Genomic DNA, 42698 nt, shown 5'->3' on the forward strand with positions numbered 1-42698 from the left:
ATTCACTTGTTTCTAACCGATTGGCAGGTGCGGTGATGGTCTTTAGGCCGCCTAAAACCTCTGGCTCAAATTGAATCTGATAGTCCGGTTGCCGCTGCAAGAGCACTTGATGCAGATTCGGGCCATTGTCGGCTTCTTCCATGCAATACACAAGCGGTCCGCGTTGAAGTGCTACTTTCCCAATGGTTTCACGCACCTGAGGATGACCTGTCATCCGATGAACCGGCATCGAAAGATCTAGTTCTACGTGATCGTTTGGCTGCCATTTTCTCTGGATGTAGGCGTAGCCATTCTCACAAACATCAGAAAGTGACACCGATTCATTTTGAACCATCAGCTTCGCCTCCCGGCACCATTTTGGTATGCGCAGCGCTAAGGTGAACTCAGTCTCCTGCTCGACATCTATGTGAAAACGAACATGCCCTTCCCAAGGAAATTGCGACTCCTGCTCAATCTTTACCTGCTGCCCCTCCATATCCACAGTGGCTTGATTGCCAATATACAAATTCGCATAGATTGTTCGTCCTTGAATGTTATACACATAATGACCTAACGAAGCTAGCAAACGCGCAATATTCGGTGGGCAGCAAGCACACCCGAACCATCCTTGCCGCTCTGCCTTCACATGATTCACCGTATGATTCTTCCCGATGGCATCCGGCCACACTTCTAACGGGTTCACATAGAAGAATCGCTTCCCATCACGTGACATTCCACTGATGACGGTATTGTAGAGAGCTTGCTCCATGACATCCGCGTACTCGCTTCTTGCCTCAATTTGCAGCATGCGCTGAGCGAAGAAAATCAAACCAATCGAAGCACAGGTCTCTGCATAAGCTGTATCGTTAGGCAGATCATAATCAAGCGAAAATGCCTCGCCATATTCCATCGAACCAATTGCACCAGTAATATACATTCGCTTACTGACAATGTTTCTCCATAATCGACGGCAAGCATCAAGCAGTTCAGCATCCCCTGTTTCCGCCGCTACATCAGCCATCCCCGTGCACATATAAACGGCGCGAACCGCATGCCCCTCTGCTGTGTCTTGATCACGAATCGGTTTATGAGCTTGACTGTAAGCACGGTCATGAACAATATCTAACGCTGGGAAATGGACCTTTCCATTCCGGCGATGATACTCCATTTCATAAAAGCTCGGCTCTTTCCCTCTTTCATCCAGAAAGAACTGACTTAATCGCAAATATCTCTCATTCTGTGTGACATTGTACAGTTTTACAAGCGCTAACTCAATTTCCTGATGCCCGTCATACCCATTCAATTGGTCCGGCCCTGCCCCGAATACCTGGTCTATGCAGTCAGCTAGACGGCAAGCCACATCAAGCACCTTACTCTTCCCAGTCGACTTGTAGTAAGCAACGGCTGCTTCAATAAAATGACCCGCACAATACAACTCATGACACTCGGCAAGATTCGTCCATCTATTCTCAGGTTCTTTGAGCGTAAAGTAGGTGTTCAAGTAGCCATCCTTCTGCTGCGCTCTGGCAATAATATCGATGACCTCATCCGTCAATTGTTCCAAAGCTGGGTCCTTGCTTGTCTCCAATAAATAACTTACAGCTTCTAACCATTTCGAAACATCGCTGTCCTGAAATACCATGCCATAGAACTCGCCAGACTCCAATCCAGCTGCAATTTTAAAATTTTTCATCGCATGGCTTGGCTCTGCTCCCTCAATTCGGTCATTCAACGCTTCCCATTGATAGGGAACAACAACTTCACGAACCAAACGGATATACTCGGACCAGAAATCATCCGTAATCTGAATTTGTTTGAGTGGAACAGGTCTTGCAATGGACAAAGTCATGTATGAGCTCCCCTTTGTTTTCCTAATAGGATCAATAAAAATCACAGGTAGACCCGCCATCCTTAGATGACAGGTCTGCCCTGCTGCAATCGATTATTCCTGAGTTAACCAGTCATCCAGAATCATTCTTGCCACTGCCGCAAGCACCTGAATGTCAATAACACCTCTGTGATAAATATCTGCTTTCTCAATTAGAGGCCAGTCCGCATCCGTGGACTTCGTTCCGTAGTACTTAGAAATTAAGGACAAGTCATTCAAAGTAATCCTTGTTTCACCAGGGATTAATGTAAGGAATGTGGTCATGTACGTTTGTACGGCAGCTTGCAAGCTGATTACTGCTGCGTCCACTTGACCTTGCGAAGAAGATGAGCTGTTAGCAATTGCTTGAGCACTGCTGATTGCTGCCTGCAAGGCTGATCTCGCTGCTGCTGGATACGAACCGATCGTTGTGCCTTCCTTCGTCGTATCAAGCTTGGTTTGTGCTTGCGTAATTGCTGCGTTCAGTGCCGCTGTATCGACGTTTTGAGTATTAACTGTTAGTTGGAAGGTATGAGTGGCGCCTTCTACAGTTCTACCTACACCGTCTTTCGATATTTCGAAGTCAGAGATGTACACGCTAGTTGTTACCGTCTCGCTTACTGCTTGAGCACGAGAGTGCACGGTTAAAAGCGGGCCAGATTCGCTGACTTCGTTACTCGATCCCTCACCAGCCATTAGGATCATAATTTGGCCTTTATCCGCTTTTACACCTGTATCCAACACTCGGAAATTGGATCTTACGGCGCTGAGCACATTGTCTGCCAACGACAGCGTGCCGTTGTTGTTCGTTTTTGTTTCGAATTGTACTTTGCTTGGGTCGTAATTCAGCACCAAATTCAAAGTCGTGAAGCTGGTACGCAGTTTATTCACCCCAATGCTCAGATCAAAACTCTGAGAGCTGCCAACGGAAGAAGGACCCGTTAATGTCGCTGCCGTGGTACCTGCTGATAGGACCGTTACATTCGCTTTTGCTTGAACAGCTGTTCCTTGAACTGTACCATTGACAGCAAATGTGCCCTCTTGTGCATACTTGGCTGGGTCAACCGCATCCCACGTGACATTGACACTCGATGTTGAGGAATCGCTATACACGGCTGTTACAACAGAGGGCAGTACTGGAGCTGTTCCCGCTTCTGTAGTGACTTGAAGCTCGTTAATGCTTGCAATTTGCTTCCCTTGATAGAGGGTCTGAACTTCTTGTGGACTCTTATCCAAATTATAGATTTGGAAATCATCCATCACTCCGCCTTTTAATGCTGCGCCATCCGAATAACCGCTAACGCCAATTAGTTTAGGGTCGTTAGTTGGCGTGATGCTATTCAGAGCTCCCTCAACCACTACCTGCTGGGCAGCACCATTTTTGTAGATAGCGCTTTGCTTGGTAACGGAGTTAAAGGTGAACGCAACATGCGTCCATTCATTTAATGGGAAAAAGGTATTCGGTGTCTGAGCGACCTTGAATAAGTTCGTCCCGTCAATCATCATGACAATCGCGCCATTGAGTGTAATGAAGAAGCCTTGACCCGCATAGTTGCCACTTGGCTTGAACCATGCGACAACTTGTTCGCCGCTAATGCTGGCTGTGCGCTTGAACCAGAAGGAAACCGTAATATCCGCCGGCTGCAAATCTCGGCTGGTGCCGGCGTCAATTTTGCCGCCGTTCAGGTTCAATCCAGCGCCGTCATGACCTCCAGCTACCCAAGCAGCCGATCCTCCCGCCGTCGTTTTCAATGTCCCGGTATTCCCTTTATTTGACGAATCCGTTAGCGTCGTTCCGCTGCCCTCGTCAAATTTGTACCAGAGCATTAAGTCTGTTCCTGCCGCCGGGCCTGGTGTTACAGTCACATTCGCTACGGCTTTCAGCGTCGTACTTGCCACCGTTCCTTCCACCGTGAAAGTTCCTGCTTGTGCATACTTCGCAGCATCAGGCTGCTCCCATGTGACCGCAACATAATCATTGCTCTGATCAGAGTAGAGAGCTTTCACAGTACTTGGCAAGAACGGCGCTACCCCCGCTCTGGTAGAGACAGAAACTGGGTCGATGCTTGTTAAAGTCGGCGTCGCAATAACCGTTACGATCGCCATTGCTTTCTCAGATGTACTAGGGACTACACCGTTTACAATAAATACATTGCCGATTGTAGAGAACTTAGAAACATCTACAGGATCCCAAGTAACTGCTACTTTCGTCGTCGTACCATTTTTGAGAATGGCTGTTACGGAAGTTGGTAATTTCGGTGATTTGTTTACTACAGCATCAAGTGTGATACATGGAATACTAAGAATGTCGAGTGGATTCTCGCCTGTTGTGTGTAAACGCAGAACCGTTACCGAATATTTAGGCAAACTATAGTCGAATAACGGACTTACCGCAGAGATTGCCTTTGTTTGCGGGGCAACTTTTGTTGGATTCGCTAACGAGTTTTCGTCTGTCAAAGCGTTAGCAGCAAGTACCGTTTCCGTTCCTTCCATGGATAGGTTAGCAGCGTTAATCCCATCTAAATGAATACGAGTGTTTTGTGCGGCACTAGAATTGTTTACTAGTTTCACAACAATATCGCCAGTTGTAAGGTCCTTGCTGACGGCCGAATAGACACCCGCTAGGGCACTCGCATTAGGTTTGGATAGTGTGCTAGGCAGTACATAAGAGCTCTTGCTCGTGTTGCTGCTAAATATTTTCTGAACCTGATAAGACGTCGTTCCATAGGACTGTGAGTTATTAAAGAAAATGAGATCTGGCCACCATTGTGTGTACGTATTTCCTCCTGCGCTTCCGAGCTTGGCAAAAGTTGGTGCATAAGAAGCGAACTTCACAATGTCCCCATTGCGCTCTAAACCGGTCATATACGCCGCTTCGGCAAGCGCGCCTTTCATGGAGTTGCCCGTATTGCCATCCCCATTATTGGCTGCGCCAGCATCATTTTTCACCGCATATTCGCCTACAAATACTTGCTTGGAATTACGGTCATAACTATCATACCTGTTGGTGTTGTTCAGCATAAAGGAGGCATTCGTGTAATAATGCTCATCGATGACTTCCGCTCGGCCTTTCCCTTTGCTTGGGTCGTTCATCCAATTCCAGCCTGCGGCTACATCCGCACTGCCGCCAGTTGAAAAAATGAGATTCATATACGGATATTTGGCTTTGATCGCATCGTAGAACAAGGGATATCGATCATAATAATCCTGTCCCCAATGTTCGTTGCCAAGGCTCATATACTTCAGATTGAACGGAGCCGGATGCCCGGCAGCAGCGCGCTTAGCGCCCCATACCGTGGAAATATCGCCATTGGCATACTCGATGAGATCTAACGCATCCTGAATGAAAGGTTGAATTTGATTCAGCGGTGTATTAGGACCACCGACCAGAAATTGCTCTACCATGCCGACGTTAACAACCGGCAGCGGCTCCGAACCGAGATCCTCAGCCAACTGGAAGTATTCATAGAAACCTAAGCCGCCCGATTGATTTTGAGTTAGCGCAGCCCCTTTCTCACCCCGGTTTGCCGTTGACCAGAAGTTGATGTTGTTAGGACGCTCTGCTACATCCCCAATGGTGTTTTTCCAGTTGTACGCATTGGCCATATTTTTACCGCCAACAATAGCGCCGCCTGGAAATCTTAGAAATTTGGGATTCATATCAGCAAGCATTTGCACAAGATCCGGTCTAAGCCCACCAGGACGATTTTTCCATGTTTTCTGCGGGAACAGAGAAACCATATCGATATCCATCCGGCCGATATTTTTTGTTTTTATAAACAGCTTTGCATTTGTTGCAGAACCAGTCGCTTGAATCGTTGCCGTGACCTTTTGCCAGGCGTTCGTAACCTCAGAACCAGCAATTTGCGCTTCCCCATAGGATTGTGTCCCTGCCTGGTCCATGATACTGACCGTCAGAGGTTCCGCTAACGCATCACCGCTGCGCAAGTACACGGAGAAATCGTAATTGTCTCCATTCTTAATGGCCATGCCGTCATAACCATCATTAGAGAAGCCAACGCCATCACCAGGCGCAGTGACAGTCAGTTGCAGGTAAGTGGGATTTTTCGCATTTAAGGGCGCTGTTTTCTGTGCGGTAATCGTGCCAGTACCCGCTCCAGTTTGTATCAATTTCCAGGCAAAAAGGGGCGCAGGTGTGGAATTAGCCGTACTTCCCGTAGCGGATAGAAATTCGAATGATCGGTTCTCAACAAGCTCGGCATATAGCCCTCCGTCACCAGCGTAGTTAATATCCTCTAGAAATATCCCGTTTAAGTTCGGGCTTATGGTGGCTCCACGCTGCGCTGTGTTTACATCCAGTTGGTAATCAACAGGGTCGGCTGCAAGAACCGTTCCGGTGGATGCTATCATAGGAGCCGCAATCACGAGAGACATGAATGCCGAACATACTTTAGTCAAAAGTTTCACGCTACATCACCTTTCTATTTGACAATAATCATTTCGTATCCAGCATTCTAAGGATTAGAGTTACCGCTTCGGCCCGTGTTGTAGGGTCGTTAGGAGCGAAGGCATTGTTCTCTTTTCCTTGTACTAAACCAGCCTTAGCTGCTGCTGCAACAAATCCTTTGGCATACGCTGGAATCGACTCGTGGTCAGCAAAAGACGTATTCTCGTCCAGATCTGTTTTCAAGCCGAGCACACGAACGATAGCCGTTACCATTTCCGTACGGGTAATCTGGTTATCTCCACGGAACGTGTTATCCTCATAACCGTTAATGACCTTCTGTTTAACCGCTGCTGATAAGGAATCTTTCGCCCACTGTGGAATCCTATCCAGATCGGCGAAAGTCAGCTCATTACTATCACTTGCAGGTGGCTTCAACGCACGCATTAGCATGGTGATGAACTCAGCGCGAGTTACTGGACGCTCCGGACGGAATGTTCCGTCATCATACCCCTTGACGATGCCAAGACTAACGGCTCTCCGAATGGAAGCTTCTGCCCAGTGCTGGTCAATGTCAGTCAGGAGTACCTGGCCGATCTGAATCGTTGCCAGCGTTTCTGCTTTTTGCGAGGTCATCTTCAAATCAGAGTCGATTAATTTCACGTCTTGTATCTGAATGAGGGCATCTCCCTCTTCCATGGCCTCGAAAGTTAGCGTGAAGAACGTGATATCTCCACTCTGTCCTGGTGAAAGCCCAACCTTCGTATGTGCAAAAGTCAACTGATCCCCCTTCACAATTGGACTGACGGTAAAGCCGGATATCGCACTCTTGCCGTCCTTAAATGACAGTCGCTTGGCATCAAATTGCAAAACGAATTCGTAAGCAAACACATCGGTCAGATTTTTACCCTTAACGGTAACCTGCACCTCTTTGCCTGCGTTCGTTTTATCGCTCATCTCTAGGAAAAATGAAGGAGAATCTGCCGCCAACAGCGTTTGAGGCAGCAACCAGGTAGTGAATAGCAGAAGAGCTAAGCTAAATGAAAACAATTTACGTGTCATTAAGCAGATTTTTCCTTTCTATAAGGATCGGGGAGGGGCTATAAGTCGCCTCCCTCCCCGATTCTAGTAATTAGTTTTCCAGCATCCAATCGTCGATAATCATTCTGGCAACGGTTGCTAGGACTTGAATATCGATTTTACCTGTGTTGTAAATATCTGCTTTTTCAATTTCGTTCCAATTTGTATCAGAAGAAGTCGTTCCGTAGTACTTAGCAATAATGGACAAATCATTGATCGTAATTTTCGTAGCACCAGGGACAAGTGTAATGAACTGAGTCGCGAATGTTCCAACGGCTTCATTCAATGCAGCAGTTGCTGCGTCCACTTGCGGCTGTCTCGAAGATGATTTCTCAAGAACAGTTCTAGCACTTGTAATCGCTGCTTGCAGCACCGCTTTCGAGCCCGTTTGGTACTTGCCGAGTTTGTCGCCTTCTACAGCTGCATCTAGCTTGGATTGCGCGATAGACACGGTTTCAGCTAACACGGTTTTATTAACTGTACCTGGTTCTGGATCTGTTTCAGTAATCACAGAATTATTAAATGTAGTCACAGCTGCGTTCAGTTCATTCAGCGCAGCAGCTACTTGAGCTTGCGTGGATGAAGGGTTACCACTGACGGCTGATGCCAGGTTAATGGCTGTCAGCAAGGCTGCTTTGGAACCGCTTGGATATTGACCGACCTGAGTACCTTCAACTGCGCTGTCATATTTACTTTGAGCAGCAGCAATTGCCGCAATCAAATCTGCTTTATCCACAATGTTAACTTGAATTTGCAAGGAAGCACCAGGCACTTGCACTTCGGAACCTTCATTAGAAACTTTGAAGTCCGTCAAGGACACTGTCGTGATACCCGGTTCAACGCCTGTTTTTGTTTTGGTATGAAGCGTCAATAAATCCCCAGGACTCGTGATCGCATTGCTCGCGCCTTGGCTAGCCATGATAATCCGAATTTCACCTTTTTGGGCTTTGACGGCTGTACCCAGCACACTAAATTTATCTTTCAGCGCGCTAATCGCAGAGTCTGCCAAGGATACACTGTTCCCATTTGTAACCGTGTCGAACTCTAGCTTAGCTGGGTCGTATTTCACAATAACATCCATCGTCGTAAAGCTTGATTTCAAGCTGCTTACTCCCACGGTCAAATCAAACCATTGCGCTTGATTCACCGCTTCAGGACCAATCAATGTGGACGTGGTTACACTAGGTGCAAGCACCGTCACATTGGCGACTGCCTTCATGGATGTTCCAGCAATCGTTCCGTTGACACTAAACGTTCCAGCAGCCGCATATTGCGCAGGGTCAATCGCTGACCAAACGACGTTTACTGCAGCCGTTGTCGCGTCGCTGTATGTTGCTGTTACGACAGTTGGTAATACAGGAGCTGTTCCCGGAGTTGTCGTTACATTTACCGGAGCTATGCTCGTTATGGCTTTCGTAGTGACCGTTAGCGTCAAGTGAGCTACAATCGATGTGCCATCAACTGCACCATTAAGCGTAACTGTTCCCGGAGCTGCATATTGTTCTGGGGCGATGCTCCAGACTACATTCACAGGTCCAGTTGTGCCATTATCGAATACGGCTGTTACCGTCGGCGGTAATACCGGTGCTACACCAGCAGTCGTTGTAGCTGTGGCATTGGCGAGAGATGCAATCGCCCTTGGATACACCGTCACATTGGCTTTAGCCGGAACCGTAGTGCCTGCTACAGTACCAAGAATGGTAAAGGTCCCAGGTACATTCAATAAATTCGGATCATACGCATCCCATGTTACTTTGATGTTGATATTATCAATCGATCCATCGTTATAGAACGCTTCGATAACCGTTGGCAATACCAGAGGTTTTCCAGCTGTAATGGAAATATTCTCATCCGGTATGCTATTAATCGTTACTTCATTCGTTACCCTTACATAGACCGTAGCTTCAGCTTCAATATTTGTACCTTCAACCGTACCTTTTACTGTAAAACTTCCTGGTGTTGCAACTTGGCTTAAGTTCACAGCATCCCAAATGACGCTTGCAGCAGCCGTCGATCCATCTTCGAATACTTTCGTAACCGTCGGTGGAAGGACAGGCAGCACATCATGAAGTGTGCTTACTTTAACAGGTTTAACACTTGATGTTGGTGTTGTGTAAACCTTCCATTCCAAAATTCCCGTCCATTGCGTGCCTCTTGTGACCGTCATCCGCAATTTGGTCGTCGTGATTGGCGAGAACGTTGTTGTATTATATTTGTTCAGTGCAACGCCATTGCCCGCTGCGTTCGGCACATTCACATATTCCGTACCATTCCAGTATTGGAGCTTACTTTCTGTAGGTGCTAGAATACCTCCATTATCTGTCCACCAATAAACATCCGATTTGGAAATATTCACTGGAGTTCCCCATGTATATTCCACCCATTGGGTCTTAGGACTGCTATTCCAGTTTCCATAACCACCGCCTGTTTTATCGGTTGAGCTAGTCGGATCATAACCGTCATTGATCGCATTCAAATTTTCCCAAGTTGAAACAAAGGAAGTTGACGGCGTAGCTGTTAAGGCTACATTCACTGCATTTGGAAGCGGATCTACCGTAACTGAGATATCTACCTTTGTAGACAACTCACCATCTGTAGCTGTGAGTGTTAACACGTAGTTCCCTGGTCTGTTAAAAGTAGCAATGGTATTACCGGCTGCATCTTTGGTGAAGATCGCCTGACCGCCTGGCACTCCGCTTTTCAGCGACCAGCTGGTATCCAGCGTGCCGCTAGGCAAGCCGTCATCTGTCATATTAACCAGCATCTTCGCTTTCAAAGGAATTTTCGCAGTCGTATCTTGTTGGACGATGACGACTGGCGGCGTATTCACAGCATCCGGAGCTTTCACACCGGTACGGTAGATTTGGAGTTCTTTGACGCCAACATTTGACCCTGGCTTAGGAGTCATCAGAACTCTTACCTTTTGTGCTGTAATTTCAGGGAATTGAATGTGATTATAGTTTGCCAGTGTTGGTGATTTGTACTGTTTAGGAACAGCACGCCATGCAGAAGTGGCTTCGTCATAGTATTGGACGGTATACATGGATGGCTCTCTGTAAAAGTTTTGCGGTTTGTCGTTATAATAGTAGATTTTGATATCATCAAAAGTTTTCGGTGATCCCAAATCAGACTCTAACCAATCTTGCGCGTTGGTCGATCCTCTTGATCCCCAAATTGGCGGATTAGCCGTAAAAGCACCGGAGGTAAAGAAGTTACCACTAATCGTAAATCCTGTTTTGGCATTTGCCGCAGACGTTAATGGATGCGTGTAAGAGGCTGTCATTGTTGAGTCTAGTGCTAGGTTTGCAGCATTTCCTGTTTCCGGCGTCAAATCTACACCGGCCTTTTGGAATAAATCAGCTGCCCTGTCGTAGCTATTCAAATCAACTTGCGTAGCGCTCTTCATTTGTGCATTGCTGTTCTGTACGGCTGCAACTGCCCCGCTGCCGTCTAAGATCGATACGACACCTGTAGCCGAATTCCATTCTAGATGAGCAAGTTTATCTGTTCTCATAGCCAGCGTACCATTCACATACATCGAATAACCTTCTTGAACATTCGGATAGTAGGTAGTGCCATCTCCTGGTTTATCCCAGACGATTGTAACGTCGTTGCCATGATAACGCAGGTTATTCACCGTAAAGTGATCCCAACCGATATCAATCGGCCATAGCTCAACCGTTGCGTCGGTACGTGGTACAAGACCCATAATATCTTCAATCACTGAGTAGTTGTAATTACCAAGGATATTGTGGTGAATGCCGGATCTTCCGCCGATTTGTTTCGTTGTCGGGTTCCAGTTATACCAATATTCATTGTTGTCCAAATAATTGATATTCCCTTGATAAGCGGTTGACCAGCCAACCCAGTACATCAGTTTCTTATACATATCAGCTGTTATGTAAGGCTGATTCGGATATTTGCGAAGCACTTCTGTGAAGAGTCTAATATTTCCTGACGCATTCAGGTTGGCGAAGTTGTTAGAACCACCAACACCTGCTGCGACCGATAAGGCTTTATCCTTTTGGTTAGCCGTATAGAATGGGAATACAGGGAATTCAGCGCTGTCTCCCCAATATCTTAGCGACTCCAAGTACTTAGGATCATCTTTAGGAACAAGTCCGTCCATTTGGAACGCGTAGTAATTGTTCGCTTCTTTCCAAGGAATGAATGTATTCGTCAACAAATCCTTCTGCAGAAACATTTTTGAATCATCGTCCCACATGATCGACAAGAACGAGTTCTTTAGTTTATCTGCAAAAGCGAACATTTCAGTTGCCTTTGCCGAATTGCCAGCTAGTTGGTAAGCTTTGGCTGAAGCCATCGCGTTGCCATATACGAAAGCGCTCTCAGTTCGGTTTTGGTCGATGTTTCCTCTTTTTTCAAAGAAGTGAAAAGCATTGCCATCGGCATCGTTCCCTGTTAAAGAGCCCCAATCATAGTTAATAACGCCGTCTTTGTTCGTGTCGAAGCGATCTAGCTGACCTTTTGCATCCTTTTCCGAATAACGCGCCAAATTATTTAAGATTTCCGGCTGACCGCCATGGACTTCATACGTTTGGAAAGCGGAATCCCCAATGTATTGGGAATAGCTGTTGTTCCAGTTGGAAGGTTTCCCTGGATTATCTGTAAACAGACTGTCCCTGGAAGATTCCCCAGCTGAGACCCAATCACCATAGGAATAGATCGGATTTCTCAAATATTTAAGATCCTGCATATGCATCGGCTGTGTCAATACGATGGCGTTATTGTAGCCCAAAGCTCCTTCAACCGAGATCGGGAACTGATAGTCATTCCCAGGGATGTTGGCGTCAAGGAAATTAAAGCGGCTTAGCCACCATCTGTAATAAATGATTTTTTTAATGTTATCATCCGCAACATCCATATAAGGAACGTTGTCTGCCCACCATTTGTTATATTCACGAAGCTGCGTTAGGTAAGCGGTATTGGCATCATAATTTTTATATCTCGTGTAATCAGCAAGCGACTCCGGTATTTCATTCGTGATGAAACCCATTTGAAATTTAAGCGTTATTTTCTCATTAGGTGCCAAAGTGATCGATCTGGTCAAAATACCATTGCTTGCCGTCATGCCTGTGCCGCTGAATTTCGGGTATACTTTGGTCAAATTATTCCTGACATCAAAGGTGCCAGAAAGCTCTGTGCCATCACTGGAGACGGTTTTGGCAAAAGGGGAATCTGCCGTTAGATCAAATGTTTTGGCGGCAGTACCCGTGTTCGTAATTGTAACATTGTCGATAGCCACGTTATTATCCGTGATGAACTTGGTTTCTTCCAGCGTATATCCCGTTGCATTATAAAAGGCAGACCAATAACTCGGCGTCTGTACACGTTTGCTTGAATCTTGCGTGAAGGTTACGCCAGGGATTTGAATGGAGTACCCTTTCTGATTCAGCAAATCAAAATAAGCGATATTGTTGCCAAAACCTATGACGGTGGCACTGTTCGTGTACATGTACAAAGCCTTGCCCCGTGACATCAAATAAGTTCCTGTAGGATCATTTCCCTTCCTGGTGAGGATGCGATCCATCCAGTAGGACGTGCCTCCTGCGGCAATGTCCGCCTGGTACATATCCATCATCCTGCTGCTGCTCGCATTGAATGGAGCAGGCTCAGCTGGTACGACAACATTGCCAGTCGCATTCGTAAACACAGGCATTCCAGGATCATTATTATTCACAAAATTAGGATCTGCAGCGAAAACGGATGCGCTAAAAATTGACGCTAAAGAAAACACAAGCGATGTCGTCAAAATTTTTCTGCCAATTGATTTTTTAAACGTTCTCATTTGTTACCTCCTATTGAATTTTAGCTATGACATGCCCCTTGGTAGCTACTCTCTGCCATCCAAACAATGACTTAGCGGAATGAACAGCCTGCTGCCCAACATTTGCTTATCTAAGATGCTGATCATTCCGTTCATGATGACCACCCCCTTAAGGTAGTAAAATAAGCTGGTTCTGCGATCGAATCTTAGTGCCTCTACCCCTTAACACCGGTCATCGCAATACCTTCAACCAAGTGTTTTTGCGCTAGGAGGAATAAGACTAAGGACGGCAGTACAACTACGCTTGTTGCCGCCATCATGTAATTCCACTGTGCGGAGTACGTGCCTTGGAACAAGGTCAATCCAAGCATTAACGTATAGTTTTTCTCACTTGTGATGAACACGAGTGGCCCCAAGTAGTCGTTCCAGCTCGCAAGAAACGTCAGCAACCCAACAACAATCATCGACTGCTTGCCGATTGGCAGAATAATTTTCCAATACGTCTGGAAATGATTGGCGCCATCGATTTTGGCTGCTTCATCCATCTCTTTGGGAATGGACATAAAGAACTGACGAAGCAAGAAAATGTTAAACACACCACCGCCAAACCATGCCGGAGCAATTAACGGAACGAAGGAATCTGTCAGGTTTAATAACTTCCAACCGATAAAATGCGGGATCATGACAACGAAAAACGGGAGCATGAGTCCAGTCAGAATGACGCCAAACACGCGGTCTCTCCCCACCCAATTAATCCTGGAAAAGCTGTAGGCACACAGGGAGCTGCTTAATAAAACGCCTATAATGGAAAGTCCCGTCACGATCGTGCTGTTAAGAAAATATCTATGAAATGGATGGCTGCTCAGTGCAGTCTTAAAGTTATCCCAATAAATAGTTGTTGGTAGGAATACGGGAGGACTTTTGAAAATCTCACCCATATCTACAATCGCCGTCCGAACCATCCAGTAGAAAGGGAATAAGCAAATAATGCTGCCGATAACTAAAATGCCATACACAAGAAGCAGCTTGAATGAACTCCTATTTGTCATTTGCGGTCTTCCTGCCCTTCGTAGTACACAAGAGATTTTGAGAATTTAAAGAATACCCATGTGAACAATAAAATAATTAAGAACAGCAGAACGGCACTCGCGCTGGAAGTACCAAAATTGGAGAATTGAAAGCCTTCTCTGAACAGATAGAGAACATAGAGGTAACTCGCTTTATTAGGACCGCCTTGCGTCATGACATAAGGCTGAACGAACGTTTGAAAAGCGTTGATAAAGCCGATAACCGTATTGAAAAATATAATGGAAGAGCTCATCGGAATCGTTACATATACCAATTTTTGAAAACTGTTTCCACCATCGACTTCAAGTGCTTCATACAAGTGAGAAGGTATATTCTGAAGCCCTGCGAGAAAGATCACGATCATGTTCCCAGTTGTCCACAAACTGATTAGAATTAAGGTCGGGATAACGGTTCCGTCCGATGACAACCATAAGGAGGTTGGTAAATGAAACGTTTCAAGTATGAAATTGACGACGCCGAAATTGGGCTGCAACAACCAAAGCCAAATCACGGAGGACGCTGCAAGCGGAATGATCACAGGCAAGTAAAATATGGCACGAAAGATGGTTCTTCCTCTTATTTTCATATTCAATAATATGGCAATGAAAAACGAGAAAATGATTCCTGCAGGCACACTGATCATCACATAATAAAAGGTAGCCCTGACGGCTGGATAGTAGAAAGCATCTTTGCCTGAAAGCAGGTGCACATAATTATCAAGTCCAACAAACTTAGGAGCGGAGACAATATTATATTTCGTAAAACTTAGAAATACGGTATAGAGTACAGGGCCAATGACAAAGATGAGAAATCCCAAAAGCACAGGGGAAGCAAATAATAAACCATTGAACAGCTCACGAGCGACTCTTTTTTTCAGCATCTTCTTAGATGTCGATACAACTAGTTGATTCTCAGTACTAATCTCCATCGCTATCTCTCCTGCTATCATTTGTTCGATTAGCCGGCACGAAGGCCGACTAATCGATATATCCAAAGCTGATGTCCCTCTTCAGTCATTAGTTCGAACCAAATCTTCCTTTAATCTCCGGTTGAACTTTCGGTGCTAACTCTTTTAGCGCTTTTTCTGCTGTTGATTTACCGAGCCAAACGGGATCAAGAGCTGAGAAAGTCATATCCGTCACTTTACCGAAATTCATCAAATAGTAGCCGGCACTTGCCACCCCATTATTCAAAAGATTATTCATAAAGGCGTCTTTGAAGCCTTCCGGATGCGCAGGATTATTTTCTGCCCATTGTGCAACCAGTGCAGGATCGGTGTACCATTTTTTCATCGTTGGCATCCACAATCCGCCTTTGTACAAATCAATAGCACCTGCTGGATCAGCTAGGAACTTCGTCAGCATCCATGTTTCTTCCAAATGCTTCGTTGATTTGTAGATAACGCTCGCACCACTAATGCCCATGGCGATACTTTGCTTCATCTTCGGCAATGCACCAATGCCATAGTTTACTTTTGCCGCTCCAAGATCAAGATTGATCCATTGTCCATGCATACTCATCGCTACAATTTTGGATTGCAGCGCAACAGCTTGAGATGGAATCGACTTCATCTGAGTAGGCGATGGGGCTACATGATATTTATTGATCAGATCAGCGAGTCTTTGAATCGCTTCGATAGCTTCCGGTTGGTCAAGCGCGAACGTTTTCCCATCTTTTGAGATGATATCGCCGCCGTTATTAACGACTTGAGCCATGATTGGCCCCCACCAGCTTTCAAACGATACGCCGAATTGTTTAATATTATTAGGGTCAAAAGCCGGGTCAGCCGCATTTTTACCATTTTTATCAAGCGTTAATTTTTGAGCTGCGGCTACGAATTGATCCCACGTCCAGGCATTTTCAGCCTTCGCAGGGGGAGCCTCCACTTTGGCCTCTGCAAATAAATCCTTATTGTAGAAAATGGCAAATGATTCTGCGGCTGAGCTTATCGCATAGGTATAATTTGGTTTTGTACCATTGAACCAAATATAGTCTAGGAAATCCGATTTTTTAACTTCCTTGTCGGTTGCGAACAAATCATTGATATTAACGAATTTCTCTTCGTTCTGCCAGGCTTCGCCTAGCTCTGAGTGCATATAGCCAGCATCCGGCGCTTCATTGCCAGCCACCATCGCTGTAATTTTAGCATCATAATCCGATTCCGGAATGAATACAGGATCTACGGTAATCCAAGGAAATTTCTCCGTGAATTTTTTCGTTGCATTTTCTATCGCTGTTTTTTCTTGTGGACTGCCCCAATAGGTATACTTTAATTTTACGGGTTCTTTCTTAGCCTCTGGTGATGATGTCGCTGCAGTGGCTTCTTTGCTTGCTTGAGGTGCCGTCGTTCCCGCTGGTGATACGGCCGCCTCTTTGGGACTAGACGTACACCCGGTGAGAGTTATCACGGATGCAAATAAAACAACGAGAGATGATTTCATCATTCTTTTTTTCTGTAACAATTTGCTTTCCTCCCTTATCGCTCTAGGTTCTTCATAAGGTTTGACTTATGTATCTACACTATAACGAATGCGCTTACATCTTGATATTCGAAAGATTTTGGTTTAGTGGACTATTCTTATATTTTCACTAAAATTGACTCTGTGCTAAAAATTGTCCACACTGGTCTCGAATTTGCGAAATGGAAACACGATATGCACACTCGTTCCAACACCCACCTGAGAATCTATCGAGATTCCGTACTCCTGACCGAACAGAAGTTTAATCCGTTTATCTATATTGCTAATCCCAACATGCTCCGAATCATCATTCATGATGTTCTTTTTTTGGTTCTCGTCCATTCCCTTGCCGTTATCCTGTACAGTAAAATGTACCGTTGATTCGTTATTCCATCCGACAATTTGAATCATTCCACCAGTCTCAAGCAACTCAAATCCATGAATAATGGAGTTTTCAATGATCGGCTGAAGGAATAGCTTGGGTACCGTACAGCTATCTAGTGAGGGATCAATCTCGATTTGAACACCAAAGATACCTTCATAGCGAGTGCTCATGATATGCAGATAGCCCTTCAGCCACTTCATATCTTCTCGTAGAGGAACAATTTCTTTCTTATTATGTACGGTATACTCAAGCATCGTGGATAAACTCATAATCATACGACTGATGTCATCCTGGTTTTTGTCCATAGCCATCCAGTTAATAATATTTAACGTATTATAGAGAAAGTGAGGGTTCAGCTGCAAATTGAGAGCCATAATCTCCGCTTCTTTCTCCCTTAATTTCACCTCGTAGTTTTCGGTAATTAATTGTTGAATTTTTTCATTCATTTGGTTAAATTTGGTGAAAAGAAAGCTGAATTCCTTATCTGATACGACGGGGATTTTCGTGGTGAATTTACCAATACCGATTAAATGAGTCGCAACTAACAATTTCTTAATCGGATTCGTTAACCAGCCCGAGAGTAGGTAGGCAATAATAACCGAAAGAACCATTAGAAATATGCTTAAATAGAGTGTATACGTTCGGAGGTTCGACAAGTTGACAATCAGTTGATCATACGGTACGAATGCTGCCGTGATCCAGCCCGTGGTTTGCATTCTGTCAAAACAGACCAGCAATTTTTTACCAGCAATCGTGGTAATCGACGATCCGCTTTTCTGCAGCAGGGCATGCTGGAACCAGTCTGAATCCTCATAAGATTTGATATGATTGGACTGCGTGGGAGAGATCACTCTTCCGTCCTGGGATAGGACAAATGTATAGGCCCCGGTAACAGGCAGGCTATCGGCAAACACGCTATTAAACATATCTACTTTTACATTAATTAACAAAACAGGTCGCTCGATCCCTTCACTCATGTAATGAATGGACCCATTTTGGAAATAGGTGCTGTTAATCGTACGGGCGGCCGCAAAGAAATTATTAAAATTATTATTCAGAATCTCTCCGCTCTTCACGATTTCGGATACTTCGTAATTAGGAATCCAAACAAGCCCTCCTTGTGCTTGCTTGGCATCTTTATATACATTTGAATCCAGCACTTTTTCCTGAGAAATGGAGACATTGTTGCTTCCAAATGCGTAATAGCTTGTTAGCAGATTAGCAGAGAATATATCCCCATTTTCAATAAAATACTGATTTAATATTTCTTTGATCCGCTTGTCCATTTGAATTAACTGCATCTCATCATCGGTTCTCATCGCATTTAACAGGGTATATAACTCAACATTGGAAATTGTTGATAATGTGCTTTCTTGTAATTTATTAAGCCTATTGTCAATAATTTGATTATCTTTTTTGACAATTTCATAGATATGTTTACTGGCATTTTCCAGAATAATTTGCGAGCTGGTGTTGTAGTATTTAATTCCGATTACAATGGCTGGGACTGTTATAAGGAGAATATAAGAAATCGTTAATTTGTCTCTAAACCTCAGCTCGCTCAGTTTTTTACCTAGCAATTTCAGGTATTTCTTCACTGCCGCATCAACTCACTTCTTATTTATTCGCGTTGTAGATGTTCACCGTAATTCTTCTGTACTCTTCCGGAGTGACACCGAATTCCTTTTTGAATACGCGATTGAAATACTTGGTATCCTTAAAGCCGATCAGCTTGGATATCTCATAAATCTTGGAGTCCGTTTCTTCCAGCAGCTCTTTCCCTTTCCTGAGTCGTGTCCGAAGTAAGTATTGGCTGAACGAAATGCCCGTGTTTACTTTGAAATAGTGACTGAAATAGCTCGTGTTGAAATAAAATTTACTGGCCACCGACTCCAGAAACAAGTCCTCAGCATAATGCTCTTCGATATATTGCAAACAGGTTTTGATAATCATTTCCTTTTTCCAATTTCTCGTCTTCTGAATCGTGTCAATCATCTCGCTCAGCATGTCGATAACGAAATTCTTCAGCATCGAATAGAAGGGGCTATGTTTGATAGACTCTTCGGTTCTTCGTAATAAATCTTTGTAATAATCCTCTAACATGACATCTTTAAAATGATGGATCAGGTGCACAACAATACGAAGAATAAATTCTCTAAAGGCTTCTGGCAAAGGAAGTCCCTGGTTAATTTGTTTTTCGAAAATAACATGGATGAGTCGAACGGCTTTCTCTTTATCCGACTCGCGAACGGCATCAAGCAGCTCCTCTTCCTCACGATATTTGGCAAGAACCTGTCCGCTTGCTGCCGGCACGATCTCTTCCAACGAGAGAATGATAGCGCTGCCAAGAAAAAATTGATACGATAAAGCCCGTTTGGCATCTTCATAAGATTGTTTGGCTAACCGGATGATATCCTCGCTGTTACTACCCAGCGCTACCGTGATCTCCAGACCGTCTTCCTTCATTTTCCGAATGCATGCGCGCAGCTTATCCAGCGTTTCTGACGAACGAATTTCGAATGAACTTGCCGATATGACAGTAACGAGAATACTTCTTCTGTCCTCTAAGAAAAATGAAACAGAGCCTGCTGCAGGCCCCAAAGTTTGTTCTATTTGTTGCTTCAGAAATTGTTTGGCCTGGAAATCATCTATAAAATCAGCCGATCTAAACGCATTGATCTCTGTGAGCATAACGGTGCCTGCTTCGATTGGAGGAAGTAATTTGCGCAGTTCAGATAGACTTTTCCCCTCTATATGCCCCGCAATCCATTGATTCATCAAATGATCATTGTAAATAGGGAGTGTTTGATTGAGTTTGATAAGCGCATTTTCATTTTCTTGCAGCTGGGTATGATTGGCTGTTATTTCTCTTTCAATTTTCTCTAAAGTATGTTTCATCGTCGCTGCATCAACAGGTTTAAGTAAATATTCGCATACCCCTAAGCTAATTGCTTTTTGTGCATATTCGAATTGTCGATATCCGCTTAATACGACAAGAATAGGCGGTTTGTCGTAGGAATCCAGCTTTTCTAGCAGCTGTAATCCATCCATCTGTGGCATGCGGATATCGCTAAAAACAATATCAATGGGATTCTCAGCCATAACGACTAGCGCTTCATTGCCATTTTTCGCCTTAAATACCTGGTAATCCGGTCTTAGCTTTCCGATCAGATTCGCCAACCCATCCCTATGTCTTGGCTCATCATCGACAATTAATAGTTTATACATCGAACTACCCCCATCTCTCTATTTCGTGCAAAAGGAACACAATGTGTAAGCTCTTAGCAACAATTTCACCAAAAACACGACATTCCCTGCTAATACATTAGCTTTCGACAAAGGTTCCGTTGGTTTATCAAAAAGCAACATTATCCGCGTAGAGATCATAAAAGATGAGATTCTCGTTGACAAACGTGAACCTAGATTCTATATTAGTTTAGATGATATCGATTATCATTATCAATTAATGCGTGGTCTAGATCCACCTATAAGGAGACTCCAAGATGAAGAACAAACTTTTTATCCCTCTTATTCTTTCGTTGATGTTCGCTATCTCCGCTTGCGGTAACAAGGCGACGAACAATAGCCCTGCAGCATCTCCACAAAACTCGAGTACGCCAGCCGCTACCACAGAAGCTTCTAGCACAATCAACTATGCATCCGAAACTGGGCCTGTCCAGGTGCCTGCGAGTCCTAAACGTATCGTTGCCCTGACGAATGCGCCGAACGTGTTATCGCTAGGCGGCACACTGGTCGGAGTAGACGAATGGACGAATAAGAACCCCCTTTTCAAAGATAAACTTAAAGGTGTCCCTGTTGTTTCAGAGAATGAACTGGAGAAAATCATAGAACAGAAACCAGATCTAATTATCGCTGGCTCCGAGTCCAAAAACATTGAAAAATTAAAACAAATTGCGCCTACTGTCGTCTATACGTGGGGCAAACTGGACTACCTAGCCCAGCAGCTCGAAATCGGTAAATTGCTGAACAAAGAAAAAGATGCGCAAAAATGGAACGATGATTTCAAGAAGCGCGCGGCAGACCTAGGCAAAGAAGTGAAAGCCAAAATCGGTGAGCAAGCTACCGTATCCGTCATCGAAACAGACTCGAAAGACTTCTACGTTTTCGGCAATAACTGGGCTCGCGGTACAGAGGTCCTGTACCAAGCTATGGGTTTAAACATGCCTGAGAAAGTCAAAAAGGATGCTCTTGGCCCAGGCTACTATGCACTCTCGCAAGAAGTTATTCCGAATTATGCAGGCGACTACATTGTCCTCAGCAGAAGCACAGCAGCTAATAATTCATTCATGAAAACTGACACATGGAACAACATTCCAGCAGTCAAAAACAAACACGTCATCGAGATTGATACGGAAGCTGCCACGTATAGCGATCCGACAACCCTCGAATATTTATTAAATATTTTCAAGGAAGGATTCCTTGGGAAGAAATAAATGTGTAGAAACGCCTTCTTTAGCATGACCAAGAAGGCGTTTTTTCTCGTCCTGAATCATGTAACAATCGAACCTCCATTAACGAACATAACTTGGCCCGATATGTAGGAGGCATCGTCAGAGGCTAACAGGACATAAGCAGGAGCCAATTCAAAAGGCTGCCCAGGACGTTTCAGCGGCACCTCTGTGCCAAATGTCGTTACTTCTTCAGCCGTAAACGCAGAAGGAATGAGCGGCGTCCACGTCGGACCAGGCGCTACCGCGTTGACGCGAATGCCTTGATCGGCAAGTGAGAGTGACAGCGAACGGGTAAAGGAGACAATAGCCCCCTTGGTGGCGGTATAGTCAAGCATGAAGCCCATTCCTGAGAAGGCGGTATCTGAGGTCGTGTTAATGATGGCGCTTCCTGCACGCAGATGAGGCAAAGCCGCTTTCGTCATATCAAAGAATGAGATGATATTGGTTTGGAAGGTATGCATGAGCTGCTCTTTGGTAATATCCAGAATGCTCTTCTGATGATACTGAACGCCATGATTGTTGACTAGAATATCCAACTTTCCATAGGTTTTAATCGTTGTATCCACAACGTTAAGACAGTTTTCCTCTTCTCTTAGATCTCCAGGTATTAACACGCAGCGACGCCCCAACTGGATAATCATTTGCTTCGTTTCGGCCGCATCTTGATGTTCATCTAGATAGGCGATAGCCAGATCTGCACCTTCCTTGGCAAAAGCGATCGCGACAGCCCTGCCGATTCCGCTATCACCGCCTGTAATAATCGCCACCTTATCCTTCAGTTTCCCGCTCCCGATATAGGCTGGATTGTGTGACAAAGGGCGAGGATTCATCAAATATTCGAACCCCGGCTGCCTATCCTGATGCTGCGGTGGAAAAACGACAGGAACATTCGTGCATTGCTGCTTCCAACCCATGTAGGGGTACATGAAATATGTCACATCTTTCGCCTCCTCTCGATTTCAGTTATCTATCTCACTGTATTCCACTGGATTTGTAAACAGTCCATATCACAAAAAGAGCCTATCCGAATGGATTAGGCTCTTCTTGGTCAATGCATTACTCCCACTGGTAATTCGCTCGTTCAAGCAGCTGCTTGAGCGCGCGTACCGCAGTGACAACGCGTTTAGGATTGCTGGCGTGAGGCATGTAATGCTGCAGATGCGGCTCTACAGACAGAAATCCGTCATACCCTCTCTCTTTTAAAGTGAGCAGTAAGGCATCAATTTCTCCGTCTCCCGCTCCGGCAGGAACAAATTGTTTCGGTTCGAACGTTGCATCCTTGATGTGAATGTAATCAGTATAGGCTTTTAACCTCGGATAAGCGTCCTGCATCGGTTTAATATCGTTCTTAACGAAATTGCCCGGGTCGAAAGCCATACGCAGAGAATCGGATGCACAGTGCTGCAAAATTTCTAAACACCGATCATCTGTAGTTCCGTACAAATCATTATCATTCTCAAGAATGAGAACGACGTTATTCTGTTCAGCGATTTCCGTCAATTGCTTCATTCTACGCAGCACTTCGTCTCTGGAAGTATCCAGGTTCGCATTCTCCGGCGGATGATAGGAAAATATACGAATATACGGAGTTCCTAACGCATGAGCAGCCTGAATCGCCCGCTGGATGGATTGCAATTGAGGACCGAAGTCATCCGCAACCGGATATTTGCCAATCGGTGAAGCAATGGAAGACACTTGGAAACCACGTTGATCCAGTGTTTGACGGATGGCAGCGAGCTCCCCATCATCCAGCGCCAGAACATTTTTGCCCCACACATTCCGAAGTTCAATATGCGAGATCCCCTCTTGCTGCAGCACATCTAACTGCTCTTCCAAATCCTGTGAGATTTCATCGGCGAAACAAGTGATTTTAGCTTTAAGCATGGCCATCTCTCCTTTTACTATTTGCTGCTGCCGAAAGAAGCTGACATATCCTCGTGAGCCGTTGAATTCGTAACGACTTGTTTCACAAACGTGGACGATTTGATAAGTTCATCCAAATGAGCTTGAAAAGCATCGCCGTCAATCGGCACCTGGACAGGGCGCTTCTGGAAGGAAGACAGCATAATGCCATTAGCCAGCGTCAAAGAGCCAAGCCCCTCTGGACCTTCAGCAATCAAGTCTGTTTCCTTGCCTAAGAGGCGGTCGACCAAGCGGCCAGTTACGACATGATGGCCATTAGGAGCATCCTCATCCACGTCAACTTCCTCCGGTTCAATCTCCCAAGTCGCAAATTTCTGCTCGGTCTCTTTCGTGAACGTAAGCATAGACTGCGGATATTTATAGTGAAGCAGCTTGCCATTCTCTAGCACGAGTTTGCCAGTATCCCCCACGATTTCCAGGCGATTCGTTCCTGGCAGCTCAGCTGTTGTGACAATTAGATGCCCGATCATCCCATTTGCATGTTCGAAATAAGCGGTTACCTCATCCTCAACTTCAATATCATGATATTTGCCAATATGCGCATGACCTGAGATCAGCGATGGCAGTCCGAACAACCATTGGTACATATCCAGCGTGTGCGGACACTGATTGGTCAGAATGCCGCCGCCCTCACCGGCCCATGTCGCACGCCATCCGCCGCTATTATAGTAGGACTGCGAGCGAAACCATTTGGTATGAATCCAAGTAGCACGAGTTAGCTGGCCCAGCTCTCCGCTGTCCACGATTTCTTTGAGCTTGGCATAAAAGGGGAGCGTTCTTTCTTGAAACATGATGGCAAACTGCAGATCAGGATAGGTCTCTTTGGAAGTTTCATAAGCATCAATCATGCGCTTGGCATCATTAACATGAACCGCTATCGGTTTCTCGCACATCACATGAATCCCACGCTGGAAGGCTTCAATCGCAATAGTTGGATGATCATAATGGGGAACTGCGATAATGACGACATCCAGTCCAGACTGATCTAATAAATCTATGGCATTGTAATAAGCCTTAGTCCCATAGGTCTTGGCATTGGAATCTGCTTTTTCTTTATCTACATCACAGACGCCAACGATCGTTACATTCTCCATCGCACTCAAATATTTCAAATGCGTGTTGCCAATATTGCCAATGCCGACAAGTCCAAATTTAATTTTTTGATTACTCATAGTCGTTCCCTCCCAAATCTATTGAATATCACACTATCATCCTATATCATTACAATTACCACTTCCTTGACGAAATTGCCTCAAAAGTGGATAATCTTGCTCATATCGCGAGGAGGAATTTTCTTGCTTACTGATTACTTAGAACAGTTTGATGAACATGTGCAATTTCGCCATGCCATTCGAACCGCTCCCTTCAATGTTCATTTTCATTTGCATCACGGCTGTGAGATCTTCTTCTTAATTAGAGGCGATGTGAACTATTTCGTTGACAAAACCGTGTATCCCCTGGAATTCGGTGATCTTATCATTACGAATGAGCATGAAATTCATAAGCCTGCGCTCACAACGGATAACTTATATGAACGTGTAACGATTGAATTTAACCCAGCTCTGATTGCCCTCTTTCAAACCGATGCTTTGAAACCGCTTCAATGCTTTTACGATCGGCCTGCTGGTGAAAAAAATAAAATCAAGCTCAGCGAACAACAATCCTCCGCTTTGCTTGATTTGTTTACGAAATATAATGACATCATCAACCATCCATTTCCAGGGGATTCCCTCATTAAACTTGGTTGTTTGATGGAGATTCTTGTGCTGGTTCATCGCTTCTTTTATACCGACAAAGATAAGGAAAGCGGCATGGATTTGCCGAAAAGATTGAGTCCTATTCTTACCTATCTTGATCAACATCTTACGGAAGATTTGACACTCGAACGGCTAGAGAAAATGTTTTTTATCAGCAAATATCATTTAAGCAGACTTTTCAAAAAACATACGGGCAGTACGATCCATGAATACATCATCTACAAACGAATTGCGCTTGCCAAGAAAATGCTAACAGATGGTTACAACGTTACAGAGGCCTGCATGGGCTCAGGGTTTAATGATTATACTGGCTTCCTGCGCATGTTTAAGAAAAAGGTAGGCGTGCTGCCCAAATATTATGCAAGCAAACAAGCAAGCGCTCAGATGAGCTTGTCAACTTCCAAATGACAACCTGCCTTACCTGAATGAATGGGGCTTATTTTCCGCCCACAGGCTCAATCAAGCGGTGTTTATACCATTTTTCCCCGTAATACCGCCAGAGGAAAACGGCCCCGCGAACGCCCCATTCCAATTGCATAGCCGCCCAAACCCCGATCACTCCGAAACCTAGGGTGATGCCAAACACATAGCCGAGCACGACTCGGAACAACCACATCGTTAGCATCGAAGAGATGGAGGTGAACCGCGAATCCCCTGCAGCTCGCAATGCCCCAGGCAGCAGAAAACTGATCGACCATAGAGGGATCTGAGCTAAGAGATTAACCACCATAATGAGATACAGATCGTCCATAATTTCTGCTGGCGGGCTGAACAGTCCTACTAGCGGTTTGAAGAACGGGAGCAAAAGCAGCCCCATCAACAAAAGCGAGCCGGACGACAGCCACAGAAACGAGCGCGTAAATTTGCGGGCATCCTGAATATTGCGCCTTCCGATACATTGCCCGACTACCGTGATTAACGCAGTAGACAATGCGATCGAAGGGATTTGTAACAGCATAGCAATTACCGAGCTGATAGCATTAGTTGCAATCGCATAGGTGCCCAGGCTCACGATATAGATTTGGGTTAACATTTTTCCCCCGTTAAAAAATAACTGCTCCGCTGCAAAAGGCAGCCCAATGAACATGATTTTCTTAATCATGGAGAAATTCCAGTCGAGCACATCCTTAAGGCGAATTCGCAAGCTGGCATCCATTCGCAGCAGGTAGAATAATGCGCAACCTGCCGCCAAATAACGGGATATATTCACGGCTACGCTCAACCCTACAACCCCCATGTCCAGATAATGGACAAAAACAACATTGAGCAGCACGTAGGTGAGGTTCATGATCAAGGACAGCATCAAGGTCACTCTCGTCCTGCCGATCCCTCTAAGAGCTCCGTTGACCGCTTCTTTGATCGCGATTCCCGTGTAGGATAGGACGCTCCCTACCAAATACGTGCCGGCATGGGAGAACACCTCCGGTTCAGCCGTTCCGAATAATACCTTCAGAATTGGATGATAAAACAGCAGAACCAGCAGGCTAAGTGCTACCGCAACCAGCGTAACCGCAGAAAGCGAGCTTGCTGCTGCTTTGGAAACCATTGTATCGTTGCCGCTTCCTTTATACTGTGCCACCACGACTGTACCACCGGTCGCCAAGGCGACAAATACGTTAACCAAGAAGAGATTAAGCGAATCGACCATGCTTACGGCGCTGATCGCCGCCACGCCCGATGAACTAATCATCGCAGTGTTCACTAAGCTTAGCCCGACAAGGAAGGCTTGGTCGATGAGGATTGGGAGAAACAACGAGATGACCTGACGATAATCAATCGATTCTCCAGATAAATATTTGTTCAAAATAGCATGGCAATAAGACTTGTATCGCGCCATCATGCTAATGATTCACTTCCCATCCGAAAATGTCCGCAGTCCCCAGTATGCTGATTCGAATTTCCTTAGATGATTCGAGGTGCTGAGATCAGGTGCGGCCGTTCAATGAACATTCAAACAACATGCTGCCCGCATGTCCTTTCCGTGCGAACCTTAGTCGATAATTCATTATAGCAAATTTTACGAGTGATCCATTGCCATTTATTGGATGTATGTAATTTTTTACGTAAGCAGCGATCCGAACGACTGTCTACAAATGCTTATATGTCCCCTATTTTCCTGTGGAATTGACGAAATAGCGAACTGTAGTTCCCTCCTGCATAAAAAAAATGGAATCACGCTGTGAAAGCCATGACTCCATTCTTCTTATTGATTCAAAACCTTCTGTGCCATTTGCGCCAGATCTTCAATGTCCACTTTACCATCGCCATTCAAGTCTGCTGCTCTAGCCACATTCCAATCCGGGCTGCTGCTATTCTTGCCATAGTGGGTAGCAAGGATCGCCAAATCTCCAATCGAGTATTTGCTATCATGATTCAAGTCGCCGTCGGAGACGTATCCTTTAATCCTCACTGTAAGCTCGGCAGGTACAGCTTCTGTTTCCGCGCCTTTCTCATCGGCTAAGACGGCTTTGAATACCGAGATATTACCAGAGGAATTAGGAGCACCCTTCGCTTTGAATTGGAGCGTAACAAGCGGTGTTTCATGCTTGCTTTGATCATCTCCCCCAATGTTCGCAAGTACCATGCGAACGCTGCCATCATGATCATCGACATAATGAACAACGGCGATGCCGTCTGCTGCTGAGTCTACATCCTGCAGCTCGAACAAATCTGCTTGATAGTGTAGCGTAACATCTGACCCGTACACCGTGTTTGTTACACTTGATACACCCAGATTTACAGCAAATGTCGAGCCTTCATTGACTAGACTAGCTCCGTCCAATGTCATGCTCGGCTGTACCGCATCTTCCATTTCAGTTACACGAATGTTATCGAACGTTGTATTAGCCTTGTATGTGCGAAGTCCGATAGCCCCTTCGGTAAAGGTGCTGTCAACCACACTAGCCACAAGCGTGTCGTTAACATAGACATCAATGTTAGGCCCTTTGGTCACAACCTTTAAGCGATAAACCTTATCTACGCTGATCGGAGGGGCAACTTTATTCGCCAGTTCCGTCCAATTGTTATTTAGTTTGCCCACTTGAACGCGACCAGCGAGTGTAATACCCGCATAATATCCTTGTAAGTTATCCGTACCGAGGGTCGGATTATTCACTCTGAATATGACGCCGGCATTCGCTAAGTTTGGGCTAGTACTCATAGAGATATCCGTTTCGTAAGTGAAATCTTGGAATTTCGTATCCTTTGCCACAGCTTTGTAACCTTCACCGTTAATCACGGTGTATGCACCGCTAGCTGCGCTCCACTCACCACCGTATGTCGTCCAACCTTCCGCATTCAGATCATCAAATGTATCAACAAAAGGCAGAGGATTGTTCGCTTTGTCGCGGAATTGCTTAACGGCTGCATCAAGCGCAGCAATGGCTGCTTTAATACCATCCGCGGTGGTTTGTTCGTTGTCATACACAGCTTGAGTACTCGCAATGGCTGCTGAGAAAATGTTCACGACTTGCTGCTTGTATTGTCCTGGTCCATCTCCTACAACAGCGTTATCACGAATTTGCTTCGCTGCTTGAATGCTTGTCATAAGATCGGACTTATTGCTAGTGCCGATTAATTCCCTATGTGCTGCGGCAACACGAGCAAAGTCAACCTTCTCCACTTTGCGGTCGTAACTTAATAATCCATTGATCTCGTATTCGACATCCGAGATTTGGGTATATACGGCAGCACTAAGTCCAGGCTGATCTTTCAGCTTTTTGATCGTATTGATATAACTAATGTACTGATCTGTTAACTCTTCCTTCGTGTTCATGGCTAGTCCCGCATACACGGTCAAAGGACTGAATTCATGCCCTGGCACACGAAGGCCTACACCACCGTATTCACCAAGCGTTGCTGCCCGATACTCCGAAGGAGTCGGTGACTCAGGTGCCGGATACTTGTGCCAATCCAGGAAATGGCCTGCCTTGGACTCATTTTCTCCGCCTCCGGCATCATACCACCCGGTAACCCCATTAATGAGGCGAGTCGGATCTGCTTTCAGCGCATGCGCGATGGCTTCTCTGGTATAATTTCCACCGTTGTCGAATTGACCCCAGCCTTCATTAAAGACAATATAGACAATAATGGAAGGCGAGTTCTGCAATTGCTTGATCATTTCATCAAATTCTTTATAATATTGCGGCTGAGCGGATACATCTCTGCTTGTTCCACTTGGCATGTCCTGCCAAACAAGAAGTCCCAATTTATCTGCCCAGTAATACCAGCGCGCTGGTTCAATCTTAATATGTTTGCGGATCATGTTCATATCCATCCGCTTCTCAGCTTCAATATCAAATTTCAATGCATCGTCTGTTGGCGCTGTATAAAGGCCATCCGGCCAGTATCCTTGATCCAAAGTTCCCATCTGGAAGACGAATTTCCCGTTCAGCATAGGACGCTGAATGCCGTCGACTTTGCCCAGCTTCACTTCTCTCATACCGAAGTAACTGTCTATTTTATCGACGATCGTTGCGCCATCTTTCAAGGATACTTTTAAATCGTAAAGGAATGGATCATCTGGTGTCCACCATCTCGCATCCGGTACTGGAAGCAGCAATTCAGCACCGGCGTTTCCGCTAATGCGACCCACTTCAACACCATCTTTTAGAGCAACAGCCTCAACTGTTTTTCCTGTTCCGTTTACCGTATCAACAGTCAGCTTCAACTGGCCATTCCAGATATCTGGCACCATGTTCATCCGATCAATGCTCGCATTAGCGATAGGCTCCAGCCAAACCGTTTGCCAAATACCAGACACTGATGTATACCAAATACCACCCGGTTGAACAACCGTTTGTTTCCCTTTGATTTGATCCCCTTGCGTATCCGTATAATCGAGGACATGCACGATCAATTCATTTTCGCCCGGTTTCAATTGGTCGGTTATATCGAAGCTGAATGACGTGTATCCACCTTTATGGCTGCCTACCTTTGTTCCGTTCACATACACGTCTGTTTCGTAATCCACTGCGCCAAAATTCAATTTCACGTGTTGGCCATTCCAATTTTGCGGCACCGTGAAACTCCGCTTATACCACATAAGCTGCTCTTGGCGCTGAATGCCTGAAAGCCTGGATTCCACGGCAAACGGTACCGTGATATCTTCTTTAAGCTTTTGACCTGTTGGCAGTGAGTCTCCTAGTTTGGCTGCTTGGAATTCCCACTTTCCATTCAGGTTCAACCACTGCTCACGAACCATCTGCGGTCTTGGATAATCCGGCAAAGGATGATTCGCATCGACTTGACTTGCCCATGGCGTTTCGATCTGATATGTGGAGTAATTTTTGATTGCCAAATAGAAATCCTTGACCGGCTTGCTGCTTGCAGCATACACTAGGGCGCCGCCACCTGTGTATCCTATATTCGCCATAGGAGCATCTTGATAATACATAGGATAATCAAACTCTATTTGGATCGTTTTCGGATCGCCAGACTTGAGAACTGCTGATTTAATCGGCCAATCCTTCCCTAGAACATTAGCTGAAAGCTGCTGCCTTGCGTTACTGCCCAGCTCCGCAAGTGCCTCTGCGAATGTGAATTCGGCATGCAGCCCATCAGGCAGAACTGATCCACTGACCGGACCACTATTTTCAAAATCTGCAGGCAGCGTAAAGGCTGTCGCAGGTACGATTTGCTTCGGTACACTTGGGCTGCCCCAACGCAAAAACAAATTGGAGCCACCGTCATTCTCGAAATACTCCACTTTGATGTCATATTTCTGCCCGGCTGCCAGGGCAATTGCACTGCTTGTTTGTTCCTTATCCCAATCAGCGACCCAGTGATCGATGATTAATTTATTATCGATCCACAGTCTGAAACCATTATCGCCAGTCATCCAGAACGTGTAATTTTCAGAGAATTCTGGTGTGATCTGTCCTGTCCATCTCACATTCACATGATTGTTCTGTCCAACCAATGCCGTGAATGCTCCTTCCAATGAACTAAAATTAATATATGGATCGACCACCGTCGTTACCAAGTCTTCAAACCTAAACTCACCCGGTCCGGAGTTCTTGTAATAGTCTGCTTTTAATCCATAATTCGTTGCATTGGGGTCGGAATCTGCCGCATGGCTTTTGGACAAGCTATACGGAAGAATGAGGCAGATGAGCATTGAAAAGATAAATAGCTGCACAATCCTTTTGGTCGTTTTCATTTGTACAATTCTCCTCTTTTGAAGTACTGGATTCACTGATTATGAAACGAACAGCATCTATTTTCTTATTGAAAATACCTCCTCTCGTTTTCAAATTAGCCTTACCCTCAGTCAAAAGTGAGCGCATATCAAGCATATATGTCCCCACATCCATTTGTATTTACAGATATCAGGCATTTCTTGTAATTTTATGGCAATATATTTCGTGTAGCAGCTCGCCTCACGCGCAACTCAAAAATGCCGCAGCACGAGCGATTACTTCCGCTGAGACAGCCTATTTGGTGTTCTCAGTAGCGAGTAGCTACTTTTCATGCATGCGGTGAGATACGGTACGACTTAATCCGAAGGGACTACAGGGCGCTATTTCTTCGAATCGCCTCCTTTTCCGCTCGAGAGGGAACTGTGGTTCGTTATTTGCCCGTTTTCGAAGGGAAAACGGACAAATCGGCAACAATAGCGGACCGTAGTTCCGCTTAATCTGAAAATGATGCCTTTTCAGCAAAATAAGGGACTGTAGTTCCGTTCCTGCCCTGTCCTGTCCTGTCCTGTCCTGCCCTGCCCTGCCCTGCCTTGCCAGCCTGCCTGCCCCGCATTCCCCTGCCTCGCACCGCACCGCACCGCCCTGACCTACCAACAACAAAAAAGAGGCCGTCCCCCGGTTATTTCATAACCAAAGGGACAACCTCTTTTTTTAAAATCTATTCCTATTTTCCTGCACTAGCAATTACAAACTCAAACGAGATCTCTTGATCAGCTGGAATCTGATATTCCTCATGTACAGGCGCTCCCCAACTGTCATCGCCGCCGACACCCATTTGTTTGCCAGCGACAGTAACAACCGTATAATGAACATCCGGCAGTTCATAAGCATGGTCGGCATGCTCAAGCTCAAATGCCGTATACGGAGACAAGTTGCATTCAACAGGGGCATGCGGATCAGCCTTAATGGAAAGACCGAAACCATTCACGTCCGTCACATTCACACGACGAACACCAGTTCGATTCCCTGATTCTTGCGGAACGAGGTAAGGCGTTGGTAATTGATCAACCTGACGGCTGAACATCCCCAAGCGAGCTCCATGGCTGCGATCACTGTAGTTTTCTTCCGGTCCCATGGCATACCATTCTGATTGGTTGTAATCAGCGGACATTTTGAAGGAAACGGCAAGAATCGGCAGATTCGGCAGACCAGCTGCGCCTTTGTAATGCGTCTGCACGCGAATGGTTCCATCCGCATACACCGTATAGGCAATACGAACGGTTACTTCAGAGCTAATGCTGAATCTGTAATCAAAGGCAACCGTTGCCGAGCTCTTCTCTTGCTCCAGCACGGTGCTGACGCATTTGCGTGCCAGACTTGAAGCATACCAAGCACCAGCGGTATATCCCATAACCGTTCCTTTATCATTATCCGTGGTCGCCCGCCAAAATAACGGAACCGGAGGCAACGCGATCATCTCCCGACCATGGTATTTCAGCGAAACTAGTGAGCCCACTTGTTTCGAGAAAATGACGGAGAAACCTTTCCCCGTGACGCCAATATTGACGTCGCCTTCTACCACGTTCACTTCGCCAGCAGGTTGCTCATTCTGGACACTTGCCTGTAGGACGAAAGTGGATTGGCCAAATGCCGTCTCAAACCCAGCATCCGCCCATACCGCAGCATCCCTTAGCACCAAGGAAGCTTCGATGCAGAATTCGCCTGATTGCCCAGTCACATCTGGCAGCTCGATCGGAATGATGCTTTCGCTTTGTGCTTCAACGGCAACATCCTTGATCCCCTTACCAATTTCCGTACCTTCATGATACAGGCGATATTCAAGCACATACTGATCTGTATTCACAAACAAATTTTCGTTAATGACTTTGATGTGGCTTCTAGTCGGTTCTAGCTTGATGTTCTGATAAAGGAATTTGACTTCCTGCATCTTAGGACTCACTTGACGATCAGCGAAGACAAGGCCGTCTCCGCAAAAGCTGTAATCCGTAGGACGGTCTTGGAAATCCCCGCCATAGGCCAAGAATTCACGGCCATTCCGATCTTTTTTGATAATAGCCTGATCGATATAATCCCAAATAAAGCCGCCTTGATACATCGGATATTTATTTTCAAGCTCTGTATACTTATGAAGACCTCCGACTGAATTCCCCATAGCATGCATATACTCGCAGCTGATGTACGGTTTAGCCGGCTCACTGTTGAGATACGCCTCAATGTCCGCAGGCTTGGCATACATTCTGCTTTCCATGTCGCTAGTAGCGTCATAGTCACGATTATGGAATACACCCTCGTAATGAACAAGTCGGCCTGGGTCCGTCTCACGGAAGTAGTCGGCTACATTCAAAATAACTTGCCCAGCATACGACTCGTTGCCGCATGACCAGATGAGAATCGAAGGATGATTCTTATCGCGTTCGACCATGGAAATCGCCCGATCAAGCACGATATCCTGCCACTGCATATCATTGCCCGGAATGTTCCACGAAGGCTCGACAGCCCCCATTTTCTGCCACGAGCCGTGCGTCTCCAAGTTCATCTCGTCGATGACATAGACGCCATACTCGTCACATAACTCGTACCATAATGTCTGATTCGGATAATGCGAGGTCCGGACAGCGTTGATGTTGCTGCGTTTTAGCGTTTGAATGTCCCACAGCATATCCTGCTTCGTAATAGCTCTTCCAGTGCGACAGTTGAATTCATGGCGGTTTACGCCTTTAAATACAATGCGTTTGCCATTTAAGCACATCAGCTTGTCTTTCATTTCAAAACGGCGGAAGCCTGTCTTTTGCACGATAGCTTCGACCAATTCTTCGTTCTCATCGTAAATAGAGATGCAAGCCGTATACAAATAGGGATGTTCTGCGCTCCAAGGTTGAACGTTACCTGCTGCAAGGTTGAAGGAGAGTTTACCATTTCGGAATACCCCTGTTTCTGTAAGGATCGCCTTCCCCTCTGCATCCTTTAGCTCAAGCTTTGCACGAGCCGTATCTGCATGGTCGTCTCGGAGCATAAGATCAATTTCAAGCAATCCTTCCACATACGCATCATCCAAGTCTGCCTTCACACGCAGATCCCACACATGGATCTTAGGAACCGTATATAAGTAGACATCACGGAAAATACCTGACAACCGCCAGAAGTCCTGATCTTCCAGCCAGCTTCCTGTACTTCTCTGATAAACTTCAACTGCCAGCTTATTCTCACCTTCACGGATATAAGGCGTTAGATCGAATTCTGCTGGTGTGAAGCTGTCTTCGCTATAACCGACGAATTCCCCGTTAAGCCATATGTAGAAAGCTGATTCAACACCTTGAAAGGAGATATAAACCGGTTGGCCTTTCATCGTGTCAGGCAGTTGGAAATTTTTCACATAGCTGCCCACGGGGTTATGCTCTTGCGATATTTGTGGAGGACGCAGCGCTTCTACGCCATCCCAAGGATACATCGTATTGACATACTGCGGATGTCCCCAGCCTTGCATCTGAATATGCCCTGGCACTTGGATATACTCCCAGCTGCTGCAGTTATAATCCACTTGAAAGAACGATTGCACACGACTTGCTGCGTTAGGTGCGTAGCTGAACTGCCAGCTCCCGTTCAAACTATGCCGCATGTCCATAGGTGCGTCTGCAACAGCCGCAGCCATCGACCGATAATAGCGGTGGTCAGAATGAGCATCCAACCTGTTTACTCGAAATACACGCACATCTTGCAGCCAATCAAGGCTTGGTACCGATTGTTTCATGAATAATGCCTCCTGAGAAATAAACCTGAAATAACACAACCTATGTTTTGGCGGCTATCCACCCTATTTTACCGAACCTACCATACCAGCGACAAATTGTTTTTGCATGAGGAAAAATACAAGCGCTGTCGGAATCGTCGAAATCACGATCGCCGTCATGATGACCCCGAAATCCGGTGCATAACTGGAACCCAAATTTGAAATCAATAAAGGAATTGTTCGTTTCTCCGGTGTTTGCAAGACAATCAGAGGCCATAAGTAATTGTTCCAACTGGACATGAACGTAATAATAGCTGCAGCCGAGTAGGTTGTTTTCATCGTTGGCATGAAAATCCGGAAAAACAACCCTAACTCCGTTAATCCGTCCATGCGTCCTGCTTCAAGAAGCTCTCTCGGAAACATTTTTGAACTTTGGCGAAAGAAGAAAATAAGAAATGCTGTTGTAAATGTTGGAAGAACAACCGCATTCATCGTGTTAATTCCGATTAGCGGAACACTCCGCGACAAGCCGGAGAACATTTGGTAAAGAGGAACCATCAGTGCTGCGAATGGAATCATCATGGAAACAAGCAGCAAGTTGAACACGACATCCTTTGCTTTGCTCCGATAGACTTCAAAGGCGTATCCAGCTAGCGAAGCAACCAGTAAGGCTAATATCGTGGTGGATAACGAAATTTTAAGCGAGTTCCATAGGGCAGGGAGCAGGTTGATGGAATTAACCAGCTTTTTATAGTTATCGATAAAATGGGATCCGGGTAACATTCTTCCCTGCGTAACATCTACAGAAAGATTCGTTGAACTAATAACCATCCATAGGAACGGGAAAATCGATATGACAGCTACGGCAAAAAGGAAGACATAGACAACTGTGCGATTGAGTACTCTCATTATTTATCACCTGCCAATTTGATTTGAAGGACAGATAACACAATGATCATAGCTACAACTGAATAGGAAACTGTCGCCGCATAGCCAAAATCAGGTGTGTACTTGAAGGATAGATTGTAAATATACTGCGATATGGAGAGGGTTGCGTTACCTGGGCCACCCTTCGTAATATTCATGATCTCGTCGAACAATTGCAGTGTTCCGATTGTTGATGTAATCGACGTAAAAAGAACAATTGGTTTTAACATTGGGAACGTAATATAGAAAAACTGTTTGATCGGAGAAGCTCCGTCGATGCGTGCTGCTTCATAAATCGAGCTGTCGATATTTTGCAAGGAGGATAGGAAGAAAATCATATTGTATCCTGTCCAGCGCCATGTAATGGCAATAATAATGGTAATTTTCGCCCAGAAGGGATCGGAAATCCATTGAATAGGTTGTGCAATTAAGTGGATTTTCACTAAAGCTAAGTTGATAAGTCCATCATTGCCAAATAAGTATTTGAATACGACGGAGTAAGCAACAAGTGAGGTCACACATGGCAAGAAGATCGCTGTACGGAAAAATCCTTTGAAACGAAGCTTGCTGTCATTCAATAAGACAGAGATCATCATCGCCAGCACAATCATAATCGGTACTTGAATGATTAAGTAGAGAAACGTATTTTTTACCGCTGTGAAGAATGTTTTATCGCTAAAAAGACGCTTATAGTTGCTTATTCCATTGAAATGCAGATTAGCTCCTGCGCCTGTTTTGAATGACAGCAGCAGAGCCTGTATCATCGGATAGAAGTAAAACAAACAAATCATCAATACCGCTATTCCGATAAACAGCCAACCTGTCAGCTTTACACGGTTATTCATCGAGTAATTCAATTTATCCAGATCCTTCCTATATTACATTTAAAAATCGAAACGCTGTCCCCCGCTTGCACAAACATGCAATTCGGAGGTCAGCGCCCATAAGGTTAATTGGAAAAAATTACTTAATTTGAGACTCCGCTTGAGACTGAGCATCACTTAGCACTTTATTAATATCTGTGCCTTTCAGGTAGTTCTGCATTTCAACTTTAAGAATATCTTCAACCGCATACGTATGCATACCGTAGTTTACTTTAGGAATTTGATTCGTCCACGTTGCGAAATCAGAAATGACCTTCTGACCTCCGAAGAAATCGTCTGCTTTGGAGTAAGCTTCACCTTGTGCTGCCGGTTTATAAGTACCGATAACCCCAACGTCCGTAAGTAACTTTTGGTACAGATTCACATCAGAACCAAGTGTTTTTGCAAGGAAATCAGTTGCTGCTTCTTTACCAGGATTATTCAATACATACCAGGAGCTGCCTCCAAGGTTAGATGCGTGTACGGAACTTGCTGTGTTTTTCAATTTAGGAAAAGGAATGACTGCCCATTTCCCTGATTGGTCAGCCTGTGACTTAATCGAAGGCGTAATCCAGTTACCTGTCGGTACGCTCGCCACACTGCCGCTGTTAAATCCAGCTAGGAACGAATTCCAGTCTGAAGTGATTTTAACGATATTAGCAGACATCAATTCTTTGTATGTCGCAAAAGCATCTTTAAGAGCTGCGTTATCTTTCAGATCCGGTGTAGACCCATCGCTTTTCAGATACCAAGCACCTGCGGATTGGATCATCATACGAATCAGCCCGAGGTCATTTGGATCCTGTGTTAACAAATCCTTACCTGTCTTAGCTTTAACCGCTTTACCGATTTCAATCAATTGCTGCCAATTGAGGTCCTTCATGTCATCTAATTTGTAACCTGCTTGTTGCAAGTAATCTGAACGGACGTACATGCCGGTTACTCCGGAATCGAATGGAACGCCATATTGTTTTCCGTTCAAGCTTGTCGGTCCGATTTTGTATTCAGCGAAATCGGATGCTTTAATGGATGCCGACAGATCTTGAAAAGAATCAGGATACGTTTTCAAGAAGCTTTGAGCACGGTAATCTTCAATGAGTACAACATTCGGTAGACCCGTCGTTGTCCCAGAGTTTAAACCTGTGTTCAACTTCTGAATGATATCATCTTGTGCGTATTCAATGATGTTTATTTTCACGTCAGGATGATCTTTCGCATAGGCCTCTTGTGCCAGCTTCATCGCTGCAATGTTGAAGTTCTTATCCCAAGCCCAGACCGTAATTTCTTTCGCAGCACCTTTGTCCGTTGCAGTTGGACTACCCGTCCCCGTACCTGTTGTGTCAGGTGCTTTGCTTGAGCATGCCGACAGCAGCAAAAAACTAGCCAATAAAATGGTTGAAACTTTCTTATTCATGTGCGCCCCCCGTGTAGTTTAGATTTTTTGAAAATGCTTTCTTTTAAAAGAATAGCATCTCGGAAATCCCTTCCGTTAGAAAAAAATTTGTCATAATTAGCGAAATTCTTGTGTATTGTATCCGCTATCATAATGACTATATTGGTACTTTATTTATAATTTGTACTTTCTTTAGATTTCTATACATGGGGGGTCTTGCTAAGTTCTCCAGGGAAGGCTAATCGCTATTTTAGTTCCTTGTCCGAGCGTGCTCGTAATGGAAACACCATATTCCTCTCCATACAGAAGCAGGATGCGATCATGGACATTGCGTATGCCAATTCCTGTAAAAAGCTGTCTAGCACTCGTAGAGGTACGCTGCTCGCTTCTGGTTTCCGTAAGGTCCATGCCATCGCCATTGTCAACGATTTCGCAGTGCAGTGTATCCCCTTCCTTCGTGATAATGACATAAATATATCCCGAGCTTTTTTTATTAAAAGCATGAAAAAACGCATTCTCTATAAAGGGTTGGAGCATTAATTTGGGCACCTGTGACTTCAAGCAGTCAGGCGATACGAAATAATCAACCTTGATGCCATTTCCATAGCGCACCTGATTAATGAACACATAATGTTTTAAATTGAGTAGTTCCTGCTCTACAGATATCGTATCTTTCACATTGCTAATCGTATTTTGCAGGAGCGAAATCAGCGCATGTATCGTTTCTGTAGCCTTCTCCTTGCTCCCTTGTTGCACAAGAATGTTAACGGAAGTCAGCGTGTTATATAGAAAATGAGGGTTGATTTGCTGCTGAAGCGCGGCTAACTCTGCCTTACGCTGTTCCTGCTGCGTTTCAACTAACTGGAGAATATAGTCGTTAAGCTCGTCGAGCATATAGTTGTAAGCATTGCTAAGCTCTCTTGTTTCATACGACCCGGTCACAGCCATGTAATTGAGAAAATTCTTTTTGGTGATGTTGGACATCTTGATAACAAGCATGCTTAAAGATCGCGTAACTCTGCGAGTGATAAAATAAACAACAATTACAGCTGACAAAACGATACCAGCACCGATCATAAATAGGGCTTTCCTATTGAGCATATTGCCTAACGCAACCTGCTTATCAATCACGTTGACGAGATAATAATCATACAACGGTAAATAATCGGCCAACAGAATGACATCATGATTAAACAAAGTCATTTCTTGACTTTGAGATTCGCCGACTTGTTTGGCACCTGCCAGGAGTTCCTCGGAAATCGTTCCGATCAAATCCTCCCTGTTGCTAGAAACAATCAAACCATTTTGATTCAAAATCATGACATCATTACCTTGACTAGTGAAGCTGGCATAAATTTTCTTGAAATCACTTTCTCTCGTCATCATGTAGATTGTTCCGTAACCCTCTTTACTTTCTGAGGAAAGCAGCGCTTTGGTAGCCACAAGCCGATCTTCATTGGAGCCCCACGTTCCCGCCTGCATGAAGCTATACAACATCCGACCCGGTTGCTTCCATGTATCTTGTGTAATCGGGCTGCTCTGCAGTTCTTCCGAGGAACCCGACCAGTAGGTGACGTCGCTCACGTAGTTCCTGCCGTTCATGCCCAGGATGCTGATGCCAATATTTTTGGACCCAATCCCGGACTGAATTCGCTTCATCTGCTCACTCATGCTGAAATTTGTTTTGAAATTTGTTAACGAATCCGTATCCGCCTCCGTTAGGAAGTTTTTAATCCCTCCGCTTTGAGCGACACTGATTGTAATATTTATATTGGAATAATGAAGGGCATCTAATCCCGTTTTGATCTGATTGATAATCTTAGAATTGGTAATACTGAACGTCTGGACAAAAAGCTTCTGCGACATCTGAATCGTGACCCATGAGGTTAAAATCGTAACGGAAATAATACTTACGACCATCACAAAAAACATTTTGGCAAACAGACTTTGATCGGTTAATTTTTTCACCCATGCTCCCATTATTGATCGTAGTCCCTTCTTGCTCATTTTTTCCTGTAATGACTAGGCGATATCCCCATCAGCTTGCGGAACACCTTCGTGAAGTAGCTATGATCCGAGTATCCGACGAGATTGCTTATTTCTGAAATTGAGAGATTCGGATTTTCGCGCAGCAGCGTACAAGCTTTATCTATACGAATGCGGTTCAAATATTCATTGAAGCCTTCTTTATTATGCACAGTGAAGTAATTGGACAAGTAGGAAGGATTGAAATGGAAGTGTTTGGCGACCTCCGTTAACGTCAGTGGCTGCGAAAAATGCATGTCCATATATTGCAAAATTTTCTGTATGCCTGGCGAACCCGTCCGATGATCACTGACACACGATACAGCCTCATTCAAAAATTTTTCTAACAAAAGAATAACTTCCCCAATATGCTCAGCTTCATGAATGGCCCGGAAATACTCGTATTTCCCTTCATCCAAGCTACTTGCCTCATAGTGAAAATGCTTCAGCGTAACAATAATATTAAACAGGCTGTGGTCCAAAAACGATTTAAACTCGAACATGTCCGTATCCAGCCTGCCATTCATAGAGTGAGCATATGTGCTGAGACGCCCAAAGGCCAGGTCGAATTCCTGATGGTTCAGTTCTGCCGTGAACGCCTCCATGTCAAAAGGCTCACCTTTCTCTGTCTGTTTCTCCAATTCATTAACAATGAGAAGCCTGCGATCTGGTAGAAAGAAGCGGTGATCCAGCACTCTCAGCATGTCATTGGTATAAATATCGTTCAGTTCATGGATATGTTCAAAAATACGGCTGAGCGCCACTACGATGGCCACATGACCTTTGTCACTCGCTTCAACCAGCTGCTGGGCTATCTGTACGGCATCCTCTTGTACAGAGTTGTCTAGATTCAGCAGATAGCGAATATAGCCATCCTGATGCGATAGACGGCGTATAGCGACGGGTTTATTCCTCTTTTGAATAATCGCTTTCAGCGCTGCATCTAGCCATTCCTCATTGCGGGCCAATGAAACGGACTTATCCTGAACCACAGATAACAAATCAAAACTCGTATACGGGAATATCGCGCTTATTTCATCCTTGTCATACTCGACGGAATAACCCGAAATCAGCTTGTCTAGAATGTAATCGACAGACTGTTTTTTCTCACTTTTCCAATCTGAGTGTTGAAAAGCTGGAATTCGTTCAGCCGTTTTCTTCAGAACTGCTAACATCGATACAGCGTCCAGTTTCGGCTTTAACATATAATCGGCGACACCGCTCTGGAAAGTTGAACGAACATACTCAAATTCTCCGAAGCTGCTGAGCACGACAATTTCGATTTCCGGGTACATGCCTTTTACGATTCTTGTTAATTCCTCGCCATCCATCACTGGCATGACAATATCGGTCAACACAATGTTCGGTTGGAACAAATGGACCATCTCTAACGCCTCCTTGCCATTGGAGGCTTCACCGACAATTTGAAATCCTTCACTTCCCCAATCTAAGAGATGCCGGATTCCTTGACGCACCAACATCTCGTCATCTACGATAAGAACCTTGCAATAAACCGTCATAACAGACTCCTTCATCTGGATTTACATCATCTACCACTAGTACGACGTATTTTGTGCGATATCTTGCACGATTATAAATGAATTTCCGGGTCTTGACGAGCCCAAAGCGAATAGCTTGTCATGCTATTTAATAAAATTGAATGCAAAAAGAGCTGCCGTGGCAGCTCTTTTTACGATTTCATTTGTACAGGGGCAGCAGGAATTGAACCCACACCAAAGGTTTTGGAGACCTTTGTTCTACCCTTAAACTATGCCCCTAGATAATGGTGGCTCGGGACGGAATCGAACCGCCGACACGAGGATTTTCAGTCCTCTGCTCTACCGACTGAGCTACCGAGCCTAGATGAAATGGAGGCTGACGGGATCGAACCGCCGACCCTCTGCTTGTAAGGCAGATGCTCTCCCAGCTGAGCTAAGCCTCCATGGGATCAATAATAAAAGATGAAACATTCACACTAGACCAATCCAATCTATCTAAAGAGACGGTGAAGAAAGAAATTTAATCTTCGATACGCATATAACGTCTACTAGATTTCCTATGGCACTTCTTCTACCGCTCGAATAAGTCGAAAGTGGCTCCCCGAACAGGACTCGAACCTGTGACAACTCGATTAACAGTCGAGTGCTCTACCAACTGAGCTATCAGGGAATATGGTAGGCCCTAGTGGACTCGAACCACCGACCTCACCCTTATCAGGGGTGCGCTCTAACCAGCTGAGCTAAGGGCCTGCATCTATGTAAGCCTGTTTGATCCGGCAAAAAAATACCCCATAGGGGTACTGCTTGGCAACGTTCTACTCTCCCAGAACCCTGCGGTTCAAGTACCATCGACGCTGGAGGGCTTAACGGTCGTGTTCGAGATGGGAACGCGTGGGTCCCCTCCGCCATCATCACCAAAC

At 45.1% G+C, this 42698-nt stretch carries 22 protein-coding genes, 5 tRNA genes and 1 rRNA gene (1 of these 28 cut by a window edge); 2 read left to right on the plus strand and 26 right to left on the minus strand.

The annotated features are described in order from the left end of the window. The 9 genes from GQF01_RS27655 to GQF01_RS27695 form a co-directional block, all read right to left on the minus strand. A protein-coding gene (locus tag GQF01_RS27655; RefSeq protein WP_161410180.1) for a glycoside hydrolase family 127 protein crosses the window boundary here: on the minus strand, positions 1–1828 show its 5' portion. The gene continues 128 nt to the left of window position 1, outside the view; the window shows 1828 of its 1956 coding nt (coding positions 1–1828); its start codon is at positions 1826–1828; its stop codon lies off the left edge, out of view. A gap of 93 nt (positions 1829–1921) precedes the next feature. Continuing rightward, positions 1922–6274: an Ig-like domain-containing protein gene (locus GQF01_RS27660; protein WP_161410181.1), complete on the minus strand. Its 4353-nt coding sequence runs from the start codon at positions 6272–6274 to the stop codon at positions 1922–1924. A gap of 28 nt (positions 6275–6302) precedes the next feature. Next, positions 6303–7313 (minus strand): S-layer homology domain-containing protein, encoded by a 1011-nt coding sequence (locus tag GQF01_RS27665; protein WP_161410182.1) that lies wholly within the window; start codon positions 7311–7313, stop codon positions 6303–6305. Positions 7314–7383: 70 nt separating this feature from the next. Further along, positions 7384–13140, minus strand: a complete 5757-nt coding sequence (locus GQF01_RS27670; RefSeq protein WP_161410183.1) for an Ig-like domain-containing protein — start codon at positions 13138–13140, stop codon at positions 7384–7386. 194 nt (positions 13141–13334) lie between these two features. Continuing rightward, entirely contained in the window at positions 13335–14168 is an 834-nt protein-coding gene (locus GQF01_RS27675; RefSeq protein ID WP_161410184.1) for a carbohydrate ABC transporter permease, read from the minus strand. Continuing rightward, entirely contained in the window at positions 14165–15115 is a 951-nt protein-coding gene (locus GQF01_RS27680) for a carbohydrate ABC transporter permease (RefSeq protein ID WP_161410185.1), read from the minus strand. Before GQF01_RS27680 ends, GQF01_RS27675 begins: the two co-directional genes overlap by 4 nt. Positions 15116–15203: 88 nt before the next feature. Next, entirely contained in the window at positions 15204–16631 is a 1428-nt protein-coding gene (locus GQF01_RS27685; protein ID WP_161410186.1) for an ABC transporter substrate-binding protein, read from the minus strand. A 162-nt stretch (positions 16632–16793) separates the two neighbouring features. Beyond that, complete coding sequence (locus GQF01_RS36935; protein WP_161410187.1) at positions 16794–18629, minus strand: cache domain-containing sensor histidine kinase; 1836 nt, start codon at positions 18627–18629, stop codon at positions 16794–16796. 19 nt (positions 18630–18648) lie between these two features. Next, positions 18649–20259 (minus strand): response regulator, encoded by a 1611-nt coding sequence (locus tag GQF01_RS27695; RefSeq protein WP_161410188.1) that lies wholly within the window; start codon positions 20257–20259, stop codon positions 18649–18651. 275 nt (positions 20260–20534) lie between these two features. Here GQF01_RS27695 and GQF01_RS27700 point away from each other — a divergent pair, with 275 nt between their 5' ends. Further along, entirely contained in the window at positions 20535–21485 is a 951-nt protein-coding gene (locus tag GQF01_RS27700; RefSeq protein ID WP_161410189.1) for an iron-hydroxamate ABC transporter substrate-binding protein, read from the plus strand. Between the two features lie 56 nt (positions 21486–21541). Here the strand turns inward: GQF01_RS27700 and GQF01_RS27705 are convergent, their stop codons facing one another. From GQF01_RS27705 to GQF01_RS27715, 3 genes are all read right to left on the minus strand, one after another. Then, positions 21542–22429 carry an SDR family oxidoreductase gene (locus GQF01_RS27705; protein ID WP_161410209.1) on the minus strand — a complete coding sequence of 296 codons (888 nt, stop codon included), beginning with the start codon at positions 22427–22429 and terminating at the stop codon, positions 21542–21544. Between the two features lie 130 nt (positions 22430–22559). Continuing rightward, entirely contained in the window at positions 22560–23387 is an 828-nt protein-coding gene (locus tag GQF01_RS27710; protein WP_161410190.1) for a sugar phosphate isomerase/epimerase family protein, read from the minus strand. 17 nt (positions 23388–23404) lie between these two features. Then, the gene (locus GQF01_RS27715; RefSeq protein ID WP_161410191.1) at positions 23405–24598 is read right to left on the minus strand and encodes a Gfo/Idh/MocA family protein; all 1194 of its coding nucleotides are present in this window, start codon (positions 24596–24598) and stop codon (positions 23405–23407) included. A 123-nt stretch (positions 24599–24721) separates the two neighbouring features. Between GQF01_RS27715 and GQF01_RS27720 the strand changes: the two genes are divergently transcribed. Continuing rightward, a complete protein-coding gene (locus GQF01_RS27720; RefSeq protein WP_161410192.1) occupies positions 24722–25591 on the plus strand; it encodes an AraC family transcriptional regulator in 870 nt (289 codons plus the stop codon). Between the two features lie 28 nt (positions 25592–25619). On the opposite strand, the gene GQF01_RS27725 is transcribed toward GQF01_RS27720, so the two are convergent. The 14 genes from GQF01_RS27725 to rrf form a co-directional block, all read right to left on the minus strand. Beyond that, a complete protein-coding gene (locus GQF01_RS27725) occupies positions 25620–27023 on the minus strand; it encodes an MATE family efflux transporter (RefSeq protein ID WP_161410193.1) in 1404 nt (467 codons plus the stop codon). 363 nt (positions 27024–27386) lie between these two features. Next, on the minus strand, positions 27387–31343 hold the full coding sequence (locus GQF01_RS27730) for a PA14 domain-containing protein (RefSeq protein WP_161410194.1): 3957 nt from the start codon (positions 31341–31343) through the stop codon (positions 27387–27389). A gap of 704 nt (positions 31344–32047) precedes the next feature. Next, positions 32048–35092 carry a glycoside hydrolase family 2 TIM barrel-domain containing protein gene (locus GQF01_RS27735; protein ID WP_161410195.1) on the minus strand — a complete coding sequence of 1015 codons (3045 nt, stop codon included), beginning with the start codon at positions 35090–35092 and terminating at the stop codon, positions 32048–32050. 63 nt (positions 35093–35155) lie between these two features. Next, the gene (locus GQF01_RS27740) at positions 35156–35980 is read right to left on the minus strand and encodes a carbohydrate ABC transporter permease (protein ID WP_161410196.1); all 825 of its coding nucleotides are present in this window, start codon (positions 35978–35980) and stop codon (positions 35156–35158) included. Further along, complete coding sequence (locus GQF01_RS27745; RefSeq protein WP_161410197.1) at positions 35980–36843, minus strand: carbohydrate ABC transporter permease; 864 nt, start codon at positions 36841–36843, stop codon at positions 35980–35982. The genes GQF01_RS27740 and GQF01_RS27745 overlap by 1 nt, the downstream gene beginning before the upstream one ends. 118 nt (positions 36844–36961) lie before the next feature. Then, positions 36962–38275 carry an extracellular solute-binding protein gene (locus GQF01_RS27750; RefSeq protein WP_161410198.1) on the minus strand — a complete coding sequence of 438 codons (1314 nt, stop codon included), beginning with the start codon at positions 38273–38275 and terminating at the stop codon, positions 36962–36964. 198 nt (positions 38276–38473) lie between these two features. After that, positions 38474–40234, minus strand: a complete 1761-nt coding sequence (locus GQF01_RS27755; RefSeq protein WP_161410199.1) for a cache domain-containing sensor histidine kinase — start codon at positions 40232–40234, stop codon at positions 38474–38476. Between the two features lie 23 nt (positions 40235–40257). Beyond that, positions 40258–41799 (minus strand): response regulator transcription factor, encoded by a 1542-nt coding sequence (locus GQF01_RS27760; protein ID WP_161410200.1) that lies wholly within the window; start codon positions 41797–41799, stop codon positions 40258–40260. A 187-nt stretch (positions 41800–41986) separates the two neighbouring features. Further along, positions 41987–42057: transfer RNA gene (locus GQF01_RS27765), tRNA-Trp, on the minus strand. A gap of 6 nt (positions 42058–42063) precedes the next feature. Beyond that, positions 42064–42139: transfer RNA gene (locus GQF01_RS27770), tRNA-Phe, on the minus strand. A 9-nt stretch (positions 42140–42148) separates the two neighbouring features. After that, a tRNA-Val gene (locus GQF01_RS27775) sits at positions 42149–42221 on the minus strand. A gap of 151 nt (positions 42222–42372) precedes the next feature. Beyond that, positions 42373–42448: transfer RNA gene (locus GQF01_RS27780), tRNA-Asn, on the minus strand. 3 nt (positions 42449–42451) lie between these two features. Further along, positions 42452–42528 (minus strand) — tRNA-Ile (locus GQF01_RS27785). Between the two features lie 52 nt (positions 42529–42580). Next, positions 42581–42697, minus strand: a 5S ribosomal RNA gene (rrf, locus tag GQF01_RS27790). Position 42698: the final 1 nt, after the last annotated feature.

This window comes from Paenibacillus silvestris (assembly GCF_009882985.1).
GTDB lineage: Bacteria > Bacillota > Bacilli > Paenibacillales > NBRC-103111 > Paenibacillus_E > Paenibacillus_E silvestris.

What these genes read in the sequence shown, in the direction of transcription:
- GQF01_RS27665 (WP_161410182.1), bottom strand. Translation starts at nt 7,313, where the DNA reads ATGACACGTAAATTGTTTTCATTTAGCTTAGCTCTTCTGCTATTCACT.
- GQF01_RS27670 (WP_161410183.1), bottom strand. Translation starts at nt 13,140, where the DNA reads ATGAGAACGTTTAAAAAATCAATTGGCAGAAAAATTTTGACGACATCG.
- GQF01_RS27675 (WP_161410184.1), bottom strand. Translation starts at nt 14,168, where the DNA reads ATGACAAATAGGAGTTCATTCAAGCTGCTTCTTGTGTATGGCATTTTA.
- GQF01_RS27680 (WP_161410185.1), bottom strand. Translation starts at nt 15,115, where the DNA reads ATGGAGATTAGTACTGAGAATCAACTAGTTGTATCGACATCTAAGAAG.
- GQF01_RS27685 (WP_161410186.1), bottom strand. Translation starts at nt 16,631, where the DNA reads ATGATGAAATCATCTCTCGTTGTTTTATTTGCATCCGTGATAACTCTC.
- GQF01_RS27695 (WP_161410188.1), bottom strand. Translation starts at nt 20,259, where the DNA reads ATGTATAAACTATTAATTGTCGATGATGAGCCAAGACATAGGGATGGG.
- GQF01_RS27700 (WP_161410189.1), top strand. Translation starts at nt 20,535, where the DNA reads ATGAAGAACAAACTTTTTATCCCTCTTATTCTTTCGTTGATGTTCGCT.
- GQF01_RS27705 (WP_161410209.1), bottom strand. Translation starts at nt 22,429, where the DNA reads ATGTACCCCTACATGGGTTGGAAGCAGCAATGCACGAATGTTCCTGTC.
- GQF01_RS27710 (WP_161410190.1), bottom strand. Translation starts at nt 23,387, where the DNA reads ATGCTTAAAGCTAAAATCACTTGTTTCGCCGATGAAATCTCACAGGAT.
- GQF01_RS27715 (WP_161410191.1), bottom strand. Translation starts at nt 24,598, where the DNA reads ATGAGTAATCAAAAAATTAAATTTGGACTTGTCGGCATTGGCAATATT.
- GQF01_RS27725 (WP_161410193.1), bottom strand. Translation starts at nt 27,023, where the DNA reads ATGATGGCGCGATACAAGTCTTATTGCCATGCTATTTTGAACAAATAT.
- GQF01_RS27730 (WP_161410194.1), bottom strand. Translation starts at nt 31,343, where the DNA reads ATGAAAACGACCAAAAGGATTGTGCAGCTATTTATCTTTTCAATGCTC.
- GQF01_RS27735 (WP_161410195.1), bottom strand. Translation starts at nt 35,092, where the DNA reads ATGAAACAATCGGTACCAAGCCTTGATTGGCTGCAAGATGTGCGTGTA.
- GQF01_RS27740 (WP_161410196.1), bottom strand. Translation starts at nt 35,980, where the DNA reads ATGAGAGTACTCAATCGCACAGTTGTCTATGTCTTCCTTTTTGCCGTA.
- GQF01_RS27745 (WP_161410197.1), bottom strand. Translation starts at nt 36,843, where the DNA reads ATGAATAACCGTGTAAAGCTGACAGGTTGGCTGTTTATCGGAATAGCG.
- GQF01_RS27750 (WP_161410198.1), bottom strand. Translation starts at nt 38,275, where the DNA reads ATGAATAAGAAAGTTTCAACCATTTTATTGGCTAGTTTTTTGCTGCTG.
- GQF01_RS27755 (WP_161410199.1), bottom strand. Translation starts at nt 40,234, where the DNA reads ATGGGAGCATGGGTGAAAAAATTAACCGATCAAAGTCTGTTTGCCAAA.
- GQF01_RS27760 (WP_161410200.1), bottom strand. Translation starts at nt 41,799, where the DNA reads ATGACGGTTTATTGCAAGGTTCTTATCGTAGATGACGAGATGTTGGTG.